Origin of the sequence: Nocardia sp. No.11, assembly GCF_038752175.1 — a bacterium.
GTDB classification, from domain to species: Bacteria; Actinomycetota; Actinomycetes; order Mycobacteriales; family Mycobacteriaceae; genus Nocardia; species Nocardia canadensis.
This window is the reverse complement of the sequence record NZ_JBCGFB010000043.1, coordinates 1-49217: the sequence shown is the minus strand read 5'-3', so window position 1 is coordinate 49217 and position 49217 is coordinate 1. Positions and strand designations below refer to the sequence as shown.

Genomic DNA, 49217 nt, shown 5'->3' with positions numbered 1-49217 from the left:
CGCCGACGATGCCCCCGCGTCCGCCGGTACAGCCCGCCGCGCCCACCTCGGTCTTCGGCGACGCCGTGGCCACCCCGCCGCCTGTGCCGCCGCAGGCGCCCTCGCCGTTCGGCGCCCCCGATCCGCGCATGAGCGCGCCGTCGGAAGACCAGACGGTCCGTTTCACCGGTGAACTGCCGCGCCGGGACGGTTCGCCGTTCGGTGACTCGGTGCCGGTGACCTCGGGTCGTGAGCACACCGAGGTGATCCGCCGCGAGCGGCCGACGCCGCGCGCCCAGGCACCGCTCGACACCCCCGCGCCCGAGACCGTGCGGGTGCCTGCGCCGGAGCCGGTGCGCGCGCCGATCACCGAGGAGCCCAAGGCCGACGACAAGGCCTGGTGGAACAGCCCCGACGAGGGCGGCGCGGTCCCGAAGCCGCCGTCGGAGCCCGGGTTGTCCTGGGCCGACGACCCGATCGCCCGTCGCCTCGCGCCGAAGACCCCGGTGACGCCGGTCAGCGAGAAGCCGGACATCGACAAGCGCCGCCTGCGCTGGATCATCGGCGGCGCGGCGGCCGCGGTGCTGCTCGTCGTCGCGCTGATCCTGACGATCGCCCTGGTCAAGCGCGGTGGTGGCAGCGACCCCGGCGTGACCGCTGCCCCGATTCCGTCGATCGCCTCGCCCACCGAATGCAAGGCCGTGGCCGAGCAGGCCGTCACCGTCGGCAACGGCCCGGGGGACACCTCGTCCGGCTCGAAGGCCATCCTGGGCTTCCAGTACGCCTTCTACGTCGACCGGTCCGGGGCCAAGGTGCGCGACTACGTGGCGCCGGACGCCGAGAACATCTCCACCGCCGAGACGATCCAGAAGGCGATCGACGAGCTGATCCCCACCGGGTCCAAACACTGCGTGAAGATGCGCGAGACCGCCGTCGGCCGCTACGACGTGGAACTGCGCGAATGGCATCCCGATGGTTCGGCGATCGTCTACAAGCAGGAGATCGTCACCACCAACACCGATGGGAAATGGCAGGTCAAGTCGATTACGGCGCGATAGCGGTCCCATAATCTGGGATCTATATTTCACATCCTGGCGAACGGTATGCAATCGTGGGATGATTGCGGTTCCGTGGCGTTCCCGGGAGGTTTCCATGTTGTCGACAACTCCAGCACTGGCGAGCAAGCTCGCGGGCCTGCAGAGCTCGGCGATCAGGGACCTGCTCAAGCTCACGGCGCGCGCCGACATCATCAGCCTCGCGGGCGGGCTGCCCGACGCGGCGCTGATGCCGCGCGAGCGCATCGCCGCCGCCGCGCAGGCCGCGCTCACCGACGCCGCGGCCCTGCAGTACACCGAGTCGCCGGGCTGGCCCGCACTCCGTGAGGTGATCGCGGCGCGCGAGTCCGCGCGGATCGGCCGCGCGGTGCCGCTCGGGGAAGTCTTCATCACCCACGGCTCGCAGCAGGCGCTGTCGCTGCTCGCCGAGGTGCTGCTCGATCCGGGTGCGCTGGTGATCGTCGAGGATCCCGCGTATGTCGGTGCGCTGCAGGTGTTCCGGGCCGCGGGCGCGCGAATCGTCGCGGTGCCGCTCGACGGTGACGGCATGCGCGTCGACGTGCTGGAAGACCTGCTCGCCGCCGGGGAGCGCCCCGCCGTCGTGCACACGGTGTCCAACTTCCACAACCCGGGCGGGGTCACCCTGGCCCCCGAACGCCGCCGCCGCCTCGCCGAACTCGCCGAGGCGCACGGCTTCTGGGTCATCGAGGACGACCCGTACGGTGAGCTCTGGTTCGACCGGCCCGCGCCCGATCCGGTCGCGAGCTACTCGCCGCAGGTGATCCGGCTCTCCAGTACCTCCAAGATCCTGGCTCCCGCCCTGCGCGTCGGCTGGATGGTCGCGCCCGACCACGTCTGTCGCGCGGTCGAACTGCTCAAGCAGGGCGCCGATCTGTGCGGCTCGGCCCTCACCCACCAGATCGCCACCGACTTGCTGACCGACTCCGATTGGCTTGCCGCCCACGTCGATTCGGTGCGCTCCGCCTACGGCAGCCGGGCCCGTGCGCTGGTCTCGGCGGTGCGCGACACTTTCGGCGAGCGGGTGCGCAGCACCGACGCGACGGGCGGCATGTTCGTCTGGGTCGACTTCACCGACGGCACCGACACCACGGACCTGCTCCCCGCGGCCCTCGACGCCGGCGTGGCCTATGTCCCCGGCGCGGCCTTCGCCGTCTCCGACGCCTACCGTTCGTCGATGCGGCTGTGCTTCACCACCTCGGACGAGGCGACCCTGGCCGAGGCCGTGGCCCGGCTGGGGCGCGCGCTCTGAGTCCTCAGACCCAGCCGTAGGTGCGTTCGACTGCCTTGTTCCATTCGGCGTAGCGCAGGATGCGCTCGTCCTGGGACATGGTGGGCGTCCAGGTGTGATCCGCGGTCCAGTTGGCGCGCAGGTCGTCGAGGCCGGACCAGTAGCCCACGGCCAGGCCCGCCGCGTAGGCGGCGCCGAGCGCGGTCGTCTCGCGGACCACCGGGCGGACCACGGGGACGTCGAGGATGTCGGACTGGAACTGCATGAGCAGGTCGTTGCCGGTCATGCCGCCATCGACCTTGAGCGTGGTCAGTTCCAGATCGAGCTGCTGGGCGCCGGCGTCGGCGCGCATGGCGTCGACGACCTCGCGGGTCTGGAACGCGGTGGATTCCAATGCGGCCCTGGCCAAATGGGCCTTGGTGACGAACCGGGTCAGGCCCGCGATGACACCGCGGGCGTCGGGCCGCCAGCGCGGGGCGAACAGCCCGGAGAAGGCGGGGACGAAGTAGGCGCCGCCGTTGTCCTCGACGCTGCGCGCCAGCGGTTCCACCTCCTCCGCCGAGGAGATGATGCCGAGATTGTCGCGCAACCACTGCACCAGCGAACCGGTGACGGCGATGGACCCCTCCAGTGCGTAGACGGCGGGCTGGTCGCCGAGCTGATAGCACGCGGTGGTGAGCAGGCCGTGCTTGCTGATCACCGGGGTGGTGCCGGTGTTGAGCAGCATGAAATTGCCGGTGCCGTAGGTGTTCTTGGCCTCGCCGGGCGACAGGCACGCCTGGCCGAAGGTGGCGGCCTGCTGGTCGCCGAGAATGCCTGCCACGGGCGCCCCGGCGAACGGTCCCGCGGTGATCTCGGCGTAGACCTCCGAAGAGCTGCGGATCCGCGGCAGCAGCGACATCGGGATGTCGAACTCGGCGCAGATCGCCGAATCCCATTGCAGCGTACGCAGATCCATCAGCATGGTGCGCGAGGCATTGGTGACGTCGGTGAGGTGCTCGCCGGTCAGCTTCCATAGCACCCAGCTGTCCATGGTGCCGAAACAGAGATCACCGGCCTCGGCGCGGGCGCGGACACCGGCGACGTTGTCGAGGATCCAGCGCAGCTTCGGACCGGCGAAATAGGTCGACAGCGGCAGGCCGGTGCGTTCGGCGTAGCGCTGCGGGCCTTGATCACCGGCGAGTTCGGCGCACAGCTGATCGGTGCGGGTGTCCTGCCAGACGATGGCGTTGTAGACCGGTGCGCCGGTGGCGCGATCCCAGACGACGGTGGTCTCGCGCTGGTTGGTGATGCCGATGGCGGCCAGGTCACCGGCCGAGCAGCCGGCGTTGCCCAGCGCCGCGCCGAGCACCCATTCGGTATTGCGCCACACCTCCGCCGGATCGTGTTCGACCCATCCCGGCTTCGGGAAGATCTGGCGATGCTCCCGCTGCGCGGTCCCGACGATCCGGCCCTGCCGGTCGAAGACGATGCAGCGACTCGAAGTCGTGCCCTGATCGATGGCGGCCACATAGCGACGCATTGATGCAGGCTACCGAACCTCGGACCGGCGACGCTGCCGCTTCGTCGCGAAGACACCGCCGCGCGCTCCCGGCTGTTTTCCGCGCCGAATTCGCTGCCACACCCCCGCGGTGAACGTCCCGCGCGCCGCGAAGGCACTACGTTTAGCCTGTACGCAGCGGCGCCGGGACCGTGCACGGCGTCGACCCACTGTCGGGAGATTCCGACCGTCCTCGGTCGGCGGCGAGGAGTCGAGCATGTCGCAGACACCGGAGTTTCCGTTCCTGCACCCGGGCGAACTGGTCGCGGGCGGTCAGCGGCTCGGACCCGGTCAGCTCGGCCCCGACCAGCGTCGCGCCGCCTGGGAACGACTCGGCAAGGACCAGTTCGACGTGCTGGTCGTCGGCGGCGGCGTGGTCGGCGCCGGTATCGCGCTCGACGCCGCGACCCGCGGCCTGTCGGTCGCGCTCGTCGAGGCCCGCGATCTGGCCTCGGGGACGTCGAGCCGGTCGTCGAAGATGTTCCACGGCGGCCTGCGCTATCTCGAACAGCTCGAGTTCGGTCTGGTCCGGGAGGCGCTGAAGGAACGCGAGCTGGCGCTGTCGACCCTGGCGCCGCATCTGGTGAAGCCGCTGCGGTTCCTGTACCCGTTGACCCGCCGGGTGTGGGAGCGGCCGTATGTGGCCGCGGGCCTGACCCTCTACGACACCATGGGCGGCGCCAAATCGGTTCCGGGACAGCGTCACCTGACCAGGCACGGCGCGATGCGGCTGGCTCCGGGATTGCGCCGGGACGCGCTGATCGGCGGTGTCACCTACTACGACACCGTCGTCGACGATGCCAGGCACACCATGACCGTGGCCCGCACCGCCGCCCACTACGGCGCGGTCATCCGCACCTCCACCCAGGTCGTCGGATTCCTGCGGGAGGCCGACCGGGTCGTCGGGGTGAAGCTGCGCGACACCGAGGACGGGCGCACCGGGGAGGCGCGCGCGAACGTGGTGATCAACGCGACCGGCGTGTGGACCGACGAGGTGCAGGGCCTGTCGCGGCAACGCGGCCGATTCCATGTGCGCGCGTCCAAGGGCGTGCACATCGTGGTGCCGCGCGACCGCATCGTCAGCGACGCCGCGATCATCCTGCGCACCACCACCTCGGTGCTGTTCGTCATCCCGTGGGGCGCGCACTGGATCGTCGGCACCACCGACACCGACTGGAAACTCGACCTCGCCCACCCCGCCGCCACCAAGGCCGATATCGACTATCTGCTCGACCGGGTGAACGAGGTGCTGGTGACCCCGCTCACCCACGCCGACATCGACGGCGTCTACGCGGGCCTGCGGCCGCTGCTGGCCGGGGAGAGCGACGAGACCTCCAAACTGTCGCGTGAACACGCGGTGGCCCGCGTCGCGCCCGGCCTGGTGAGCATCGCCGGCGGCAAGTACACCACCTACCGGGTGATGGCCGCCGACGCGATGGACGAAGCGGCGCAGGACATTCCGGCCCGGGTGTCGCCATCGATCACCGAGAAGGTCGCGCTGATCGGGGCCGACGGCTACTTCGCATTGGTGAACCAGACCGTCCAGCTGGCCGAGCACTACGGCGTGCACCCGTACCGGATGACGCACCTGCTCGACCGTTACGGCTCGGTGGTCGACGAGGTGCTGTCCCTGGCGGCGGGCAGACCCGAACTGCTGCAACCGATCACCGACGCGCCCGCCTACCTCCAGGTCGAGGCGGTGTACGCGGCCGCCGCCGAGGGCGCGCTGCATCTCGACGACATCCTGGCCCGTCGCACCCGCATCTCGATCGAGTACGCCGATCGCGGCGCGCACTGCGCCGAGCAGGTCGCGCACCTGGTCGCGCCCGTAGTGGGCTGGGACGCCGACGATATCGACCGCGAGGTGACCATGTATCAGGCGCGGGTGCGGGCCGAGATCGAATCACAGACCCAGCCCGACGACATCTCCGCCGACGCGCTGCGGGCGGCGGCGCCGGAACCGCGCCCGCAGCTGCTCGAGCCGGTACCGCAGGAGCGGTGACCGCTAGACGGTGGCCTTCTGCAACGCGAGCAGTTCGACCGCGTTGTGCGCGCAGAACACCTCGACGTCGTCGCCGTGCCCACGCAGCAGTTCGCGCAGCCGCTCCTGATTGTCGATCCGGTCGGACCCGACGGTCTGCACCAGGCGCTCGAACAGCGCGGCGCCGGGTGGCTGGTGCGGGTGCTCGAGATCGAGCTGACCGGGATGGAAGTACGCGTCACCGACCGCGAACTTCCAGCCGGCGCCGGTGTCGATCGCGATGCCCGCGTGGCCGCGGGTGTGCCCGGCCAGCGGGATGATCAGCAGTTCCGCGGGCAGGCCGCGCAATTGGCGCACCGCGCCGAAGCCGAACCACGGCTCACCGAGTTCGTCGTAGCTCGTCCAGCGCGGCTTGTGCTCGAATTGCGCCGTGCGATAACGGAATTTCTCGCGCGGACCGAAATGGCCCTCGAGCGCGCGCAGTTCCTCGCCGTAGACGTGCACGGTGGCCCGGGGGAATTCGGCGAGTCCGCCCGCGTGGTCGAGATCGAGGTGGGTGAGCACGATGTCGGTGACGTCCTCGCGGCGGAAGCCCAATGCCTCGATCCGGCGCGCGATCGTGCCCTCGAGCTCGAGGACAGGACGGGTCAGCCGGATGAAGCGGCGGCCGAGCCAGGCGTCGGGACGGCGCACCGCGCCTTCGCCGATGCCGGTCTCGATCAGTACCAGCCGGTCGTCGAGTTCGACGAGGACGCAGTGGCAGACCATTTCGGCTCGGCGGGCGAGGCCGCCGACGCCGTCGAGCAGACGGCCGCCGAAAGGACGCATGGTGCCGCCGTCGAGGTGGTGCAGACGCATCAGGAGAGCTCCTGTTCGAGGGTGGCGCGCAGGTGGTCGGCCACCGCGCGCAGAGGGGTGAGGTCACGTCGGGTGCGGGCGAGCAGGAGTGCGCCTTCGAGCATGGCCAGGGCCACCGTGGACAGCTGGTCGGCGCGGTCGTCGGGAATTCCCTTGGCGCGCAGGAACTCGTCGATGGCGGTGCGCCAGGAGTCGAAGCCGGTGGCGCAGGCTTCGCGGATCGGTTCGCTGTGGACGCCCGCGTCGAGGGCGATGGTGGCGATCGGGCAACCGCGCTGGAAGTCCGAGTCGGTCAGCATCGTGGCGAGGGCGGCGAAGACGCCGTCGATATCGCCGGCCGCGAGCGCGTCGGTGAGCAGCGTCCGCAGCGTGTCGGACGACTGGGCGATGGCCTCGGCGGCGAGCTGTTCCTTGCCGCCGGGGAAGTGGAAGTAGAACGAGCCCTTGGGTGCGCCGCCCGCGCTGACCAGCTGATTGACGCCGGTGGCGTGGTAGCCCTGGGTGTGGAACAGGTCGGCGGCGGCGTCGAGGAAACGCTGCCGGGAGTCCGTGCGTGGGGTCACCGGCTCAGCGTAGCTCGAGTATGACGACCGGTCTAGTTAGTTGGTTCGGGTTGGCAGCGAGGACAGAAGTAGATGCCGCGTTCACGCCGGGTGATGCGATCGGCGGGGTCGTCCTCGCCGAGCAGCCGCGAAACGATCGCGGTGCCGCAGCGCGGGCAGGGGCGGCGGGTGCGGCCGTAGGCCATCGCGCGCCAGGGCGGCTGGTGCGCGGCCTTGCCGAGCACGCGGTGGGACTCGTCGACCAGGGCGGGCAGGTCGCCGATGTCACCGACCGGGGTCGCGGGGTGGACGCGGCGCAGGAAGCAGATCTCGCTGCGGTAGATGTTGCCGATGCCTGCCAGGTTGCGCTGATCGAGCAGGGCCAGGCCGATGGGGCGGCGGGGATACTCGCTGATCCTGCGCAGGGCCTCGGCGGCGTCCCAGTTCGGGCCGAGCAGGTCGGGACCTAGGTGATCGATGACGGTGTGTTCCTCGGCCCGCGGCAGCACCTGCACCTTGCCGAGTTCGAAGCCGACCGCCTCGAACTCGTCGTTGGCCAGCACCAGCCGCGCGGTGACCGGCGGTTTCGTCCAGCGCTGGCCGTGGTGGAAGATCCGCCAGACACCCTCCATCTTCAGGTGGGTGTGGATGCTCACGCGGTCGGTGCGGATGAACAGGTGCTTGCCGTAGCTGCCGACCTCGGTGACCAGGTCGCCGACCAGGTCGACCGTCGCGTATCGGGGCACCCGGAAGTCGCTGCGGGTGAGGGTGCGCCCGGCCAGCGCGGTCCGCAGGCGCTCGGCGGCGCGGAAGACGGTATCGCCCTCGGGCATCCGGCTACACCTGCCTGCGCAGCCGCAGGCCGCGTGGGGTCATCGAGAACCCGGACTCGACCAGGACATCGGCGAAGGTGTTGCCGTGCACGGTCTCTCCGTTGATCTTGTCGATCACCAGGCCGTCGACCCGGCGATCGTGCACCAGCCCGGCCAGCGCGGTCGCGGCCAGCCGCCGCAGTCCGGGGTCCTCGGTGAAGCTGAGCAGGGTCTTGCCGCCGCGCTCCACGTACAGCACCAGCTCGCCGCCGACCAGCACCACCAGGGCGCCCGCCTTGCGGCCGGGCCGGTGGCCGCCCTCGGTGTCGCCCTTCGGCCACGGCAGCGCGGCGCCGTACGGGTTGGCCGGATCGCAGGAGGCCAGGGCCACCGCGACGCCGGGCTGGGTGGCGGTGCGGTCGGTGTCGAAGGAGCGCAGCCGGTCGACGGTGTCGGTGGTGGAGAACTGCGCGCCGCCGAGCGTGTCGACGAAATAGCCACGGCGGCAACGACCGCGGTCCTCGAACTCGGTGAGCACTCGATACATCAGCGCGAAACCGCCGGGCACGCCCTCGTTCTGGACCGACCCCCGGGTCAGCACGCCGTAGCGTTCGAGGAGTTGATCGGCGGTGGCGTGGGCGCGCAAGGTGTTGTCCTGCACCCGTTCCGGCAGGATCGACCAGCGCCCGGCCAGGGTCGGCGGACCGCTGCGGGTCGGCATCGCCGGGCGCGGCAGGTAGGCGCGGCCGCGGGGAGCCCGGCGCGGGGTGCGATGGGCGGTGGTGCTGCGCGCGGTGCCGGAGAGCAGAGCGCGCACGGGGGCGAAGGTGTCGCCGGAGACGTAACCGGCCCACACCAGCTGCCACAGCGCCTCGCCGACGGCCTTGTCGTCGAGCAGGCCGGTGGCGTCGGAGAGCTGGCGGAAGAAGTAGGCGCCGCCGCCGTGCAGGGTGGGCGGTAGGCGGCGCGGGGAGTCCGGGCTCGCGGGCGCGGCGGCCGGATTGGGGGCCTCCGCGGGGGGTGTGCGGTCGCCGTGGGGGTCGAGGCGGGTGGTGGAAGTGTCGGTCGGCCCGGCACCGGATCCGGCGGGCCCGGAGGCCGCCGGTGCGTCCAGGTCGACCGTGGGTGGTTGCGCGGCGCGCGGCGGCCACGGCTCCAGCGGTGCGCCCAACGCCGCCAGGAGGCCGAGCTGGAGATCGGTGGGATCGATGTCGTCGGGCGGCGGCAGGGTGAACGGGGCCTGGTCGGCCAGGTGCAGCGCGATCCAGCCGTCGCGGGCGGTGATCGCGCCGTGCCCGGACCAGATCACCTCCCCGCTGGCCATCAATTCGTCCAGCATGGCGGGGGAGTAGTCGCGCACGCGCATCGGCAGGATCAGCGATTCCCAGGCCGACGCCGGAATCGGCACGCCCGCGAGCTGTTCCACCACCGTGGCGACCCCGTCGATTCCGCGCAGCTCACCGGAACCGACGTGCTGCCAGGCAGGGAGGAAGCGGCCGAGCGCGGTGGTCGACACCGGCTCGACTTCGTGCCGTGCGGCAGCCAGCGAGCGGCGGCGCAACCGGCGCAGCACCTGCGCGTCGCACCATTCGGTGCCTGCCGTCGCGGGCGTGAATTCGCCCTCCACCACCCGTTTCTCGGCCAGCAACCGATGCAGCGCGGTGGCCGCGACCGCCGAGCCGAGGCCGAAGCGCGCCGCGACATCGGCGGTGCTGAACGGTGCGTGGGTGCGGGCGTAGCGACCGACCAGGTCGCCGAGCGGGTCGGGGACGGGTTCGATGAACGCGGCGGGCACCCCGATCGGCAGCGGCACACCGAGCGCGTCACGCAGGCGGGCGGCGTCCTCGATCGCCACCCACCAGGTGCGGCCCGCGAAGGAAACCTCCAGCGCGCGATGGGCGTGCCGGAGTTCCGCGAACCAGGTCGGCGCGTCGGAGTCGGCGAGCACGTCGGTGTGCGCGGCGGCTGAGTCAGCGGCCTCGGCGATCGGCAAGGCGAGGTCCGCGGCCGCATCGGGCCGACTTGCCTCGACGGACGGGGTTTCGGGCGCGGAAGCTGGTGTGTCACCGCGCCGTACGCAGCGGGCGGCGGCTTCGGCGGGGGTGAGCGGGCCGAGCAGGCGCAGCAGGTCGGCCAGGCCCTCGGCATCACGGGCCCAGCGTTCGGGGGTGAGGCGCTGGAGTTCGCGTTCGGTGAGGGTGATGACGGCGGGGTCGAGCAGTTCGCGCAGTTCGACGCGGCCGAGGAGTTCGGCCAGCAGGCTCGAGTCCAGTGCCAGGGCGGCGGCGCGGCGCTCGGCCAGCGGGCTGTCGCCGTCGTAGAGGAACTGGCCGATGTAGGAGAACAGCAGGGCGTTGGCGAACGGGGACGGGCTGGCGGTCTCGACATCGATCAGCCGCACCTCGCGGCGGGCGAGCTTGGTGAGCAGCTCGCGCAGGGACGGCAGGTCGTAGACATCGCGCAGGCATTCGCGCACGGTTTCCAGCAGGATCGGGAAATCCGGGAATTTGCGTGCCACATCCAGCAATTGGGCCGAGCGCTGCCGCTGCTGCCACAGCGGTGCGCGCTTGCCCGGGTCGCGGCGCGGCAGCAGCAGCGCCCTGGCCGCGCACTCGCGGAAGCGGGAGGCGAACAGCGCGGAGCCGCCGACCTGCTCGGTGACGATGTCGTCGATCTCGTCGGGTTCGAAGGCGAACAGTTCGGCGCCGGGCGGGTCGTCGGTGGTGTCGGGCAGGCGCACCACGATGCCGTCGTCGGACGCGGTCGGCGCCGCGTCGATGCCGAAGCGTTCCTGGAGCCGGGCCCCGACGGCCAGTGCCCACGGTGCGTGCACCGGGGTGCCGTAGGGGGAGTGCAAGACCAGTCGCCAGTCCCCGAGCTCGTCGCGGAAGCGCTCCACGATCAGGGTGCGGTCGGTGGGGAGCTGGCCGGTGGCGGCGCGCTGCTCCTCGAGCAGGCCGACCATGTTCGCCGTCGCGTTCTGGTCCAGGCCCGCGGTGCGGACCAGCTGTTCCAGCCGGGCGGAGGCGGCGTCGGGGGTCTGCGCGCGCTTCGTCGAACGCGCGCGGGCGGACTTCTGCACGCCGCCGTTCGCCGCGGGCTCGGCGAGCGCGGAGGACGACATCGAATTGTCCTGTGACGCAGCAGATCCGGGCGGCCGGATGCCCATGTCCGCGACGATCCGGGACAGGTCGTCGGCCGACACCTGACCCGCCGTGCGCACGAATTCGCCCAGGGCGGTGCCCAATTCGGCCGGACGACCCAAACTGTCGCCGTGCCAGAACGGCAGCCGGCCGGGCAGTCCGAAGGCGGGCGAGACCAGCACCCGGTCGAAGGTGATCTCCTCGATCCGCCAGCTGGTCGCGCCGAGCGCGAAGACGTCGCCCACGCGCGACTCGTAGACCATCTCCTCGTCGAGTTCGCCCACCCGGGAAGCCTTCTCGCCCACCATGAACACCGCGAACATGCCGCGATCGGGGATGGCGCCGCCGGAGGTGACGGCGAGTCGTTGCGCGCCGGGACGGCCGGTGAGGGTGCCCGCGTCGCGGTCCCAGACCACGCGCGGTCGCAGTTCGGCGAACTCGTCGGACGGGTAGCGGCCCGCCAGCAGGTCGAGCACGGATTCGTAGGCCGAGCGGGGCAGGTTCGCGTAACTGCCGGTGGCGCGGACGATATCGAACCAGCCGTCGACATCGATCGGTTCGAGCGCGCAGGCGGCCACCGTCTGCTGGGCCAGGATATCGAGTGGATGCGCGGGGATCTGCAGCATCTCGATCTCACCGGCCAGCATCCGCTGGGCCGCGACGGTGCAGTGGATGACATCGGTGCGGTGCTTCGGGAACAGCACGCCGCGCGAGACCTCGCCGACCTGGTGCCCGGCGCGGCCGACTCGCTGCAGCCCGCTGGCCACCGACGGCGGCGCCTCCACCTGCACCACCAGATCGACCGCGCCCATGTCGATGCCGAGCTCGAGGCTGCTGGTGGCCACCACGCAGCGCAGTCGGCCGCTCTTGAGGTCGTCCTCGATGAGCGCGCGCTGCTCCTTGCTGACCGAGCCGTGGTGGGCCCTGGCCAGCAGCTGGTCGGCGCCGTGGATCACCTCGGTGGACGGGCCGAGCTGGGCGGGTGGCGCGTGCTCGGTGTCCACCGGCTCGCCCAGCCTGGCCGCGTAGGCCTCGTTGAGCCGCGCGGTCAGCCGTTCGGCGAGCCTGCGCGAGTTCGCGAACACGATCGAGGACCGGTGCTCGAGCACCAGGTCGACAATGGCCTCGTCGACGTGCGGCCAGATCGACCCCGGCTGCTCGGAATCGCCCGGATCGGTCATGTCGGCCACCGGGACGCGCACCGACAGGTCGAAGGTCTTCGGCGCGGGCGGGCGCACGATGGTGATCGGCGCCGAGCCCACCAGGAATCGGCCGACCTCCTCGGGCGGGCGCACCGTCGCCGACAGGCCGATCCGCTGGGCCGGCCGCTCGGTCAGCTGATCCAGCCGGGCCAGCGACAGGGCCAGGTGCGCGCCGCGCTTGGTGCCCGCGATGGCGTGCACCTCGTCGACGATCACCGTGCCGACCTGGGCCAGGCTCTCCCTGGCCGCCGAGGTGAGCAGCAGGAACAGCGACTCCGGCGTGGTGATGAGGATGTCGGGCGGCGTGCGCTGCATCGCCCGCCGCTGCGCAGGCGTGGTGTCGCCGGAGCGCACCCCCACCGAGATCTCCGGCGGGTCCAGCCCCAGTCGCTTCGCGGTCTGCGTGACCCCCACCAGTGGCGCCCGCAGATTCCGCTCGACATCCACCGCCAGCGCCTTGAGCGGCGAGACGTACAGCACCGACGTCCCGCGCGGCGTCCCCGGTTCCGGTGCGGGCCGGGTCGCCAGCCGATCGATGGCCCACAGGAACGCGGACAGCGTCTTCCCCGACCCGGTGGGCGCGACGACCAGCGTGTGCTCCCCGTCGGCGATCGCCTGCCACGCCCCGAGCTGGGCCGACGTGGGCCCGGCGAAGGCCCCGTCGAACCACTGCGCGGTAGCGGGCGAGAACCGATCCATAGCGTTCAGTGTGCACCGCCCCACCGACAAGCCCCTGGACGCTAGCAGCGCGGTCACGTTTGCCGTCTGTAGCCGACGGGATTACCGTTCCCCGGGGATGGACGGGTGACCGGAACCCGTCACCGGGGACATTCGACGGAGGATTCGATGGCTGGGGGCGATCCTTCGACGGTTTCGGTCGAGCCCGAAGAAGTCAGAGCGCTGGGGCGGGTGGCCTATCAGGTGGCGCAGGAATGCCAGGCCGGGTACGCCTCGTTGGTGACCGATTTGCGGGCCACGATCGAGACCTGGACCGGGAACAACGCCGGTGTGTTCACCGCGGGGTGGGAGGAGTTCCATCTCGGTGCCGATCAGGTGTGGGACGCGTTGTTCGAACTGGCCGAGAAGCTGGGGATCACCGCGGAAACCCTCGCGCAGGTCGACGAGTCCAATGCCGCGGCGACCTACACGCTGAATCTGTGAGTGCGGAGCCGACCTCTGATGACGACTGAACCTCCCGCGTTCTCGGTCGATCTCGACCAGCTCGAACAGTTGACCGCGCGGATGCGTGGGTACATGTCCGCTGTCGCCGATGTGCTGACCGCGCTCGATGCCAAGGCCAAGGAGGTCGAGGGCGTGTGGTCCGGTGCGGCGGCCACGGCCTACAGCGAGGCGCATACGGAGTGGCGGGCCGGGGTCACCGATATGCAAGATGGTTTGGCGGCGCTGGAAGCGGCGGCGAAGACCGCACACCAGAGCTATACCGACGCGGCGTCGGCGACGTTGAAGATCCTGGGCGTATGACGCCGACGGTCACCAAGCTCGACGTCGATCCCAAGGTCTACTACCAGGCTGCCACCAATTGCTTCGATGCCGCCGCGTCTCTGTTCGACAGCTTCACCTACGTTTTCGGTGAGCTCAACGGCTACGGGATGATGGCGGGCCGCGACGAAGACGGCCGAGCGTGGGCGGCGTCCTACGACCAGTCCGCGCGGGATGCCGTCGCGTTCTACGGGCAGACGTATTCGACCTTGCGTGCCTACGGCACGGCGCTCAACGACATCGGTTTCGAACACGCGAAGTCCGACGCCGCGATCAAGGGCACAGAACAACCGACGAGGCCCGCAGATTCGGCGTCGACCGCCACGTTCGGGCCCTACGCGCTGCCCGCGTCGGCGGCGGGCGGGACACCGCAGGGTCTGGCGCAGACGGCCATCGACGTTCTCGATGCGATCAACTGTCCACTTCCGGACGGTAATACCGACACGCTCACCAAAGCGGCGGAGGCGTGGGACCGGCTCGGCACGATCTACCAGAACACGAACGCCAAGGACAAGATCACGATCGCCGCCGGTCTGTTCGACGGGGTCACCTCCACCGACGCGATGCAGGTCCGGGAAGACCTGAAGAAGATCGAGAAATCGATCGGGGCGTTGCTCACCACGTGCACGCAGATCAGTACGTCGTGTCTCGACTACCGAGGCGCGATCCAGGAACTTCGCGAGGAGATCAAGGGGTTCATCGAGGCGATCATCACCGACGCCGCCATCGACGCTGCCGTCACGGTGATCGCCACCTGCCTGACCGGCGTCGGCGGCCTGATCGCCGGCGCCAAGGCGGTGGAGTCGGCTCGTCGATGGTCGGTGACGATCAAAGCCGCGGTGACGGCGTGGCGAGCCCGCAAAGCCTTGCAGCTGAAAGGTCTGGCCGACGATGCCGCGGCCGCCATGTCGAAGGCCAAACAGGAGATCACCGAACTCTTCGAACGGTTGCGAGGCAAGGGTGACGGGGTCACGACACCGAAGGCGGCAAGCCTGAGCGACGATGATCGCCGCGCACTGCTCCAGGGCCCGAGCGACCTTCGGGGCCGATCGCTGACCGATATCCTGCGCTCCGGGGAAACACCTACCGCCGACCAGCAGCGCCAGATCGACGCGCTCAACGAGGCGCTCGGAAAGATGCCCGCCCACGAGGGCCTGGTCAGCCGGCATACCAACCTGACCCCCGAACAGCTTGCCCGGTACCAACAGGACCAGCCCGTCACCGAGCTGGGATTCACTTCGGCCAGTACCAATCCGAAGGGCGTCAACGAACTCACCGTGCAGAACTCGGAGGTCGAGTTCCAGATCGTCAGCAAGACCGGCCGCGACTACAGCGAGTACGGGACGCCCGACGAGGTGCTGTTCGCGTCCGGGACCAACTTCTTCGTCCACAGCAAGACGGTCGACCCGGCGACCGGCCGGATACTCATCAAGATGACGGAAATGTAGGAGGACCCCGATGCCCGAGAAGTTCGGCGGCAAGATCTTCTATTCGGCGGAGGAAGCCGTGCGACTGGGGTTGCGACCGTCCGCGGAGGACATCGCGCGCAGCGAACGCATGTTCGCCGAGTTCGAGGAGCAGCGGCGACTGCTCGGTCCGGCGCCCGCGGGCACCAGCCCCGGGTTCGGCGGCCGGTTCTCCGATGATCTGGGCGGCACCGAGTTCGAGGGCTGGACACGTCATCCCAGCACCGGTGCGTGGCTCGACAAGGAAGGTCGACCGGCCTACGACGACGACGGCCGAAGGATCGACTACGACGGATAGACCCTGCTGCGGACCGGCTCCGGAAGTTGGCCGATGACCTGCGTCACACTGCCGAGTGAGCCGACGCTACGCTGGGCTCTCGTGCAAACGGTGCTCAGAGTCGACCTCGTCGGTCACGGCCTGACCGAGGCGGTACGGAAGGCGCGATTTCCTGTCGACGAACCACTCGACGAGTCGGGGCGGGGTGCGCTGCGGGCGTACTCGGTGCCCGAGGGCGCGCAGGTGCGGACCGGGCCGGAACGGCGGGCTCGGGAGACGGCCGAGACGCTCGGGGTGGTCGGGGAACTGGACGCGCGATTGCGGGATCTCGACGCGGGGTCGTGGCGTGGGACCGAGATGAGCTCGCTGGCCCAGGATCAGCTGTTCGCCTGGCTCACCGATCCCGAATTCCGCGGGCACGGCGGCGAGTCGGTGACCGACCTGGTCGACCGGGCGCGGTTCTGGCTGGCCGAGATCGCCTCGGCCGGGCGCGACACGGTGGCGGTGACCCACCCCGCGGTGGTCAGGGCGGTGCTGCTGGTGGTGCTCGACGCGCCGCCGAAGTCGTTCTGGCGCATGGATGTTCCGCCCGCGAGCGTCACCCGGCTGCACTATCGCGGTAACTGGACGCTGCGCCTGGGCGGTTCCTAGCAGCGACGAACCCCCCGGACTCACTGTCGATTCCGGGGGTCGTCGGTGGCCGTGGTCAGGTGTGGGCGGCGCCGTCGATGCGGATTTCGGTACCGCTGATGAAGCGGCCGTCGTCGGAGACGAGCATGGCGATGACGCCGGCGACATTCTCGGGACCGGCCAGCTCCGCCGGGTTGTCCTGCGGGACAACGGCGACCAGGCGGCTGAACAGCGACCAGTCGGAGTCCTGGGGGAGGTAGCCGGGGGTGGCGTCGGTGATCCCCGACTTGATGCCGCCGGGCGCGACGCTGACCGCCCGCAGTCCCTGCTTGCCGTACTCGAGGGCCAGGACATGGGTGAGCGATTGGATGCCGCCCTTGCTGGCGGAGTACGCGGCCATATACGGGTGGGCGAAGCTCGCCGACGTGGAACTGAAGTTCACGATCGTGCTGCTGGGGTTGGCGAGCAGGGCGGGCAGGGCCTCGCGGATCACCAGGAACGTGCCGGTGAGGTTGATGTTGATGATCTGGTTCCAGAGGTCAAGCGACGTCTCGTGGGTGTGCACGGCGCGCAGAATGCCCGCGGCGTTGACGAGGGCGTCCAGGCCGCCGAGCGACTCGACGGCGCTCCGGACCCCGGCGATGACGTCGGCCTCGTCGCCGATGTTCATCTCCAGCGTGGTGAACCGGGCATCGGTGCCCGCCTCGGCGGCGCGGGCCCGGGTCGCCCGCAGGCCTTCGGCGTTGACGTCGGCGCCGACGACGACCGCGCCTTCGGACAGCAGGCGGAGGGCGGTGGCCTGGCCGATGCCGGAGCCGGCTCCGGTGACCAGGATGCGGCGCTGTTCGAGACGGTTCATGTGATTCTTCCTCGTCGTTGAGAGTGTTTCTGACACGATATGCCATAAATGGCAGGACGTGCAGAGAATCTTGGCGAGGTGGGTATAGTGCGGCCGTGACCAGGCAACCGAAGCGCGCGGCGCCCAGCCCTGGGCGGCCGGCGCTCAGCGAGATCCGCCGTGCGGCCACCCGCAAGGAGGTGGCCATGGTCGCCGCTCGGCTCTTTGCCGAAAACGGGTATTCCGCGACGACTGTCGAAGACATCGCCGCGTCCGCGGGGATGGGGTTGCGGACCTTCTATCGGTACTTCGCAGGCAAGGAAGACGTCGTCGCCCCACTGCTGGCCATCGGCACCCAGGCCTGGGCGGACGAACTCGCCGCTTGTCCGCCGGAGCTCCCGCTGCGCGAGGCGCTGAGTCGCTCCTACCGCACCGCGACCGCCGCCACCCTGGCCGACGGCGGCATCGCCGGCGAGCTCCTGCATCCCCTGCTGCGCGCTGTCACCGAACTGCCCGCCCTGCGGGCGACCTGGCTGCGTGTCCAGCAGGATTGCGAACTCAGCCTGATTCCCATCATCGCGGCGCGCACCGGCCGCTCGCCCGACGACCTGGATGTCGCGCTCGCCGCCGCCATGGCCAACGCGGCGGTGCGGCTGGGTACCGAAAGATGGGCCGCCGAAGCGGAATCCGACTCGGCCGCCGTTGTCGTCGACGCCTGCCTGGCCCGCCTCGCCGCGCACACACTCCTGTAGCCGGGATCGCGGGGTGCGCGCGGCCGTCGAATCGGTGCCGGAAAACGACGAAAGCCCCGGAGTCGAAACTCCGGGGCTTTCGTCTAGTAGCGGGAACAGGATTTGAACCTGCGACCTCTGGGGTATGAGCCCAGCGAGCTACCGAGCTGCTCCATCCCGCGTCGTAAATACCACTGTACACGGCGCGGCGCGGAAGACGAAATCGGTTCCTGATCAGCCGAAATGTATGCCCTGGGCCAGCGGCAGCTCGGCGGAGTAGTTGATGGTGTTGGTGGCCCTGCGCATGTAGGCCTTCCATGAGTCGGAGCCGGATTCGCGACCGCCGCCGGTGTTCTTCTCGCCGCCGAACGCGCCGCCGATCTCCGCGCCCGAGGTGCCGATGTTGACATTGGCGATGCCGCAGTCCGATCCGGCGAGGAACCGCTCGGCCTCGCGCTGGTCGAGGGTGAAGATCGACGAGGAAAGACCCTGTGGCACAGCATTGTTGAGGGCGATGGCGTCGTCGATCGCGTCGTAGACGAGCACGTAGAGGATCGGCGCGAAGGTCTCCTCGCGCACCAGCTCGGTCTGCGCTGGCATGCGCACGATGGCGGGGCGCACGTAGTAGGCGTCCGGGCCGACGAGGTCGATTCGCTCACCGCCGCAAACGATCTCGCCGCCGCTGTCCTCGGCCTGCAGCAGTGCCTTCTGCATCGAGATGAAGGCGCGCTCGTTGATCAGCGGGCCGACCAGCACGCCGTCGTCGAGCGGATTGCCCACGGGCAGTTGGCGGTACGCGGCGACGAGCCGCTCGACGAGCTGATCGGCGATGGATCGGTGCACGATCAGCCTGCGCAGCGTGGTGCAGCGCTGCCCCGCCGTGCCCGCCGCCGAGAAGACGATGCCGCGCACCGCCAGCTCCAGATCCGCGCTCGGCGCGACGATCGCGGCGTTGTTGCCGCCCAGCTCCAGCAGACAGCGGCCGAACCGGGCGGCCACGCGCGGGGCGACGGTGGCGCCCATCCGCACCGAACCGGTGGCGCTGAGCAGCGCGACCCTCGGGTCGTCGACCAGTGCCTCGCCGACCGCCGCGTCGCCCTGGATCAGCTGGTGCACCGCGGGATCGGCGCCGACGTCGACGGCGGCGCGGCGCAGCAGGGTGTGACAGGCCAGTGCGGTCAGCGGGGTGGTCTCCGAGGGCTTCCACACCACGGTGTCGCCGCAGACCAGCGCGATCGCGGTGTTCCACGCCCACACCGCGACTGGGAAGTTGAACGCCGAGATCACCCCGACGACGCCGAGCGGATGCCAGGTCTCCATGAGCCGGTGCCCGGGCCGCTCGGAAGGCATCGTGGCGCCGTAGAGCTGGCGGGACAGCCCGATCGCGAACTCGCAGACGTCGATCATCTCCTGCACTTCGCCCAGGGCCTCGGGGCCGATCTTGCCCGCCTCCAGCGTGACCAGCTCGGCCAGCTCGCCCTGGTGGGCGACCAGCAGCTCGGCCAGCCGGCGCACCAGCGCCGCGCGCACCGGCGCGGGCACGGTGCGCCAGCTCAGGAACGCGGTGGCGGCCCGCTCGATCGCGGCGTCGACGTCGTCGGTGGTGTCGGTGGTGACCGGCGGCAGGGCGCCACCGGAGATGGGGGTGCGGGCGAGCAGGTCACCGGACTCGGGGAGCTCGGCGCCGAGTCCGTGCAGCAGCGCCCTGGCTCGCAGCGCCAGCTGCTCGGAGAAGTGCTCGGTCACGCTGTGGGTCATCGCTGCTCACCTTCTGCTGTTTGGTACGGCTCACGGAAAAGTTCGGTGGAATTCGGTGGGGGAACAGAAAGAAGTTTTCCCCGCGCGACCCCCGTGCTGCGTTAGCCTTCGCTGATGGCGGATACACCGGCTAGACCCCAGCTCGACGACATCGACCGACTATTGATCAAAGAACTGATGAGCGATGGTCGCGCCACGTTGTCGAACCTGGCGGAGAAGGCCAGCCTCTCGGTCTCGGCAGTGCAGTCGCGGGTGCGCAGGCTCGAAGCGCGTGGAGTGATCCGCGGGTACGCGGCGCATGTCGATCCCGAAGCGCTCGGGCACCTGTTGTCGGCGTTCGTCGCGATCACTCCTCTCGACCCGTCCCAGCCCGATGACGCGCCCGCATTGTTGCAACACATCCCCGGCATCGAGGCGTGCCACTCGGTGGCGGGCGAAGAGAGCTACGTCCTGCTGGTTCGGGTCGCCTCCCCGCGGCACCTGGAACAGCTGCTGCAGGAGATCAGAGCCACCGCCAATGTGCGGACGCGCAGCACCATCATCCTGCAGACATTCTACGACAGGTAACGATTCCTCGTAATTGTTCCGCGATTCCGTAGAGGTTCCGTAAATATTTGCGTACCCTCGGCGTTGTGACCATCGAACTGGAGCGCCCCGGCGCGGCGGTCACCCCCGCCAACCGGGTCCACGAAATCCTGTCCTCGCACATCCTCGCGGACGGCTTCGAGCTTGTGCTCGACCTGCACAAGTCGCACGGCCGGACACTGATCGACGAACGTGACGGCACCGCCTACCTCGACATGTTCGGCTTCTTCGCCTCCAACGCGCTCGGGATGAACCATCCGGCGCTGGCGGGCGACGAACGCTTCCGCGCCGAGCTGGCCACCGCCGCGCTGAACAAACCGAGCAACTCCGACATCTACACCGTCGAGATGGCCCGCTTCGTCGAGGCCTTCGTCCGCGTCGTCGGCGACCCACGCCTCCCGCATCTGTTCTTCGTCGACGGCGGTGCGCTGGCGGTGGAGAACGCGCTCAAGGTCGCGTTCGACTGGAAGAGCAGGCACAACGAATCGCACGGTCGTCCACCGGAACTCGGCACCCAGGTGCTGCACCTGACCGGGGCGTTCCACGGCCGCAGCGGCTACACGATGTCGCTGACCAACACCGACCCGGTCAAGACCGCGCGGTTCCCGAAGTTCGCCTGGCCGCGCATCGAGACCCCGCACACGTTCGCGGGCCCGGACATCGCCGCGCTGGAGGCCCGCGCCATCGCGCAGGCCGCGCAGGCCTTCGCCGACCATCCGCACGACATCGCCTGCTTCATCGCCGAGCCCATCCAGGGCGAGGGCGGCGACCGGCACCTGCGGCCGCAGTTCCTCGGCGCGATGCAGCGCCTGTGTCACGACAACGACGCGCTGTTCGTCCTCGACGAGGTGCAGACCGGCGTCGGGATGACCGGAACCACCTGGGCCTACCAGCAATTGGGCATCGAGCCGGATGTGGTCGCGTTCGGCAAGAAGACCCAGGTCTGCGGCATCATGGCCGGCGGACGCGTCGACGAGGTGCCCGACAACGTCTTCCAGGTGAGCTCGCGGCTGAACTCCACCTGGGGCGGCAACCTCACCGACATGGTGCGCACCCGGCGCATTCTCGAAGTGCTGGAACAGGATCGGCTGATCGCGAAGTCGGTGCCGCTGGGCGCCTACCTGCTCGACCAGCTCGGCCAGCTCGCCGCCGCGCACCCGGACAAGGTGAGCGAACCCCGCGGGCGCGGTCTGATGTGCGCGGTCACGCTGGCCACCCCGGACCTGCGGGACCGGGTGGTGACGGCGCTGCGGGAGCGTCAGCACGTGCTGCTGCTCGGCACCGGGACCAGTGGCCTCCGTTTCCGGCCGCCGCTGACGGTTACCGAGGAAGAGCTGGAGCGGGCGGTCGATGCCTTGGACGCGGTGCTGACGCGAGAGCGCCTGTAGCGCAACAGGTGCCGCTCATGGCCTTGCGGCGCGTGTCCATCGACGACGCGCCGGGGGCTGTGAGCGGCGCGCTGTCCGAATTGCTGGATTTTCGCTGGTGCTGCTTCTAGGCTTCGCACCCATGTCACTCGGAAGTCACCCTGACATGGAACGGTGCAGCGCGTGAACCGCCTCACCGAGCGAATCGGACAAATTGCTGTCACCTTGCTGCTCGCCGTCACGGCGGGCTGTTCGAACAGTGAGGCCGTGACTGTCGAGACGCCGACCGCGCCGCCCACCTCGACGACCTCGCCGACCGCGATGCCGCCCCACATGACCGATCTGCTGCCCGGCATGCCGCCGCCGCTGTCGCCCACCGACATCTACGCCGCCAACCGGGAACTGAGTCCGTCGGTCGCCGATCACCGGCCGCTGGTCTACGTGCCCAACAGCAAGTCCGACACCGTGACGGTGATCGACCAGAACACCTTCCAGGTGCTCGGCACCTTCTCCTCCGGCGGCACCGAGCCACAGCACGTGGTGCCGTCCTACGACTTGCAGACCCTCTACGCCACCAACGATCTGCCGATCGGCGGCGGCAGCCTGCTGCCCATCGACCCGCGCACCGGAGCGCCCGCGGGCCCGGCGTTCCCGGTCCGCGACCCGTACAACATGTATTACACGCCCGATGGCGAGTTCGCCCTGGTCGTCGCCGAAGCGGACAAGTCGCTGGACTTCTACGACCCGGTGACCTGGCAGAAGCTGCACGCGCTCGCGGTGCCCGAGTGCGCCGGGGTCGATCACATGGACTTCACCGCCGACGGCCGCTTCGCCGTGGCCAGCTGCGAATTCATCGGGCGGATGGCCGTTTTCGACGTCGCGCGGCGCACGCTGATCAAGATGATCGACCTGCCGGGCGGGCGCGGTGGCATGCCCCAGGACGTGAAGCTCTCGCCCGACGGGCACGTCTTCTTCGTCGCCGACATGATGGCCGACGGCATCTACACCATCGACGCGCACACCTTCGACAACACCGGGTTCATCCCTACCGGCAAAGGGACGCACGGGCTCTACGTCACCCGCGACTCCACCCAGATGCTGATCACCAACCGGCACGAGGGCAGCATCTCGGTGTGGGATTTCGCCGCGGGCGGGTTGGTGCACAAGTGGTTCATCCCCGGCGGCGGCAGTCCCGACATGGGCAACATCTCCGCCGACGGGCGGGTGTTCTGGGTGTCGGGGCGGCACAACAACGAGGTGTACGCCGTCGACATCGTGAACTGGAACCTGCTGGCGCGCATCCCCGTCGGCCACGGGCCACACGGGTTGACGGTGTGGCCGCAGCCAGGGCGCTACTCCACCGGGCACACGGGGGTCATGCGGTAGATCGCACGGTCGAGGCGACAACGGCGCGGTCGGTCGATCCGCGGGCAGCGTCGGTGGGCCGGCCGATTCCGTCAGGCGGGGACGGCGGTCAGTCCCAATGCGCCCGCGACGAACCGGTGGACCGACGTGAGACCCGCCGCCAGCGCCTCGTCCTCGCCGGGACGGGCCCAGCCGGTGACGGTGGCGGTGTCGTCGGGGCCCGGCGTCACGCCGATCTCGGCGACCAGCTCGGCGGTCGTCGGGACGCAGACGGCCCAGGAGAAGTGGGATTCGTCGGCCCACTGCGCGGCGCGGGTGGCCACATAGCCGGGATCGGTGATGCCGCCGTCGGCCAGCGCGGGGCGGTCGTCGATGCGCTCGTCGGCCCGCAGGGCACGCAGGTACCAGGCGCCCGCGTTGATCTCGATCGGTTCCACGTCCGCAGTGTAGGGGGAGCGCGGGTGCGCTCATGCGGTCAGGCCGGGCGGGGCTGGGCGCCGAGCACCGCGTGGACGGCGGCGCGGCCGATGTCGAGGGCCCGGGTGAGCAGATCGGTGTCGCGAGCCGCGCTGTCGACGGCGGGGGCGTCGGCGGGCGGATGCACCTGCAGGACGCGCTCGCCCAGGGCGGCGAGGAAGTCGTCCTCGACCGCCTGCTGACCGGGGCGCTGGGACCACGCGCGGAAGGCGCCGGGGGCGATGGCGCGCATGTAGCCGCCGCCGACGACGCGGTGCAGCAGGGGCGCGGGCGGGCGGACCTCGTCGCAGCGGCGGGTGCGCAGCACCAGGGCATGGGTGGTGCCCGCGGCGACGGCGGTGCGGATCGGGACCGTCTCGGAGAGGCCGCCGTCGAAGTAGCTGCGGCCGCCGAGGTCGACCGGGGGACCTGCCAGCAGGGGCAAGCCCGCGGAGGCCCGTAGCGCGGTCATCAGGGTGGTTTTATCGACGATGTGAGGTCCCAGGTCCACCGACTGGCCGGTGCGGACATCGGTGGCGATGGGGTGGAACGTGGTGGGGTTGGCCAGGATCGCCGGGAAGTCCATCGGCTCGATGCCGTCGTAGACCTGGTGCACCAGGTAGCGCAGATCGAAGACCGGACGACCGCGCAGGATGCGGACCGGGTCGACCACGCGGCGCATGATCGTCGCGTCGGTCCAGGACCGCATGCCCGTCGCCGCGCGTCCGCACAGCAGCCACGCGCCGTTGATCGCGCCCGCCGACGTGCCGTACACGGCGTCGAACACCGCGGACAGGCCGAGTTCCTCGAGTGCCTGCACCATGCCGCTGGAGTAGACCCCGCGGCTGCCGCCACCCTCGATCACCAGCGCGAGGCGATGGCCGTCGGCTCGGCTCCCGGCTTGCCTGCGGGACTCGATCACCTCGGTGACCGTGGCCGGACCCGGCGTTGCCGAGGAGTCCTGATCGGTGCGCGCACTGCTGGTCACCCGATCCACGATACGACAGGTGCCCGGGGTGCGGCCCGGCCCGAAGCCCGATCTTCGCCGCCCGTTCACCCGGACCGCGGTGATCGTTCCCGCGGTGTCGGAAACGACGACGGGCGCCGGTCGCGATCGACCGGCGCCCGTCTACGACGTGGGAGCTACTTGATCTCCGCCAGGACGGTGCCCTGGGTGATCGCCGCGCCCGCCTCGACGGCGAGGCCGGTGACGACACCCGCCTTGTGCGCGTTGACCGGGTTCTCCATCTTCATGGCCTCGAGCACCACGATCAGGTCGCCCGCCTCGACGGTCTGGCCCTCTTCGACCGCGACCTTGACGACGGTGCCCTGCATGGGCGCGGTGACCGCGTCACCGGAGGCCGCACCGGCACCCGCGCCGCCACGCTTGCGCGCCTTCGGCTTCTTGCGGATGACACCGACACCGTTACCGGCCGAACCGGCGGCGCCACCACCGAGGGTGAACTGCCCGGGCAGCGACACCTCGACGCGACGGCCACCGACCTCGACGACGACCTTCTGCCGGGGCAGATCCTCGTCCTCGTCGTCGGCGGGAGCACCGGCCGTGTACGGCTCGACGGTGTTCTTCCACTCGGTTTCGATCCACTTGGTGTAGACGTCGAACTTCTCGCCGTCACCGATGAACGCCGGGTCCTCGACGATCGCGCGGTGGAACGGGATGACCGTCGCCAGGCCGTCGACCTCGAACTCGGCCAGCGCGCGGCGGGCACGCTGCAGCGCCTGGTCGCGGTTCTCGCCGGTGACGATCAGCTTGGCCAGCATGGAGTCGAACTGACCGCCGATGACGCTGCCGGCGACGACGCCGGAGTCGACGCGCACACCGGGGCCGGTGGGCTCGCGGTAGACGTTGACCGGGCCGGGGGCGGGCAGGAAGCCGCGACCGGCGTCCTCACCGTTGATCCGGAACTCGAAGGAGTGGCCGCGCGGGGTGGGGTCTTCCTTGATCGACAGTTCCTCGCCGTTGGCGATGGCGAACTGCTGACGCACGAGGTCGATGCCCGCGGTCTCCTCGGTGACCGGGTGCTCGACCTGCAGGCGGGTGTTCACCTCGAGGAAGGACACGGTCTCGCCTTGCACCAGGTACTCCACGGTGCCCGCGCCGTAGTAGCCCGCCTCGCGGCAGATGCGCTTGGCCGAGTCGTGGATCTTGGCGCGGACGTCGTCGGACAGGAACGGCGCGGGCGCCTCCTCGACGAGCTTCTGGAACCGGCGCTGCAGCGAGCAGTCGCGGGTACCGGCGACGACGACGTTGCCGTGCTGGTCGGCGATGACCTGGGCCTCGACGTGGCGGGCCTTGTCCAGGTACTGCTCGACGAAGCACTCGCCGCGACCGAAGGCGGCGATGGCCTCACGGGTCGCCGACTCGAACAGCTCGGGGATCTCCTCGATGGTGTGGGCGACCTTCATGCCGCGGCCACCGCCACCGAAGGCGGCCTTGATGGCCACCGGGACGCCGTACTCCTTGGCGAACGCGACGACCTCGTCGGCGTTCTTGACCGGGTCCTTGGTGCCCGCGGCCATCGGCGCCTTGGCGCGCTCGGCGATGTGGCGCGCGGTGACCTTGTCGCCCAGGTCGCGGATGGACTGCGGCGAGGGGCCGATCCAGATGAGCCCGGCGTCGAGGACGGCCTGGGCGAAGTCGGCGTTCTCGGAGAGGAAGCCGTAACCCGGGTGGATCGCGTCGGCGCCGGACTTGGCGGCGGCGTCGAGGATCTTGTCGAACACGAGGTACGACTCGGCCGAGGTCTGACCGCCGAGGGCGAACGCCTCGTCGGCGAGCTTCACGAAGGGAGCGTCGGCATCGGGCTCGGCGTACACCGCGACGCTGGTGATCCCCGCGTCCTTGGCAGCCCGGATCACGCGGACCGCGATCTCGCCGCGGTTAGCTACGAGTACCTTCGTGATCCGTGCGCTGGCATGGCTGGGCACTGAGCCTCCTGTGTGCAATCTTTGGTCGCTTCGGGGGACGGGTCGCCGTATAGGCCCCGTGCCCGGTATCGATAACTTTCGTCTCGGGCGAGTGTAGGCAGTCTGCCAATTGGGCCCGAACTCGGCTAGCCCTACTGTCGAGTAGGTCGCAGGTCACAGTACTCGGCACGCTGTGATGTGAATACGTTTCAATTGATCCCGGTCGCGTGGCCCGGGTCGGTGCCCCGGCTGATCGGCAGCCGTACCGAGTTGCCCCACTCGATCCAGGAACCGTCGTAATTGCGCACCGACCTGCGGCCGAGCAGGAAGGTCAGGACGAACCAGGTGTGGCTGGAACGCTCGCCGACCCGGCTGTAGACGACCAGATCCTCGGTGGGCAGCGCCCCGTAGACCGTGTCCAGCTCGGCCCTGGACCGGAATCGGCCGTCGGTGGTGCAGGCCTGCGTCCACGGGATGTTCACCGCGGTCGGCACGTGGCCGCCGCGCAGCGTCGCGTACTCCTGGTCGAGCGGCTTGTCCTCGACCTCCCCGGAGTACTCCTGGGCCGAACGCACGTCGACCAGCGGGCTGCCCAGACGGGTCAGCACCTCGTCGCGGAAGGCGCGGGCGGTGGTGTCGTCGCGCTCGACGTGGGGGTAGTCGGTGGGGGTGGGGGAGGGCAGGTCGAAGGTGGTGTCGCGTTCCTCGGAGATCCAGGCGTCGCGGCCGCCGTCGAGCAGGCGCACGTCCTCGTGGCCGAACAGGGTGAAGATCCAGGCGGTGTGCGCGGCCTGGGCGTTGTCGCGGTCGCCGTAGATCACCACGGTGTCCTCGCGCCGGATGCCCTTGGCCCGCATCAGCTCGGTGAACCGGGCGCCGTCGACGTAATCGCGGGTCACCGGGTCGCTCAGGTCACCACGCCAATCGATTTTGACCGCGCCGGGCACATGGCCGATGTCGTAGAGGAGGATGTCATCGTTCGACTCGATGATCTTCAAACCGGGTACGCCGATGTTTGCGGACAGCCATTCTGTGGTTACCAATCGGTGCGGGACTGCGTAGGAACCGAAGGCGGGGTGCGGATCCGGGGCGACGGGCACGGTGTGGTCCTTCACGCGAGAGTATGGGCGGATGCGACAGTGTGATGGGGTCGCAGCCGATGGTATGTCTGTGTTGGCACATCACGAATCGACACAATGGTCGAATAAAGCGCAGAGCCGTCCGATAAAGTCTCTGGAGAGGAGGGGTGAGCTATGTCCGATTCTTGGCCGCGACGGCGACTGCTCGCGATCCTACGTGGCGCCACCGAGCCCCTCGACGCCCAGGAACTGGCCAGGATCACCGGACAGCATGTCACCACGGTCCGATTCCATCTCGATGTGCTCACCCGCGAATCCCTCGTCCGGCAGTTCCAGCAGCCGCCCCGCGGTCGCGGCCGTCCCCGGATCGGCTACCGCGCCGTGCAGCGCTCGGTCGGCTATCAGGAACTCGCCCAGGTCCTCGCCGATCATCTGGGACCCGATCCGGTCACCCGCTCGGCCGCCGCGGTCGCCGCGGGCCGCGCCTGGGGCGCCCGGATGGACATCGGCACCCACCCGGTGGAAACCCTCGCCGACGCCAGGGACATCACCATGTCGCTGATGTCGGAACTCGGCTTCGCGCCGGAGAAGGACCCGGTCGGCGAGACGCCCGAGCACGTCCAGATCAATCTCACCGCCTGCCCGCTGCGGGAACTGGCCCGCTCGCACGCCGAAGTCGTGTGCGGGGTGCACATGGGGCTCATGCGCGAGGTGCTGGAACGCAACGGCGCCCGCGGTCGTGTCGACGTGCAGCTGCACCCGTTCGTCGAGCCGGAGCTGTGTACGGCCCGGCTGGAACTCACCCTGGGCGCGGAGAACTCCGCACCGGTGACGGCCGGACCGGCCGCGAGCGGGGAGAAGCCGGTGATCGCGCCGTCAGGCCCGCGCGTCCCGCCACAGCTGCGTGACACCGACGCCGACGTCTTCGAGCAGCCTGCGCAACAGCGGTAGCCCGATCCCGATGACGCTGGACGGGTCGCCCTCGATCCGGTCGACGAACCAGCCGCCCAGCCCGTCGAGGGTGAACGCGCCCGCGACCTGCAACGGTTCGCCCGAGGCGATGTAGGCGTCGAGCTCGTCGGGGGCCGGCTTCGCGAAATGCACCGTGGTGCTGCTGCACTCCGCCGATTCGGCGACGACCGCGCCGTCGCGCAGCCGCAGCACACAGTGCCCGGTGATCAGATCGGCGCTGCGACCGGCCATTCCGGCCCAGCGGGCACGCGCCACCTCGGGCGTGTGCGGTTTGCCTTGCAGCTGCCCGTCGACGAGCAGCATCGAATCGCAGCCGACGACGACACAGTCGGCGGCGAGTTCGGGGATCGACGCGGCGACGTCGACCGCCTTGGCGCGGGCCAGGGCGACGACGACGTCGTGCGAGGAGGTGTCAGGGGGGAGCGCGGCCGATACCGCGTCCTCGTCCACGCCCGAGACGCGCACGACGGGGTCGATGCCCGCCGTGCGCAGGATCCCGAGACGGGCGGGGGACGCGGAGGCCAGAACCAGCCGGGTCACCCGCGTCAGCGCAGGTGCGACAGCAGCGGGTACGCGTACGGCGAGAACGGGGACGTGCCCCGGTGCATCAGCGTCGCCCTGCCCCAGTTGTCGTTCGGGCCGGTCGGGCCGGTGGCGGGGGCGCTCGCGGCGGCCGCGCTCAGCACGGCGACCAGCGCCGCGATGTCCTCATCGGTCGGCGAGCCCTTGACGATGCGGAACATCGGCTCCCCGAGGCTCTCCGCGGGCTCGACGGCAACCGCGCTAGCGGACGGCTCGACCTCGTCGACGAGTGGTTCGACGGCGAGCTCCAGCTCGGCGGCGGTCAACACGTCTTCTTCTGCCACAGTTGTCACAGTGCCAGATCCTTCCTGCCTCGTCCGGGAGATCTGCCCCGGTGGCGAAGCTGTGGTACTCCGATGTCCTACAGCGCGGTTGACGCGATCATTCCCGGTAGGGACGCGACGATCAACAGTTGCGTCATAGCAACAAGTGTGCGCGGCCTACCGGGGATATCGCGCTTTCACAGCGGAATGTTGCCGTGTTTCTTCGGCGGCAGGGTCACCATCTTGCGCTCGAGCAGTCGCAGCGCCGACACGATCTGGCCGCGGGTGTGCGAGGGCGGGATGACCGCGTCGACATAACCGCGCTCGGCCGCGACGTACGGGTTCACGAGGGTGTCCTCGTACTCGTTCTGCAGCTCGAGGCGCAGAGCGTCCACGTCGGCGCCGTTCTTGGCGGCCTCCTGCAGCTGCTTGCGGTAGACGAACCCGACGGCGCCGGAAGCACCCATCACGGCGATCTGCGCGGTCGGCCACGCCAGGTTCACATCGGCGCCCATGTGCTTGGAACCCATGACGTCGTAGGCGCCGCCGTAGGCCTTGCGAGTGATGATCGTGATCTTGCCCACAGTGGCCTCGCCGTAGGCATAGAGCAGCTTCGCGCCGCGGCGGATGATGCCGTTGTATTCCTGGCCGGTGCCGGGCAGGAAGCCGGGAACGTCGACCAGGGTGATGATCGGGATGTTGAAGGCGTCACAGGTGCGCACGAAGCGCGCGGCCTTCTCCGAGGCGTCGATGTCGAGGCAGCCGGCGAACTGGGTCGGCTGGTTGGCGACGATGCCGACGCTGCGGCCGTCGACGCGACCGAAACCGCAGATGATGTTCATCGCGCGCTCGGCCTGGACCTCGAGGAACTCGTCGTCGTCGAGCAGCCGGGTGATGACCTCGTGCATGTCGTACGGCTGGTTCGGCGAGTCCGGGATGATCGTGTCGAGCTCGAGGTCCTCGTCGGTGAGCGATTCCTCGATCGCGCCGTTGATCGGGTCGGTCGGCGCGTGCCGGGGCGCCTCGGCGCGGTTGTTGCTCGGCAGGTAGCTGAGCAGGTCCTTGACGTAGTCCAGGGCGTCCTGCTCGCCGGAGGCCACGTAGTGGGCCACGCCGGACTTGGTCATGTGGGTGTGCGCGCCACCCAGGTCCTCCATGGTGACCTCTTCACCGGTGACGGTCTTGATCACGTCGGGACCGGTGACGAACATCTGCGAGGTCTGGTCGACCATCACCACGAAGTCGGTGAGCGCGGGGGAGTACACGTGGCCACCGGCCGCGGCGCCCATGATCAGCGAGATCTGCGGGATCACGCCGGAGGCCTGCACGTTGCGGTGGAAGATCTCGCCGTAGAGGCCCAGGGAGACGACGCCCTCCTGGATGCGCGCGCCGGCGCCCTCGTTGATGCCGACCAGCGGACGGCCGGTCTTGATGGCCAGGTCCATGACCTTGACGATCTTCTCGCCGTAGACCTCGCCGAGCGAGCCGCCGAACACGGTGACGTCCTGCGAGAACAGGCACACGTCGCGGCCGTCGATGGTGCCGTAACCGGTCACCACGCCGTCGCCGAGCGGACGGTTGTTCTCCAGGCCGAAATTCACGCTGCGGTGCTTGGCGAGGGCGTCGAGTTCGACGAAGGAGCCCTCGTCGACCAGGGCCAGGATGCGCTCGCGCGCGGTCATCTTGCCCTTGGCGTGCACCTTGTCGACCGCGGCCTCACCCATCGGGTGTTGCGCTTCTTCCAGCCGATTCCGCAGGTCAGCCAGCTTCCCGGCGGTCGTGTGGATATCGGGGGTGCCCGCCGAATCCGATGCGGGCTGCTGCTGGACACTCGTCATGGGTTGCGAGTGTAACCAGTGACACCACGTCGCACTACGGCAGTCTCGCCTACCGGCCAGTACAGAAACCCCAGCTAGGCGCGGCCACAAAGTTGCCCCCATCCGGGCGAGTAGCGTTCCCGGAATGAACAGGGCACCGATCGATGCGCCTCGTCTGCGCAGCTCCCTCGCCACTCCGGCACCGACGTTCTACGACCGGATCGACGTGGTCGAATCGACCGGTTCGACCAATGCCGACCTGGTGGCCAGGGCCGCGGATCCGTCCGCCGACCGGCAGGCGCTGCTGGCCGAGGAGCAGGTGCGGGGCCGCGGCAGGCACGCCCGCGCCTGGGTGAGCCCGCCGCGCGCGCAGATCTCGCTGTCGATCCTGGTCCGCCTGCCCGGGATCGACCCCGGCGCGCTGGGCTGGCTGCCCCTGCTGACCGGGATCGCGGTCGTCGACGCGGTGCGCGGCACGGCCGGGGTCGCGCCGGAACTGAAGTGGCCCAACGACGTCCTGCTCGACGGCCGCAAGCTCTCCGGCATCCTGGCCGAGGTGGCGGCGACCGGCATCGCGCCCGCCGTGGTGGTCGGCATCGGTCTCAATGTCGACCTCGACGAGGCGGAACTGCCGGTCCCGCACGCGACGTCGCTCGCGCTGGCCGGCGCGCGCGACCTGGACCGGACCGCGCTGGTCGCGGCGATCCTCACCGAGTTCGCCCGCCGGTTCACCGCGTGGGAGCGGGCGGGCTGGGCCGTCGAGGAACTCGCCGCCGCCTATCGCGAGCGCTGCGCCACCCTCGGCATCGAGGTGCGGGCCGAGCTGCCGGGCGGCCGGGTCGTCACCGGCGTCGCGACCGGCATCGACGACACCGGCCGGCTGCTGATCGGCGACGAGGCGGTCTCCGCCGGCGACGTGAGTCACCTGCGCGGCCAGTACTGACGCGAGCGGTCCCGGTGCGCCGGGACCGCTCGGCACCGGGTCAGCGCGCCGCGACGGCGTTGCGCTCGGCCACTTCGCGCTCGCGCGCCAGCAGCCGGTCGCGCTGCTCCTCGAAGCGCAGCACGTCCTTTTCCAGCTTGTCGACGAACTGCGCCAGGTCGTCGCGCGCCGCCTCGCCGGCCGCGCCGAAGTCGGTGCGGTCGAAGATGTTCCACTGCTTGAGCACCGGCAGCACCACCTCGTCGAGGTGCTGGCGCAGGTCGTAGATGCCGTGCTTGGCCATCAGCACGCCGTTGCGCCGCCAGTTCGGCATGCCCGCGCCGGGCATCTGGAAGTTGGTGAGCACCTTGGTGATCGCGGGCATCGCCTGGTCGGGGACCAGGTCCAGCGCCGCGCCGCAGAGGTTGCGGTAGAAGATCATGTGCAGGTTCTCGTCGGTGGCGACGCGGGCCAGCATGCGGTCGGCGACCGGATCGTCACAGACGCGGCCGGTATTGCGGTGGCTGACCCGAGTAGCCAGCTCCTGGAACGTCACGTACGCGACGTTGACCAGGAATCCGCCCCAGTTGGCCGGCGCGTGCGCGCCCTGGGTCATGTGGATCATCCTGGCCTCTTCCAGGGCGACCGGGTCGACGCCACGGGTGACGACCAGATAGTCGCGGATCACGATGCCGTGCCGGTTCTCCTCGGCGGTCCAGCGACCGACCCAGGTGCCCCAGGCGCCGTCCTGGGAGAAGTTCTCGGCGATTTCCCGGTGGTAGGACGGGAGATTGTCCTCGGTGAGCAGATTGGTGATCATCGCCGCCTTGGCGACCTCGGAGAGCCTGGATTGTTCCGGCTCCCAATCGATTCCGCCCATCGCGGCGAAATTGCGGCCTTCGTCCCACGGGACGTAATCGTGCGGATTCCAGTCCTTGGCGATCGAGAGGTGCCGATTGAGATTCTGTTCGGCCACCGGTTCCAGGGCCGTCAGGATTTCGAGCTGAGTCAGAGCTTTGGTCACGCGTGCCTCCACTGTCGGGTGTCGAGCAAGCAGATATGGGCAAAACCTGGCATCTAGCGTGGAAACCACAGTATCGCCTCGGCCGTGGCATCGGGAAATGCACCGTCCCAACGGGGTATCGTTCGGCCATGGGGTACCCGGAGGACGTTCTCGCGCCCGACGAACAGCTGATCCTGCACCGCCATCCGCACTGGAAGATGCTGGTGTGGCCGGTCGTCACACTCATCGCCGGGACCGCCGTGGCGGGCTTCCTCGGCGGCCTCGCCTGGCGCAACACCGAGGGGCACGTGCGCACGGTGCTGCTGCTGCTCATCGGGCTGATCTGGCTCGGGCTCATCCTGTGGCGCTGCGTCGGCAAGGTGATCGCCTGGAAGTCCACCCATTTCATCATCACCGACCGGCGGGTGCTGGTGCGTCAGGGCGTGCTCACCCACACCGGCATCGACATCCCGCTCAGCCGCATCTCCAGCGTGCAGTTCCAGCATGGGGTGTTCGACCGGATGCTGGGCACCGGCACGCTGATCATCGGCTCGTCGTCGGAGGAGCCGCTCGAATACGACGACATCCCGCAGGTCCAGCAGGTGCACGCGCTGCTCTACCACGAGGTGTTCGAGGCGGGCAGCGCTCGCCGGGACCAGACCTGGGGCGGTTATCGGTGAGCTCCCGGCCCACCCCGACCGGTATCCGTAATCTGAGCACATGACCGCCGTACTGCTCGCCGAAGACGACGAGGCGATCGCCGCGCCGCTGTCGCGCGCTCTCGGCCGCGAGGGCTACACCGTCACCGTCGAACGGTTCGGTCCCGCGGTGCTGCGCCGCGCGCTCGAGGGCGACCACGATCTGCTGATCCTCGATCTCGGCCTGCCCGGCATGGACGGGCTGGAGGTGTGCAGGCAGGTCAGGGCCAGCGGCGCCGATCTGGCGGTGCTGATGCTCACCGCCCGCACCGACGAGGTCGACTTCGTCGTCGGGCTGGACGCGGGCGCCGACGACTACGTCGGCAAGCCGTTCCGGCTGGCCGAGCTGCTGGCCCGGGTGCGCGCGCTGCTGCGGCGCAGCGGCATCGGCGACGACGCGGTGGAGGTCGGCGGGATCCGGCTCGAACCGGCCGCGCGCCGGGTGCTGGTCAACGGCGCCGAGGTGAACCTGGCCAACAAGGAGTACGAACTGCTCAAGGTGCTCATCGACCGGGCCGGTCAGGTGGTGCCGCGCGAGACCATCCTGCGCGAGGTCTGGGGCGACGCGGACCTGCGCGGTTCCAAGACCCTGGACATGCACATGTCCTGGTTGCGCCGCAAGATCGGCGACGAGGGGCCCATGGCGGAGCGGCGCATCGTCACGGTGCGCGGGGTCGGTTTCCGGCTCAACACCGACGGGCCGTCGAGCCAGGGCCGAGGCTGATCAGGGCAGTGCGCCGCCGCATCCTGCGCTCGATCCTGACCGTGCTGACCATCACCACGGTGGTGCTCGGCGTACCGCTGATCTACACCGCGTGGCTGTGGGTCGAGGACATCACCCGCAACGATCTGCAGAGCCGCCTGGAACGCGTCGCCGCCGAGGTGATCGCCCAGGAGCGCGGCGACGGCACCGTGCACGACGGTCTGGACGTGCGCGCGATGCGGGCGCTGGTGCCCGAGGGCGGCAAGCTGACGATCGTCTATCCGGCGCCGCACGACAACGCCGCGCGCACCGACATCGGCGTCGACCACGTCGACGATCCCCTCGTCGAATCGCTGTCCATGGGCACCTCCGGTTCGCTGCGGCTCGAGGTGCCCGCCGGGCCCATGCACGCCCGGCAGGAGCAGGCGGTGGCCGCGGTCGCGCTGGCCGTGCTCGCCTCGCTCGGTGCCGCGTTCTCCGTCGCGGTGGTGACCGCGCGCCGGGTCGCCGACCCGCTGCGGGACGTGGCCGCCCGCGCCGCCCGCCTGGCCATGGGCGACTTCCGGCCCGACCCGCGCAGGCACGGCATCGCCGAACTGGACCGCGTCTCCGACGTGCTCGATTCGGCGACGGTCGAGATCGCGGGCAGGCTGCAACGCGAACACGCGCTGGTCGCCGACGTCTCCCATCAGCTGCGCAGCCGGCTGACCGCCGTGCGCCTGCGCCTGGACGAGCTGTCCACCCACGCCGACCCCGAGGTGGTGCACGAGGCAGAGGAGGCGATGGCGCAGGTCGACCGGCTCACCGACGCCATCGACGACCTGGTGCGGGCCTCGCGCGACGAGGACGCCGCCGACCGCGATCCGGTCCCGGTGATGGCCGAGCTGCGCGGTGTCATGGCCGAATGGGCGCACCCGTTCACCGAGGAGGGGCGCGAACTGCGGCTGATCGGTGACGAGTCGCTGCGTGCCCCGATCACCGGTTCCCGGCTGCGCGAGGCCGTCGCGGTGCTGGTCGACAACGCCCTGATGCACGGCGGCGGCACCTGCACGGTGTCGGTGCGCACGGTGCCGACGATGAGTTCGCGCGATCCGCTGATCTGCGTGGAGGTGGCCGACGAGGGCGAGGGCGTGCGCGACGAGCTCGCGCCGCACATCTTCGATCGGGGTTTCTCGGCCGGTGGTTCGACCGGTGTCGGCCTGGCCCTGGCGCGTGCGCTGGTGGAGGCCGACGGTGGCAGGCTGGAGCTGCAGCGTCGCCGTCCCGCGCTGTTCGCGGTGTTCCTCGGCTCGAAGGTCAACCGGTCGCCGAACGCGACCCTCACCGAGCCGCGCTGACTCAGCTCTGGCCGAGCGGTTCCTGTTCCTCTTCGATGAGTTCCTCGAGCTCGGCGACGATCTCGTTCATCTCGTCCGGGAACACCCAGCGGCGCATCGCCCAGAACCGGAACGCCATCTGCAGCAGGTTGCCGATGATGAACGCGCTGACGAAGTCGGCGATGTTCTCGACCAGGAAGCTCACATCGGGCTGGCGCAGATCGAGGACGTAGCTCGAGATCCACAGTGGAATGTTGCTCAGGATGACGCCGATGCCGCTGACACCGAAGAACAGCAACGCCTCGTGATGTTTCTCTCGGCCGCCGCGATTCTTGAACGACCATTCCCGGTTGAGAATGTAGGACGCGATCACCGCGACGACCCCGGAAATGATCTTGGCGGTGACCGGTTTGTCGGCCAGCACCGTCCATTTCAGGAGGTAGAACAGGCCGCTGTCGATCACGAACGTCGTGGCACCGACGATGGCGAACTTGATCAGCTCTTTATGCCGGAACGCTAGCTCGCGCAGGCGCGGGGGAAGGACGCTGACCACGTCGTCGACGATTGACACGAGTTCCGAGTGTACCGGTAGCAAAGATTCGCATTCGACATGACAACATTGCACGACGTGAGTGCACGTTCGTTCGATCCGTCTGCCATGCCCACCGTCACGATGGTCGGTGGTGGCCAGCTCGCGCGCATGACGCACCAGGCCGCGGTCGCCCTCGGCCAGCGTCTGCGGGTGCTCGCGGAGCGCCCCGAGGACCCCGCCGCGCAGGTGACCCCCGATGTCGTCCTCGGCAGCCACGACGATCTGTCCGCCCTGCGCAAGGCCGCGGTCGGGTCGCACGCGCTGACCTTCGATCACGAGCACGTGCCGACGGCACACCTCGAGATCCTGGTCGCCGAGGGCGTCAATGTGGCCCCGCCGCCGCAGGCGCTGATCTTCGCGCAGGACAAGCTCGCCATGCGGACCAAGCTGTCCGCGCTCGGCCTGCCGGTGCCCGCGTTCGTGGAGGTCACCGCGCCCGCCGACGCGATCGCCTTCGGTGACGAGCACGGCTGGCCCTTCGTCCTCAAGGCCGTGCGCGGCGGCTACGACGGCCGCGGCGTGTGGATGCCCGCCGACGCCGCCGAGGCCGAGCGGCTGGTCACCGACCAGCTCGCGCACGGCGTGCAGCTGCTCGCCGAGGCGAAGGTCGACCTCAAGCGCGAGCTGTCGGCGATGGTCGCGCGTTCGCCGTTCGGTCAGGCGGCGACCTGGCCGGTGGTGGAGACCGTGCAGCGCAACGGGCAGTGCGCGGTGGTCATCGCGCCCGCGCCGGAGCTGGCCGAGGAGACGGCCGCCAGGGCCGAGACGATGGCGCTGGAGCTGGCCGCCGGGCTGGGTGTGGTCGGGGTGATGGCGGTCGAGCTGTTCGAGACCCACGACGGCGAGATCCTGGTCAACGAGCTCGCCATGCGCCCGCACAACTCCGGTCACTGGGGCATGGACGGCGCCTGCACCGGCCAGTTCGAGCAGCATTTGCGCGCGGTGCTGGACTACCCGCTCGGCGACACCACCCCGCTCGCCCCGGTGACGGTGATGGCCAACATCCTCGGCGCCCCCGCGGCGCCCGAGATGTCGATGGACGAGCGCCTGCACCACCTGTTCGCCCGCCTGCCCGAGGCCAAGGTCCACCTCTACGGCAAGGGCGAACGCCCCGACCGCAAGATCGGCCACGTCAACATTCTCGGCGAGAATGTCGACGAGGTCCGCGAGAAAGCCGAACGCGCCGCCCACTGGATGTCGCACGCGGTCTGGACCGACGGCTGGGACCCCCACGCCGAATCCTGAAACACTCCACGGCATCCGCGACCACACGCCGAACCCGAACCACCCCAACGGCATTCGTGACCCCTACGTTTTCGGCCGCCTCGCCTCCGAGGGGCGAGACGTAACGCCGAAGGCGAAGTATCGCCCCTCGGAGGCGAGGTCACGAGGCCGAAAACCGCGGCGCCAGCCGCCGACAACACAGGAGCGCACGTGAGCAACATCGGTCCCCAGGTCGGCCTGATCATGGGCAGCGATTCCGACTGGCCGACGATGGAGGCCGCCGCCGAGGCGCTGGCCGAGTTCGGCATCCGCTTCGAGGTCGGCGTGGTCTCCGCGCACCGCACCCCGCAGCGCATGCTCGACTACGCGCGCGACGCCGCGGGCCGTGGTCTGCAGGTGATCATCGCCGGCGCGGGCGGGGCCGCCCACCTGCCGGGCATGGTCGCCTCGGCCACCGCGCTGCCGGTGATCGGCGTGCCGGTCCCGTTGAAGTACCTCGACGGCATGGACTCGCTGCTGTCGATCGTCCAGATGCCCGCGGGTGTCCCGGTCGCCACCGTCTCCATCGGCGGCGCCCGCAACGCCGGCCTGCTGGCCGTACGCATCCTGGCCGCCCACGACCCCGCCCTGCGCACCCGCATGGAGCAGTTCCAGGCCGGCCTCGAGCAGATGGTCCTGGACAAGGACGAGGCCCTGCGCACCAAGCTCCTGGGCTAGATCCCGGTCGGGACCCGTCGTGGCCGGTGACTACGGTGGTCGGGTGGCACACGACGATGCGGCGCAGTTCCGGCTCACGGTGGTGGATCAGGCGTTGCGGTTGTTCGCCGAGCGGGGGTACGAGGCGACGACGGTGGACGAGATCGCGGTGGCGGCGGGGATCTCGCGGCGGACCTTCTTCCGGCAGTTCCGGTCCAAGGAGGACGTGATCTTCGCCGATCACGAGTTCCAGCTGGCCCTGGCCGAGGACTCGTTGCGGCGGGCCACGGGTGATCCGTGGGATGCGGTGTGTGAGGCCGTGATCGGGGTGTTCGAGCGGTTCACCCAGTGGCGTGACATCGCCGCGCGCCGGTATCAGGTGGTGCGGCGGGTGCCCGCGCTGCGCGAGCGCGAGATCGTGACGGTGTTCCGGTACGAGCGCCTGTTCACCGATTTCCTGCGCGAGCAACTGCCCGACGAGCCGGACCTGGTCCGGGTCCAGTTCACCGCCGCGGTGACCGCGACGCACAACTATCTGCTGCGCCGGATGGTGCGCGGCGAGTCCGCGGCCGCCGTCGCCGATCTGCGCACCGAACTGGCCCTGATCCCGCGCGGCAGGCCGGCGCCGACCCCGCGCGAGGAGCTGGTCCTCGCGGTCTTCCCCCGGGACATGCCGCCGCGCAAGGTCGCCGACCTGATCACCGCCCAGCTCGGTAACCTGTGAGCGCCGCTTCGGCGGCGTGAAGGATCGGTGACACTGAGTGCCACTGGCATATCCCCATGTAGGGGTAGAGTGCCGGGCGTATAATCGAGCCGAATTGGCACTGGGTGCCGATGTAGGACGCGCTGTTGACCGCAGCGATCACCACCACGACCAGGAGAGTGCCCGATGGCGGGAAACCCGGATTTCAACCTGTTCCAGCTCGAGGACTTCCACGATGAGCTCCGTGGCGCCATCCGTGGCCTCGCCGAGAAGGAGATCGCTCCGTACGCCAAGGACGTCGACGGCAACGCCCGCTTCCCCGAGGAGGCGCTGACCGCCCTCAACGCCGCCGGCTTCAATGCCGTGCACGTGCCCGAGGCCTACGGCGGCCAGGGCGCCGACTCGGTCGCCACCTGTATCGTGATCGAGGAAGTCGCCCGCGTCTGCGGCTCGTCCTCGCTGATCCCCGCCGTCAACAAGCTCGGCACCATGGGCCTGATCCTCAACGGCTCCGAGGAGCTGAAGCAGAAGGTCCTCGGCGACCTGGTGAACGGCAAGATGGCCTCCTACGCGCTGTCCGAGCGTGAGGCAGGCTCCGACGCCGCCTCCATGCGCACCCGCGCCAAGGCCGACGGCGACGACTGGATCATCAACGGCTCCAAGTGCTGGATCACCAACGGTGGCAAGTCCGAGTGGTACACCGTGATGGCCGTGACCGACGCCGAGAAGGGCGCCAACGGCATCTCCTCGTTCATGGTCCACAAGGACGACGAGGGCTTCGTCGTCGGCCCGCTCGAGCACAAGCTGGGCATCAAGGGCTCGCCCACCGCCGAGCTGTACTTCGAGAACTGCCGCGTCCCCGGCGACCGCATCGTCGGCGAGCCCGGCACCGGCTTCAAGACCGCGCTGCAGACCCTCGACCACACCCGCCCGACCATCGGCGCGCAGGCCGTCGGCCTGGCCCAGGGCGCCCTGGACGCCGCGATCGCCTACACCAAGGATCGCAAGCAGTTCGGCAAGGCCATCGCCGACTTCCAGAACACCCAGTTCATGCTGGCCGACATGGCGATGAAGGTCGAGGCGGCCCGCCTCATGGTCTACACCTCCGCGGCCCGCGCCGAGCGTGGCGAGAAGAACCTCGGCTTCATCTCCGCCGCCGCCAAGTGCTTCGCCTCCGACGTGGCCATGGAGGTCACCACCAACGCCGTCCAGCTCTTCGGCGGCGCCGGCTACACCACCGACTTCCCGGTCGAGCGCATGATGCGCGACGCCAAGATCACCCAGATCTACGAGGGCACCAACCAGATCCAGCGTCTGGTGATGTCGCGCCAGATCCTGCGCTGATCGCGGCGCGACAAGCGCGAATCCGTGGCCCCCGGCGAACTCGCCGGGGGCCACGGCTGTTTCGCGGGCGATCCCGCGGCGTTATCTCGATAGTCGCCGCGTAGGGGGCGATTGATGATCGAATTGTGGCTGTTTATTAACAGGAGAAGCGACCGAGAAATTTTCTCGACACCAGAGGGTTATTTATTCGTGCCCTGGGCGCGAATCGTTTCGCCGCCTCCGTGCAATATACCAAGACAGGTGGGATCCAACTGAGCCGTCGGGGTCGTCGAATGTGGCCGATGTCGAATCCTCCTGAGTAGAAAAGGGCTTTGAGCTGGCCCTTTGTCCTTCTATAGCAGGAGTCGGCAACATGGTGCATAGCGCTGGAGTCGTCAATGGGCCGGGCTGCCTCGAATATTCGAGTGGCCCGCTACTCGCGTGCACGGCGATGCTTCGGAGAATGCTCGACCTCGTGATATGGCGAGGTGAATCATGACCGAGGTAATTTTCGGATCCCGCTCGGGAATGAGCTGGTACCCCCTGTCGACTGCCACGGAGAGCTCGCGTTTCACGCAGGCCACCCTGGACGGGGTCCGCGCCTGGGCACGCGACCATCTGACCCAGCCGCTCGGCGAGATCGGGCGCGACGGTCCGGTCTGCCCGTACGTCGGCCCGGCGATGCGACGCGACCTGATCTGGGTCGGCCGGGTCGCGGGCGCGCGACCGTGGCCCGCCTACGTGCGGCTGGTGTTGTCCGACGCGCTGGAACTGTTCCCGAAGCTGCCGCCGGACGTCGGTGGCGCCGCCGTGCTGCGCTGCCTGGTGACCGCGATGCCCGAGCTGCACGACTACACCCTCATCGACGACCTGCACGACCAGCTCAAATCGGAATTCGTCGAACGCGGTCTCATGCTCGGGCAGTTCTACCCCGGCTGCACCCAGCCGGGACTGTGGAACCGGGAGTACCACCCGCTCGACTCGCCGATTCCGATGCTGGTGGTGCGCACGATGATGGCCACCGACTTCCCGTTCCTGATCGCGCGGCCGGAGTGGATGTCGGCCTACGTCAAGAAGTTCGCGCCCGGCCTACCCGCGCATGTGCGCCGGGTCGTGGTGGGCAGGCTCATCGCGAACGCGAGTACCGAGGTACCCGCGTACTACGACGAGGAACTGCACGGGATCAGTGCCGGGAGCGCCGGGCGATGACCCGCGAGCTGTCCACCGCGCCGGCGCCGGATCCGGCAGCGGTCGAGGAGTTTCCGCTCTCGCCCGCCCAGTTGGGCATGTGGTACGCCCAGCAGCTCGACCCGGCGGTGCCGCTGTACGAGGCGCAGTACATCGATATGCGCGGCCCCCTCGACGTCGACCTCCTGATCGCGGTATCGCAGCAGGTGAGCCGGGAGTTCGAGTCCGGGCTGTTGCGGCTGGTCGACACCGACGAGGGCCCGCGTCAGATCGTCGACCGGCGGATCGATCTGACGATGGCCGTCCTGGACTTCAGCGACGCCACCGATCCCGAGGCCGAGGCGATCCGGTGGATGCGCGTCGATGTCGCGGCACCGATCGATCTGCTCGGCGACCGGCTGGTCATGTCGGCCCTGCTCCGCGTCGCACCGCAGCGGGTGCTGTGGTATTCGCGCGCCCACCACATCGTCATCGACGGTTTCGCGTCGGCGTCGGCGCTGTACCGGGTCGCCGAGCTCTACAACGCGGCCCTGGCCGGGCAGCCGCCGAAGCCCAGCGTCGCGGCGGGCCTGCGCGCNGCGTCGGCGTCGGCGCTGTACCGGGTCGCCGAGCTCTACAACGCGGCCCTGGCCGGGCAGCCGCCGAAGCCCAGCGTCGCGGCGGGCCTGCGCGCGGTGCACGAGGCGCAGTTGCGCTATCTCGACAGCACCCGCTGCGCCGCCGACGCCGCGTACTGGGAGCAGCGGATCGCCGAGATGCCGCGTCGGTGCAGTCTGGTCGACGCCCCCGCGCCCGCCCACGCCCTCGGCCGCCAGCACCGCGCCGAACTCTCGCCCGCGGCGAAGGCGCGCCTGGACGCGGCGGCCGCCCGCTACGGCGTCGGCACGGCCGGGCTGGTGATGACCGCGCTCGCCGTCTACTACGCGCAGGCCACCGGCACCGAGGACGTCGTACTGAGCCTGCCGGTGTCCGGCCGCACCACCGCCATGCTGCGCCGTTCCGGCGGCATGCTCGCCAATGTGGTGCCGCTGCGGGTGCCGGTCCGCGCGCACAGCACCGTCGCCGAGCTGGCCGAGGTCATCCGGGTCGAGGTCTCGGGCGCGCTGCGGCATCAGCAGTTCCGGCACGAGGAGATCCGCCACGATGACGGGGGCGCCGAGGGCGGACGCGGGTTCGTCGGCCCGGTCGTGAACATCATGCTGTTCCCGACCGAGGTCGACTTCGCCGACGTCGAGACGAGCCTGCACGTGCTGACCTCGGGCCCGATCGAGGACCTGTTCGTCAACTTCTACCAGCACGGCGCGAACAGCCCCGTCCACGTGGACTTCACCGCCAACCCCGATCTCTACGACGCCGAAACCCTGGCCCGTCACCACGATCGGTTCCTCGCGCTGTTCGCCGCGATCATCGACGCCGATCCGGCCACCGAGGTGCGCGCGCTCGACTACTTCCTGCCCGACGAGCGGCCGCTGCGTGCCGGGCTGCGCGGTGCCCCCGCCTCCGCGCCCCGGCTGCTCGCGGATGTGCTCGACGAGGGGATGATCACGGCGGGTCCGGCGGCGACGGCGGTGGTCGCCGGCGATTGCGTTCTCGATTACGGTGCGCTGGATCGGCTTTCGGCCCGGTTGGCCCATCGATTGGTCGCGGCCGGTGCGGGTCCGGAGGCCGCCGTCCTGGTCGCGCTGCCGCGCTCGGTGGAGTCGGTGGTGGCGTTCTGGGGCGTGGCGCGTTCGGGTGCGGCGTATGTGCCGGTCGGCGTGCAGAATCCGGCGCCGCGCTTGGCGGTCATGGCAACGGAATGCGTTGCACGGCTGGGTGTTACGACGTCGGACCGGCGCGCGGACCTGCCCGACACGGTGACCTGGATCGCCGTCGACGAGCTCGGCGAGAACTACCCGTGCACCGAGCCGTTGCCCCGGGCCCGCATCGACAACCCCGCCTACATCGTGTTCACCTCGGGCTCCACCGGTACGCCCAAGGGCGTCGTGGTCACCCATGCGGGCATCGCCGGACTGGCCGATGCCGTCCGCGACGCCTACGGCGCGGACCGTGACTCCCGTGTATTGCACTGTCTCAACCCGAGTTTCGACGCGTCCCTGCTCGAGCTGCTGGTCGCCTTCACCGTGGGGGCGACCCTGGTGATCACCGACGCGGCCGCGGGCGCCGAACTGGCTGCCGCGATCCACGAGGCGGCGATCACGCACCTGTGCTCCACGCCCGCCGTGCTGTCGTCGCTGCCGCCCGACGCGCTCGACGGCGTGCGCGCGGTGTCCACCGGCGGGGAGACATGCCCACCCGAGGTGGTGGCGCGTTTCGGCACCGGCCGCGCGCTGATCAATTCCTACGGACCGTCGGAAACCACGGTGGCGGCGACCTTCACCGCGCCGCTGGCGCCCGATCGGCCCACGGGTATCGGGTCACCCGTGCCGGGTGTCACGCTGCATGTCCTCGATCACCTGCTGCGCCCGGTGCCCGCCGGGACGCCCGGCGAGCTGTTCATCGCGGGCCCGGGGCTGGCGCGGGGCTACGCCGGTCGTGCGGGTGTGACCGCCCAGCGGATGGTGGCCGATCCGTTCGGCGCGCCGGGTGCCCGCATGTACCGCTCCGGTGACCTGGTCCGGTGGCGTGCCGTCGACGGCACCTTCGTCCTGGACTATCTGGGCCGCACCGATTTCCAGGTGAAGCTGCGCGGGATGCGGGTGGAACCGGGGGAGATCGACGCCGTGCTGGCGACCTGCCCCGGAGTCGACTTCGCGGTGACGGTGGTGCGGGCCGGTGCCTCGGGGCGGGACATGCTCGCGTCGTATGTGGTGCCGGTGCACGGGACGACGGAGCTCGACGGCGCGGCGCTGCGCGAGTTCTGCCTGCACCGGCTGCCCGGACACCTGGTGCCGAGTTCGGTCACGGTGCTCACCTCGCTGCCGCTGACCGGCAACGGCAAGGTCGACCGGCGTGCGCTGCCCGAACCCGCGGTGGCGCCTTCGGCACCGGCCGCGGCGGGACCGGAGCGGGCGCTGTGCGCGCTGTTCGCCGAGGTGCTCGGGGTCCCCGAGGTGGGGGCGCGGGCGTCGTTCTTCGCGCTCGGTGGGGACTCGATCCTGTCGATCCAGCTGGTGTCGCGGGGCCGCGCCGCCGATCTGGTCTTCTCGGCGCGCGATGTGTTCGAGCATCCGACCCCGGCCGAGCTGGCCGCCGTCGTGGCGGTGCCGGGGGAGCGCACGGTGCTGCGCGAATTGCCCGGTGGCGGTGTGGGTTCGGTGCGGCGGACGCCGATCGTGGACTGGCTGCTGACCCGGCCGGGCTGGCAGCGGTTCGCCCAGACCATGGTGCTGGCGCTGCCCGCGGACATCGATCGTGCCCGGCTGGTGCGCACGCTGCAAGCCGTCGTCGACCGGCACGACATGCTGCGTGTTCGCGTCGTCGACGGCGAGCGGCTCGAGGTCGCCTCGCCCCGCACGATCGACGTGTCCACCCTCGTCGACCACCGCCCGCGCGCCCGGATCGCCCGCGCGGACATCGCGGCGGCTACAGCGGCGGCGGTGGATCGGCTCGACCCCACCGGGGGCAGTGTGCTCGCCGCCGGGTGGCTCGATCCGGGCGGTCCCGGTGGGCGGTTGGTCCTGGCCGTACACCACCTGGCCGTCGACGCGGTGTCCTGGCGCATCCTGATCGCCGATCTGGTCGCCGCGTGGACCGCGGTCGAGGTGGGCGCTCCGGTGCAGCTGCCGCCGGTCGGCACCTCCGTGCGAACCTGGGCGCAGGCACTCGACGGCCTGGCCGACGCGCCGGAATGGACCGACCAGCTGGACTACTGGCGCGCCGTCCTCGACACTCCCGAACCGCGCCTGGGCGAGCGCGCCCTCGACCCGGCCCGCGACGTCGGCGCGCGACTCGACCGCATCGAGATCGTGATCCCGACCGCGACCGTCGCCCCGCTGGTCGAGCACCTGCCGACGGCGCTGCGCTGCGGTCTGGAGGAAGCCCTGCTGGCCGCCCTGGTCGCGGCCGTGCGCGAGCACCGCGGCGAGCCCGGTCCGGCGCTGCTCATGCTGGAACGGCACGGCCGCGACGAGACCGTCGTGCCCGGGGCGGATCTGTCGCGCACGGTCGGCTGGTTCACCAGTCAATTCCCGATCGCGCTCGACCTCGGCGCCGATACCGAACCGCTGGCCTGGGTGGCCGCCGTGAAGGAGCAGTCGCGTGCGGTGCCGCGTGGCGGGTTCGGGTTCGGCCTGCTGCGGCATCTGTGGCCCGCCGGTGCCGACAGTCTGCGAGCGGCGGGGAGTCCGCAGATCGGGTTCAACTATCTGGGCCAGATCTCCGGTGCCGACACCGAAATACCTTGGCTCCCGGTCGATGTGGCCGATCAGCTCGGCGGGGCCGGTGACGGCGAACTGCCCGCGTCCACGGTGCTCTCGATCGACGCGGCGACCCTGAACAGCACGGAAGATCTTGTGGTGCGGGCGGTCTGGCGGTTCCCCGCCGAGGTCATCGCCCGCGAGACGGTGGAGCGGATCGCCCGCCATTGGGTGTCGGCGCTGGCTGCGATCGCCCGAGCCGTGGTCGCGCCGGGCGCGGGCGGACTGACACCGTCGGATCTGCCGCTGGTGCGGGTCACCGGCGGTGAGCTCGACCGGTGGCGGCGCCGCTACGACGGCATCGCGGACGTCTGGCCGTTGTCGCCGTTGCAGCAGGGCCTGCTGTTCCACACCCGGCTGACCGCCGGACACACCGACAAGTACGTCGTGCAATCGGAGTTCGCGCTGGCGGGCCCGGTGGACCTGGAGCGGCTCCGGTGCGCGGCCACGGCCCTCGTGCATCGGTACGCCGCGCTGCGCACCGCGTTCGTCACCACGGCGAACGGGGCGGTGCAGGTGGTGCTCGACGAGGTCGACGTGCCGTGGCGGGTACTCGACGCCGACCCGGCCGACCGCGCGGCGCTCGCTGCGGCCGAACTCGCCCGTCCCTTCGATCCCGAACAGCCACCGCTGCTGCGGTTCCTGTGCCTGCGCTGCGGACCCGACGACATGCGCCTGATCGTCACCAACCACCACCTCGTCCTCGACGGCTGGTCGATGCCGCTGCTGCTGGGTGATCTGCTCGCGCTCTACGACGGCACCGCGCCCCTGGACGAACCGGTGCCTTACCAGCGCTATCTGGAGTGGCTGGACCGTCAGGACCGGGTCGCCGCGCGGGCCGCGTGGTCGGACGCGCTCGCCGGACTCGCAGGCCCGACCCTCGTCACCGCGGCCCGCGCCCCACGGACGCACGGCACCGAACCGGCCGACCTGCGCCGGGAGGTGCCGCTGTCGGCGGACGCCGCCGCGCTCGCCCGGCACCGCGCGGCGGGTATCACCCCGAACACGGTGGTGCAGACGGCCTGGGCGGTGCTGCTGGCGGAACTGACCGGGCACACCGACGTGGTGTTCGGGGCCACCGTGTCCGGTCGCCCACCCGAGCTGCCCGGTGCCGATCGGATCGTCGGCATGCTGGTGAACACGATTCCGGTGCGGGTCGGCCTGCGCCCGGACGAGCCGGTCGGCGCGCTGCTGGCGCGCGTCCAGCGCGAGCAGGGTGCACTCGTCGACCGGCACATCGTGGGACTCGCCGAGATCCAGTCCGCGGCCGGGCTCGGCCCGCTGTTCGACACCGGCATGGTCTTCGAGTCCTACCCGATGGACGCCGAGGCCCTGCGCGCGGCCTCGGCGCAGGCGCGTTTGCGCGTCACCGACTTCCACGGCCGCGACGGCACCCACTACCCGCTGTGCCTGGCCGCCCACGACCGGGCCGGCCTGCGCCTCACCCTCACCTGCTCGGACCGGTACTTCGACGACGCCGAGGCCACCGCGCTCGCGGATCGCCTGTCCCGCATCCTCACCTGCCTCGCCGACCCGGCCACCCCGGTCGCCGCCGTGCGCGGCCTCGCGGGCGCCGAGGTCCTGCGCACCCGGCCACGGCCGATCCAGCTGCTGCCGGAACTGCTGGCGGCCGGAGTGTCCGCAGGGCAGACCGCCGTCATCGGATCGTCTGTCGCGCAGGCGATTCAGGCGAGCGGACCTGGGCCCGTGAAAGTCGACGTCGGCGCCTCCGACGAGCTCGAGCCGGACGATATTTCCGGGCGCGAATACTGCCGTCGTGCGACTGTCGAGCCCGAGCCCGAGCCCGAGCCCGAGCCCGAGCCCGAGCCCGAGCCCGAGCAGCCGGAGCCGGGACCGGAGTCAGGGCCGGTGCCGGGACCGGAGTCAGGGCCGGTGCCGGTGCCGGTGCCGGGGCTGGAACTCGGCGCGAGGGAGGCGGTGGTCGAGCTCGGGTACGCCGCGCTCGACGAGCAGTCGAATCGCCTGGCGCGCACGCTGATCGCCGACGGTGCCGGGCCCGAGGGCGCGGTGCTGGTCGCCCTGCCTCGGTCACCGGAGTGGTTGGTGGCCGTCTGGGCGGTCGCCAAGTCGGGTGCGGCGTTCGTGCCCGTCGACGTCGACCACCCGGTCGACCGGATCGCCGCCGTCGCCCACGGCAGCGGCGCCCGGCTCGGCATCACCGTCGCCGCGCACCGGAAGACATTGCCGGACACAGTGTCCTGGCTGGTGCTCGACGACGACCCGGTCGCCACCCGTGTGGCCGCCGGCCCGGCCGACCCGGTGACCGACGCCGACCGGACCCGCCCGCTGCATGCCGGGCACCCCGCCTACCTGATCTACACCTCCGGCTCGACGGGCACACCCAAGGGCGTCGCGGTCACCCACGCGGGACTCAGCGGGCTCGTCGCCGGCGTCGCCGCGCGGCTGCGTCCCGGCCCACGCGACCGCTTCCTGCTGTGTATGAATCCCGCCTTCGACGCCTCGATCCTGGTGTGGCTGAGCTGCTGTCACGCCGGCGCCACACTCGTCGTCGCCACGTCGACGGCCACGGCGGGCGACGAGCTCGCCCGCGTGATCACCGATCATCGGGTGACCCACCTGATCGCACCGCCCGCCGTCCTCACCACGCTGCCCACCGCGGCCGTCGCCGGGGTCCGCGCGATCGTGACCGGCGGCGAGCCCTGCCCGCCCGAACTCGTCGCGCGCCTGGGCACGGGCCGGACGATGCTGAACTCCTACGGCCCCGCCGAGTCGACGGTGGCGGTGACCCTGAGCGCGCCGCTGACCCCGGACGACGCGGCCGACCTCGGCACCCCGCTCCCCGGGTGCGGCCTCGCGGTGCTCGACAGCTGGCTGCGGCCGGTGCCGCGAGGCGCGGTCGGCGAGCTGTACCTGATCGGTCCGGGCCTGGCCCGCGGCTATGCCGGCGCCGCCGCGCGCACCGCGGAGCGCTTCGTCGCCAACCCGTTCGGTACCCCCGGCGAGCGGATGTATCGCACCGGCGACTTGGTGCGCCGGACCTCGTCCACCGGGCTGAACTATGTGGGCCGCAACGACTCCCAGGTGCAGTTGCACGGCATCCGGGTAGAGCCGGGCGAAGTCGACGCCGCGCTGCTGGCCGCGCCCGGTGTCGCGCTCGCCGTGACGGTCCCGCGTCCCGGGCCGACCGGTGACCAGACGCTGGCCTCGTATGTCGCGCCGGTCGCCGGGGCCGAGCCGAGCCCGACGGCGCTGCGCGAGTTCCTGGTACGGCGGCTGCCCCGGCACCTGGTGCCCGCGACGGTCACGCTCCTGGACGCGCTGCCGGTCACCGGCAACGGCAAGGTCGACCTGCGCGCGCTCCCGGAACCCCAGCACACCAGCGCGCCGTACGTCGCCCCGGTCGGCGCCGAGCGGCTGGTCGCGCAGGCCTACGCCGCCGTCCTCGACCACCCGGAGGTCGGCGCCGACGACGACTTCTTCGCCCTCGGCGGCGACTCGCTGTCCGCGACGCGCGCCGCCGCCCGCCTCGGCGCG

38 protein-coding genes and 1 tRNA gene are annotated in these 49217 nt (G+C 70.3%); 22 read left to right on the top strand and 17 right to left on the bottom strand.

The genetic code is table 11. The features are described 5' to 3' along the window. Both V8688_RS15840 and V8688_RS15835 read left to right on the top strand, forming a co-directional pair. Window positions 1-1037 (top strand): hypothetical protein (locus V8688_RS15840; protein WP_342801124.1); only part of this gene is annotated, 1037 nt, incomplete at its 5' end. 94 nt (window positions 1038-1131) lie between these two features. Next, a complete protein-coding gene (locus tag V8688_RS15835) occupies window positions 1132-2304 on the top strand; it encodes a PLP-dependent aminotransferase family protein (RefSeq protein WP_342801123.1) in 1173 nt (390 codons plus the stop codon). A 4-nt stretch (window positions 2305-2308) separates the two neighbouring features. Here the strand turns inward: V8688_RS15835 and glpK are convergent, their stop codons facing one another. Further along, complete coding sequence (gene glpK, locus V8688_RS15830) at window positions 2309-3805, bottom strand: glycerol kinase GlpK (RefSeq protein ID WP_342801122.1); 1497 nt, start codon at window positions 3803-3805, stop codon at window positions 2309-2311. A gap of 235 nt (window positions 3806-4040) precedes the next feature. Here glpK and glpD point away from each other — a divergent pair, with 235 nt between their 5' ends. Further along, window positions 4041-5825 (top strand): glycerol-3-phosphate dehydrogenase, encoded by a 1785-nt coding sequence (gene glpD / locus V8688_RS15825; RefSeq protein ID WP_342801121.1) that lies wholly within the window; start codon window positions 4041-4043, stop codon window positions 5823-5825. 3 nt (window positions 5826-5828) lie between these two features. On the opposite strand, the gene V8688_RS15820 is transcribed toward glpD, so the two are convergent. From V8688_RS15820 to V8688_RS15805, 4 genes are read right to left on the bottom strand one after another with little or no spacing between them, the layout of a single operon-like run. Next, the gene (locus V8688_RS15820; protein ID WP_342801120.1) at window positions 5829-6662 is read right to left on the bottom strand and encodes an MBL fold metallo-hydrolase; all 834 of its coding nucleotides are present in this window, start codon (window positions 6660-6662) and stop codon (window positions 5829-5831) included. Continuing rightward, the gene (locus V8688_RS15815) at window positions 6662-7225 is read right to left on the bottom strand and encodes a TetR/AcrR family transcriptional regulator (RefSeq protein ID WP_342801119.1); all 564 of its coding nucleotides are present in this window, start codon (window positions 7223-7225) and stop codon (window positions 6662-6664) included. Before V8688_RS15815 ends, V8688_RS15820 begins: the two co-directional genes overlap by 1 nt. Before the next feature lie 32 nt (window positions 7226-7257). Then, the gene (locus V8688_RS15810) at window positions 7258-8037 is read right to left on the bottom strand and encodes a DNA-formamidopyrimidine glycosylase family protein (RefSeq protein ID WP_218720901.1); all 780 of its coding nucleotides are present in this window, start codon (window positions 8035-8037) and stop codon (window positions 7258-7260) included. Between the two features lie 4 nt (window positions 8038-8041). After that, entirely contained in the window at window positions 8042-13060 is a 5019-nt protein-coding gene (locus V8688_RS15805; protein WP_342801118.1) for a DEAD/DEAH box helicase, read from the bottom strand. A 147-nt stretch (window positions 13061-13207) separates the two neighbouring features. Here V8688_RS15805 and V8688_RS15800 point away from each other — a divergent pair, with 147 nt between their 5' ends. The 4 genes from V8688_RS15800 to V8688_RS15785 all read left to right on the top strand — a co-directional run bounded on the left by V8688_RS15800 (window position 13208) and on the right by V8688_RS15785 (window position 16255). Then, complete coding sequence (locus tag V8688_RS15800; protein ID WP_218720903.1) at window positions 13208-13522, top strand: WXG100 family type VII secretion target; 315 nt, start codon at window positions 13208-13210, stop codon at window positions 13520-13522. An 18-nt stretch (window positions 13523-13540) separates the two neighbouring features. Continuing rightward, on the top strand, window positions 13541-13843 hold the full coding sequence (locus V8688_RS15795) for a WXG100 family type VII secretion target (RefSeq protein WP_342801117.1): 303 nt from the start codon (window positions 13541-13543) through the stop codon (window positions 13841-13843). A 1476-nt stretch (window positions 13844-15319) separates the two neighbouring features. Next, window positions 15320-15625: a hypothetical protein gene (locus V8688_RS15790; protein WP_342801116.1), complete on the top strand. Its 306-nt coding sequence runs from the start codon at window positions 15320-15322 to the stop codon at window positions 15623-15625. A gap of 81 nt (window positions 15626-15706) precedes the next feature. Next, the gene (locus V8688_RS15785) at window positions 15707-16255 is read left to right on the top strand and encodes a histidine phosphatase family protein (protein ID WP_342801115.1); all 549 of its coding nucleotides are present in this window, start codon (window positions 15707-15709) and stop codon (window positions 16253-16255) included. A gap of 55 nt (window positions 16256-16310) precedes the next feature. Here V8688_RS15785 and V8688_RS15780 read toward each other — a convergent pair whose 3' ends face one another. Next, complete coding sequence (locus V8688_RS15780) at window positions 16311-17093, bottom strand: SDR family oxidoreductase (RefSeq protein WP_342801114.1); 783 nt, start codon at window positions 17091-17093, stop codon at window positions 16311-16313. 95 nt (window positions 17094-17188) lie between these two features. Here V8688_RS15780 and V8688_RS15775 point away from each other — a divergent pair, with 95 nt between their 5' ends. Continuing rightward, window positions 17189-17824, top strand: a complete 636-nt coding sequence (locus tag V8688_RS15775; RefSeq protein ID WP_218720908.1) for a TetR family transcriptional regulator — start codon at window positions 17189-17191, stop codon at window positions 17822-17824. A gap of 87 nt (window positions 17825-17911) precedes the next feature. Here V8688_RS15775 and V8688_RS15770 read toward each other — a convergent pair. Both V8688_RS15770 and V8688_RS15765 read right to left on the bottom strand, forming a co-directional pair. Further along, window positions 17912-17985: transfer RNA gene (locus tag V8688_RS15770), tRNA-Met, on the bottom strand. Between the two features lie 52 nt (window positions 17986-18037). Then, entirely contained in the window at window positions 18038-19561 is a 1524-nt protein-coding gene (locus V8688_RS15765; protein ID WP_342801113.1) for an aldehyde dehydrogenase family protein, read from the bottom strand. A 114-nt stretch (window positions 19562-19675) separates the two neighbouring features. Here V8688_RS15765 and V8688_RS15760 point away from each other — a divergent pair, with 114 nt between their 5' ends. From V8688_RS15760 to V8688_RS15750, 3 genes are all read left to right on the top strand, one after another. Further along, window positions 19676-20128, top strand: a complete 453-nt coding sequence (locus tag V8688_RS15760) for an Lrp/AsnC family transcriptional regulator (RefSeq protein WP_071926582.1) — start codon at window positions 19676-19678, stop codon at window positions 20126-20128. A gap of 65 nt (window positions 20129-20193) precedes the next feature. Further along, window positions 20194-21534, top strand: a complete 1341-nt coding sequence (gene lat / locus V8688_RS15755) for an L-lysine 6-transaminase (RefSeq protein WP_316573644.1) — start codon at window positions 20194-20196, stop codon at window positions 21532-21534. A 246-nt stretch (window positions 21535-21780) separates the two neighbouring features. Further along, window positions 21781-22899, top strand: coding sequence for a YncE family protein (locus tag V8688_RS15750; RefSeq protein ID WP_342801112.1), 1119 nt, complete (start codon window positions 21781-21783; stop codon window positions 22897-22899). Between the two features lie 71 nt (window positions 22900-22970). Here the strand turns inward: V8688_RS15750 and V8688_RS15745 are convergent, their stop codons facing one another. From V8688_RS15745 to V8688_RS15730, 4 genes are all read right to left on the bottom strand, one after another. After that, on the bottom strand, window positions 22971-23315 hold the full coding sequence (locus tag V8688_RS15745; protein WP_342801111.1) for a hypothetical protein: 345 nt from the start codon (window positions 23313-23315) through the stop codon (window positions 22971-22973). A gap of 38 nt (window positions 23316-23353) precedes the next feature. Continuing rightward, the gene (locus V8688_RS15740) at window positions 23354-24322 is read right to left on the bottom strand and encodes a patatin family protein (protein ID WP_218720912.1); all 969 of its coding nucleotides are present in this window, start codon (window positions 24320-24322) and stop codon (window positions 23354-23356) included. 155 nt (window positions 24323-24477) lie between these two features. After that, window positions 24478-26283 (bottom strand): acetyl/propionyl/methylcrotonyl-CoA carboxylase subunit alpha, encoded by a 1806-nt coding sequence (locus V8688_RS15735; RefSeq protein WP_218720913.1) that lies wholly within the window; start codon window positions 26281-26283, stop codon window positions 24478-24480. 188 nt (window positions 26284-26471) lie between these two features. Next, entirely contained in the window at window positions 26472-27362 is an 891-nt protein-coding gene (locus tag V8688_RS15730) for a sulfurtransferase (protein WP_218720914.1), read from the bottom strand. Window positions 27363-27515: 153 nt separating this feature from the next. Here V8688_RS15730 and V8688_RS15725 point away from each other — a divergent pair, with 153 nt between their 5' ends. Beyond that, the gene (locus V8688_RS15725) at window positions 27516-28292 is read left to right on the top strand and encodes a helix-turn-helix domain-containing protein (protein WP_218720915.1); all 777 of its coding nucleotides are present in this window, start codon (window positions 27516-27518) and stop codon (window positions 28290-28292) included. Here the strand turns inward: V8688_RS15725 and V8688_RS15720 are convergent. From V8688_RS15720 to V8688_RS15710, 3 genes are all read right to left on the bottom strand, one after another. After that, window positions 28218-28853, bottom strand: coding sequence for a nucleoside triphosphate pyrophosphatase (locus V8688_RS15720; protein WP_218720916.1), 636 nt, complete (start codon window positions 28851-28853; stop codon window positions 28218-28220). The two genes, V8688_RS15725 and V8688_RS15720, sit on opposite strands and share 75 nt — an antisense overlap. Window positions 28854-28858: 5 nt before the next feature. Beyond that, on the bottom strand, window positions 28859-29188 hold the full coding sequence (locus tag V8688_RS15715; protein ID WP_218720917.1) for an acyl-CoA carboxylase subunit epsilon: 330 nt from the start codon (window positions 29186-29188) through the stop codon (window positions 28859-28861). Window positions 29189-29355: 167 nt separating this feature from the next. Continuing rightward, the gene (locus V8688_RS15710; RefSeq protein ID WP_218720918.1) at window positions 29356-30996 is read right to left on the bottom strand and encodes an acyl-CoA carboxylase subunit beta; all 1641 of its coding nucleotides are present in this window, start codon (window positions 30994-30996) and stop codon (window positions 29356-29358) included. A 124-nt stretch (window positions 30997-31120) separates the two neighbouring features. Here V8688_RS15710 and V8688_RS15705 point away from each other — a divergent pair, with 124 nt between their 5' ends. Then, the gene (locus tag V8688_RS15705; protein WP_218720919.1) at window positions 31121-31918 is read left to right on the top strand and encodes a biotin--[acetyl-CoA-carboxylase] ligase; all 798 of its coding nucleotides are present in this window, start codon (window positions 31121-31123) and stop codon (window positions 31916-31918) included. A 40-nt stretch (window positions 31919-31958) separates the two neighbouring features. Here the strand turns inward: V8688_RS15705 and V8688_RS15700 are convergent, their stop codons facing one another. Beyond that, window positions 31959-32921, bottom strand: a complete 963-nt coding sequence (locus V8688_RS15700; RefSeq protein ID WP_218720920.1) for an acyl-ACP desaturase — start codon at window positions 32919-32921, stop codon at window positions 31959-31961. A 128-nt stretch (window positions 32922-33049) separates the two neighbouring features. Here V8688_RS15700 and V8688_RS15695 point away from each other — a divergent pair, with 128 nt between their 5' ends. The 3 genes from V8688_RS15695 to V8688_RS15685 are packed head-to-tail and all read left to right on the top strand — an operon-like array spanning window position 33050 to window position 35638. Further along, window positions 33050-33580, top strand: a complete 531-nt coding sequence (locus V8688_RS15695) for a PH domain-containing protein (RefSeq protein WP_218720921.1) — start codon at window positions 33050-33052, stop codon at window positions 33578-33580. 40 nt (window positions 33581-33620) lie between these two features. Next, window positions 33621-34322: a response regulator transcription factor gene (locus V8688_RS15690; protein ID WP_218720922.1), complete on the top strand. Its 702-nt coding sequence runs from the start codon at window positions 33621-33623 to the stop codon at window positions 34320-34322. An 8-nt stretch (window positions 34323-34330) separates the two neighbouring features. After that, the gene (locus V8688_RS15685) at window positions 34331-35638 is read left to right on the top strand and encodes a HAMP domain-containing sensor histidine kinase (protein ID WP_218720923.1); all 1308 of its coding nucleotides are present in this window, start codon (window positions 34331-34333) and stop codon (window positions 35636-35638) included. 1 nt (window position 35639) lies between these two features. Here the strand turns inward: V8688_RS15685 and V8688_RS15680 are convergent, their stop codons facing one another. Next, window positions 35640-36188, bottom strand: coding sequence for a GtrA family protein (locus V8688_RS15680; protein WP_316573648.1), 549 nt, complete (start codon window positions 36186-36188; stop codon window positions 35640-35642). Between the two features lie 39 nt (window positions 36189-36227). Between V8688_RS15680 and V8688_RS15675 the strand changes: the two genes are divergently transcribed. From V8688_RS15675 to V8688_RS15650, 6 genes are all read left to right on the top strand, one after another. Continuing rightward, window positions 36228-37454, top strand: a complete 1227-nt coding sequence (locus tag V8688_RS15675) for a 5-(carboxyamino)imidazole ribonucleotide synthase (protein ID WP_218720925.1) — start codon at window positions 36228-36230, stop codon at window positions 37452-37454. Window positions 37455-37643: 189 nt separating this feature from the next. Then, window positions 37644-38150 carry a 5-(carboxyamino)imidazole ribonucleotide mutase gene (gene purE, locus V8688_RS15670; RefSeq protein WP_308248629.1) on the top strand — a complete coding sequence of 169 codons (507 nt, stop codon included), beginning with the start codon at window positions 37644-37646 and terminating at the stop codon, window positions 38148-38150. Between the two features lie 43 nt (window positions 38151-38193). Continuing rightward, window positions 38194-38853 (top strand): TetR family transcriptional regulator, encoded by a 660-nt coding sequence (locus V8688_RS15665; RefSeq protein ID WP_218720926.1) that lies wholly within the window; start codon window positions 38194-38196, stop codon window positions 38851-38853. Between the two features lie 165 nt (window positions 38854-39018). Next, entirely contained in the window at window positions 39019-40176 is a 1158-nt protein-coding gene (locus tag V8688_RS15660) for an acyl-CoA dehydrogenase (protein WP_316573650.1), read from the top strand. A 474-nt stretch (window positions 40177-40650) separates the two neighbouring features. Continuing rightward, window positions 40651-41364, top strand: a complete 714-nt coding sequence (locus V8688_RS15655; protein WP_255588469.1) for a DUF6875 domain-containing protein — start codon at window positions 40651-40653, stop codon at window positions 41362-41364. Then, window positions 41361-49217: amino acid adenylation domain-containing protein (locus tag V8688_RS15650; RefSeq protein WP_342801110.1), on the top strand; the 7857-nt coding region annotated here is incomplete at its 3' end. The genes V8688_RS15655 and V8688_RS15650, both read left to right, overlap by 4 nt.

Coding starts and splice junctions, on each gene's coding strand:
- V8688_RS15835 (WP_342801123.1), top strand. CDS start 1,132: ATGTTGTCGACAACTCCAGCACTGGCGAGCAAGCTCGCGGGCCTGCAG.
- glpK (WP_342801122.1), bottom strand. CDS start 3,805: ATGCGTCGCTATGTGGCCGCCATCGATCAGGGCACGACTTCGAGTCGC.
- glpD (WP_342801121.1), top strand. CDS start 4,041: ATGTCGCAGACACCGGAGTTTCCGTTCCTGCACCCGGGCGAACTGGTC.
- V8688_RS15820 (WP_342801120.1), bottom strand. CDS start 6,662: ATGCGTCTGCACCACCTCGACGGCGGCACCATGCGTCCTTTCGGCGGC.
- V8688_RS15810 (WP_218720901.1), bottom strand. CDS start 8,037: ATGCCCGAGGGCGATACCGTCTTCCGCGCCGCCGAGCGCCTGCGGACC.
- V8688_RS15805 (WP_342801118.1), bottom strand. CDS start 13,060: ATGGATCGGTTCTCGCCCGCTACCGCGCAGTGGTTCGACGGGGCCTTC.
- V8688_RS15800 (WP_218720903.1), top strand. CDS start 13,208: ATGGCTGGGGGCGATCCTTCGACGGTTTCGGTCGAGCCCGAAGAAGTC.
- V8688_RS15795 (WP_342801117.1), top strand. CDS start 13,541: ATGACGACTGAACCTCCCGCGTTCTCGGTCGATCTCGACCAGCTCGAA.
- V8688_RS15790 (WP_342801116.1), top strand. CDS start 15,320: ATGCCCGAGAAGTTCGGCGGCAAGATCTTCTATTCGGCGGAGGAAGCC.
- V8688_RS15780 (WP_342801114.1), bottom strand. CDS start 17,093: ATGAACCGTCTCGAACAGCGCCGCATCCTGGTCACCGGAGCCGGCTCC.
- V8688_RS15765 (WP_342801113.1), bottom strand. CDS start 19,561: ATGACCCACAGCGTGACCGAGCACTTCTCCGAGCAGCTGGCGCTGCGA.
- V8688_RS15760 (WP_071926582.1), top strand. CDS start 19,676: ATGGCGGATACACCGGCTAGACCCCAGCTCGACGACATCGACCGACTA.
- V8688_RS15725 (WP_218720915.1), top strand. CDS start 27,516: ATGTCCGATTCTTGGCCGCGACGGCGACTGCTCGCGATCCTACGTGGC.
- V8688_RS15710 (WP_218720918.1), bottom strand. CDS start 30,996: ATGACGAGTGTCCAGCAGCAGCCCGCATCGGATTCGGCGGGCACCCCC.
- V8688_RS15705 (WP_218720919.1), top strand. CDS start 31,121: ATGAACAGGGCACCGATCGATGCGCCTCGTCTGCGCAGCTCCCTCGCC.
- V8688_RS15695 (WP_218720921.1), top strand. CDS start 33,050: ATGGGGTACCCGGAGGACGTTCTCGCGCCCGACGAACAGCTGATCCTG.
- V8688_RS15690 (WP_218720922.1), top strand. CDS start 33,621: ATGACCGCCGTACTGCTCGCCGAAGACGACGAGGCGATCGCCGCGCCG.
- V8688_RS15675 (WP_218720925.1), top strand. CDS start 36,228: ATGACAACATTGCACGACGTGAGTGCACGTTCGTTCGATCCGTCTGCC.
- V8688_RS15660 (WP_316573650.1), top strand. CDS start 39,019: ATGGCGGGAAACCCGGATTTCAACCTGTTCCAGCTCGAGGACTTCCAC.
- V8688_RS15655 (WP_255588469.1), top strand. CDS start 40,651: ATGACCGAGGTAATTTTCGGATCCCGCTCGGGAATGAGCTGGTACCCC.